Origin of the sequence: Acinetobacter sp. ABJ-A23_2 (assembly GCF_044538765.1) — a bacterium.
In the GTDB taxonomy this organism is placed as follows: Bacteria; Pseudomonadota; Gammaproteobacteria; order Pseudomonadales; family Moraxellaceae; genus Acinetobacter; species Acinetobacter nosocomialis_A.
This window is the reverse complement of record NZ_JBIUCP010000030.1, coordinates 1-50785: the sequence shown is the minus strand read 5'-3', so window position 1 is coordinate 50785 and position 50785 is coordinate 1. Positions and strand designations below refer to the sequence as shown.

Below are 50785 nucleotides of genomic sequence, written 5' to 3'. Positions count from 1 at the left end.
AAATAAACGATTAATACCATCTATTTTTTGAAAAAAGTAATAATTTACTTTAGGGCTATCTCCAAAATATCCAAAAGTTTCTATTTTTTTAGATTTCTGATGACAATCAGTTAGGTAGGCATCCAAATCATACATATTTTCATTATTATAATGACTATAATCTTTTTTAAAATTAATGCACTTATTTGTATCGGCATATACATTAAAAGATAAAAATATAAATAGAATCCATATATATTTTTTCACTTACACTCTCCATACTTAGCTATAAATTCTGTTGCTATTTTTAATTTTTCGTCTCGCCTTTCTTTCGCCTTTTTCATTCCAGGATTGACCACTACAGTTACTTTATTTGTAAGTTTGTCATCATTAATTTTACTATTATCTTTCTTTGTTATGTTATTGATATTATTATCTTTCCAAAACCATGTAGCACTTTCAATAGCAGCATTATAATCAGTTTGTAATAATTCAGGATTTTTTTCTATATCTAAACCGGTCTCTTTAGCACAACGAACATACGTTGCAAAGTGTGTTAAATGAATTAGACCTCGTCCTCTATAGTTTTTGTTTGGATATTCAGGAACTGAATAAAGGAATTGAGCAATCGCTGGATCATTTGACATGAAGTGCTTCTCTACATATTTGTACCTCTGATCTAAAGTAAGCTTTTCCATACCATGTCTTTTAAAAGCATTCGTAAAATTTGTTTTCATCATATTATACAAAGATTTACCTGTGTATGATCGAGTGGTATAAATCATACTTTCAATTAAAGCTTTAAATTCTTCTGTCTCAATTTTCCCTTGAGCCAAAATATGTACTAAATCTTTACAAGTATTACTAGAATATTTCTTAAGGAATTTGGGTAAGTTCAGTAAAGCCTGTTGAAAATCTTTCTTAGCTTTCGGAGCCACCTTTTTAATAAAATCAAGATCAATTTTCAATGATTTACCACAAGTTAGGCATTTGATATCACCAACCTCCGGAACTTTTACAGATAAATCTGGCTCATCAGGTTCAGTAGTCGAGTTATTACTTTTAATATCAAAGTAAACAGATAAAGTTATTGGTGTAGTTGATCGAGGTGTATACCCTTGAGGTGTTTTAAAAGGAGTATTATCAGGTTTAAATGGGTGAACTTGTATTCGGCTATGTAAAATAGACGTAATATTTAATTCACCATTTTTTACTTCTCGAGTAACCTCAATGAACTGTGGAGAATTTTTAGCTTCACCAACTAAATAAGAAACTTTCACTGTAAGAGGTAATGAATAAACTTTCTTGTCTTGTTCATTTTCATAAAATATGAATTTTGTCTTTGCTATACCATAGTCAGTCAAAAAATAAGGTGACTTAATGGAAGACGGTAATTCTCTCAACACATTGAGCGTCGTAATTTGATAATAGGCATTATCATTGTCGCTATCTTCTTTAAATTTGGTCATATCTGGTTGACCATTTTTATCAATAGGAGCTAGCACAAATACTTCTACGGCTCGACCATCAGATTGAAAAGTTAAAATACCTTCAGTATCACTTGTTAATTTATTATTTTTTTTATCTCCACCAACATAGCGTGTTGCCATAGGAAAGTTCAGCAAAGGCTTGTTGCTAGCATCAACAACTTTGATTTTATATTCAGTTAGTGCCATTGTGTTTATTCATCACTACCAGTTACAGAAATACTATCAAATGATGATGTATCATCGACTTCATCCTCATTAAAAAATATGTCATCAGGTTTATCCATTCTTATATTTTCACTATTGAATAATAATGCTTTAAATGGTTTCGCCTCCGCTGTATAAAATCGTAGTGTTGTGTCCTCATTAGAATTATTAAGATTTCTTTGCACAAGTAACTTCTTACTATCTGTGTCTATAACGAACACTTGTTTGTGAAAATCTTCAGGTGGTTCAATTTTCTCACCATTTTCATCTGTATATTCAAACTTATAATTTACTTTATGGCTATAATTATTGGGTGCAGTAGGCAATATATTCACAGGTGAAACAATTTTCTCACCACTTTCAAACTTATGTTGCCCTGCTCTAACTACAAATTTTCCGCCCATTTTAAATTCTCTATTTATCAAGTGCTTAATTTTTTGCTAAATTATATTATATATTAAAAAAATATTTGTAATTATTATGTCTTTAGTTATAGCTTTTAATCTGAATGATTTTGCCATTCTAGCAACAGACAGAAGAGGTGTATTACATTATGGCAATGAAAAAGAAAATATTATCTTAAAAATAGATGACAACTATCAAAAACTAAGAAAAATTCCTTTTGGCTTCTTTGCCTCAGCAGGCGACTACTTAATAGCTGAATGTTTTTATATTGAATGTATGACAGAGACATCACATAAAAGAAATTTAGATCAGATATTAGAAAATACCTACTATAGATATTGTAATCTAAAAGACGTTTGCCATTTTTCAGAAATGACAACCATCTTATTAATTGCAAAAGAGTTTAATCAAAATGGCAAAACTACCAAAGATGCGATTTTAGAAATCAATATCGAGTTTCAACATATAAAGATCCAAGAAGTTGATTCAATGAACCTTGTCGCATTGATGGCAAACATGAATCCTGATCAAAATTTTTGGAATAAAATTGGAGGCTATTTACGTTCTTCAAATGATTTTAGTAAATTTGAAGATTTTTTTAGCTATCATGTCTGCCTCATAAAGTACATTTGGCAAAAACAACTTAAATTTGATGACCTTATTTCTCATCATACCGACTTTTATTTTCATGATAGAAGAACAAGTAAAGGCATATTACTTCCAGCAGAAAGATTTGAAAAACTTCCCTTGGAAGGATCATGGATTCAATAACACACCATAGTTCATCAGAGATTTGGCAAGTTCCAAAATCTGGGACAAGCTACCTTACATCAGGAAAAATAGATTTGATGAAATATGCCAAAGGTAATTTAACAGCAATTCCAAATTGGGATAAAAATATGGTTGCAAATAAAAAAGATGTAACTGGGCTTTTATTTATTTCAGGAATCTCAAAACAATGAAAAAAATAATAACACTGCTACTCTTTTTTTGTATGACAGTAACTCTTTCAGCGTGCTCACAGAAAGAAATTTATCTTACTCCGGAAGTGTCAGGCTATATTTATAATAACGCTACGAAAGAACCTCTAAGACAACAAAAAGGCTTTATTGGATTTAATGGCTTAACTCCAAATGATGCTCCCGAGCTTGTTTCAAATAAAGATGGTAGCTTTACATTAAAACCTATTGCAAAAAAATATTACTTTTTTAAACCAGACATGCAGGAATACTCTAACATGGCTGCTTTAATTTATATTAGTTTTGATGGTTTTAAGGTAAAGGATATAGACTATTCTGAGGAGAAATATAAAAGAATAAAAGCTGATGAAGGTGAATTCAGACCTTATAAAAAAGTTAATTTAGGTGTTGTTTATCTAGACCCTGAAAAATAAGGTCCGTTCACAACTCATTATTTATAAAAGTTGATTAGCTTTTAAATGAAGTCTAACTCAAGTATACCCTTCTCAAAAAACCAAAGCTAAGTACAATAACCATGACTTAGCTTTGAATCAAAATCTGTAATATTTAAAAATATGGAAAGAAACGAATACCAAGAAGATAAGTATAGAAAATTCATTTACTCGAGTAAAAGACGTATTCAGCGAAGGGTTCTACAATTAGAAAAACTTACGGCTGAGGCTATTCATAACTACATTTATCTCAACTATAAAGATGAATGGTTTGAAAGTAACTTTTCAATTTTAAGTTGTTGGAAATTCTCTAAAAAAGACTTTGATAATGCCGACAAATTTTGGTGTGATGCCATTTATTTCGAAGACTTCCATATAGAAAAGGAACGAGTATTTACTTTTAATGGACACGCATGGATTGGCTTAGCAAGCAATGTTGGATCAGAATGGAAAGTACCAGTCTCAGGCAAATTTTTTATCAGTTCAAATGGGACAACTTTAAAAAGCTATACCTTAACTTTTTACAATGAAAGTCAGGAATTGGTTTTATCGAAACGGAACTAATAAGTGAAAATGTGCGTAAACAAGCCCAACCAGTCTGCTTAAAACCAACCACATCTTACGGCGCAAGTCTGTAACAGGTAGAAGTAAATAAAGCGACTCTATTATTCAAACCATCTGTTATTAACACTTCATAATGCGCAAATTTTTTACTACTGCCGACCTTGGTTGCCGTTGCAAATAACACCTTATCTTTCGCACCACTCATATAGCGAATATCCGCCTGTAGGCCTGTATATGGCGCATCCCCTGCATTACAAGCCATCGCAAAAGCGATATCGGCTAAAGAAAATATGACACCACCATGCACGCCGCCCAAGGCATTCATATGTTCGTCTTTTACATTAAGCTTGCAACGCGCTTCATCAAAACTACGATGCAGCACTTGTACACCCAATAGCTCTGCGAATTGATCAACTGCGGTAAATTCCATTTTTTGCACAAACGTCTCCCTACTCGTGCGAGTATTCCTTAAGTGTTAAACCTATGTATTGAAATCGACTTATGAATAGCCGTTAAACACTATCTTGTTTAATCTGATAGTTTGAAGCACTAAAGTCTTTATAGGTCAGGCGGTCATCCAACTCTGAGCTTAAAGGCTGAACCTCTTGCATTGAGTTTAAGCAGCGCTGTGCAAGCTCCATGTATTCTTGCGTGCCTCTGGTTTTCCACTTTTTTTCTTGTTCTGATAAATCACGCGCAACCTTGGCAGGACTGCCCATTGCCAATACATTTGCCGGAATAACATCTTTAGTTTTGACCAGACTATTTGCGCCAATAATAGTGTTTTCACCAATTTCGGCATAGTCTAAAATTACGCTGTTCATGCCGACCAAAACATTTTTACCAATGCGGCAACCATGTAAAGTTGTGCCATGCCCAATGTGTCCCATTTCCTCAACTAAAGTCACGCTTTGCGGAAAACCATGTATGGTGCAGTTATCTTGTACATTGGCATTTTGCTTAATATGAATACGACCAAAATCGGCACGCAATGAAGCAAATGGCCCCACATATACACCCGCTTCAATAATCACATCACCAATTAAAACAGCGGTTGGGTGTACAAAGGCCTCTGGGCTGACTACCGGAATAACACCGTCAATACTATAACAAGGCATGATTTAACCTCTCATTTGTCGCCACCAAACCTCCGAAACGGCGCCAATAATGTGCTGTGGCATTTGGCATTGGTCCTTCTGCTGTTGCGGCAACAGACAAGAAGTATTCATCGGCAGGTTCAAATACTTTTTTATAAATATTCATTGATAAAGTTCGTGCACTAATCGCAGGCCAGTCAGTTGGCAACAACTCAAGCGGTAGTGCTGGGTCTTTCAATAAAATCCGTCGATAATAATGAATCAGCAAAGTTCGAATTTGAAAGGCTTGAACAGGTTCGAGTTGTTCATTTTCCTGCATCAGCAACACGCCAATTTCCCTAAAAATATCGAGAAACTGTAGATATCTTTGGCGTAATTCATCGATTGGCCAGTTGGTTCTGAGCATACGTCCAATGGTATCGACCGAGTTATTAAAAAGCTGCAAAGTTTCGGCTTTAAACACCACCACTTGCTCACTCATATTTAAGTCAACTAACAAGCGTTGCAGCTCAATACGGTTACAACCCGGATACGCCATTAGGTTTGTAGAAATATTGGCAAATCCTAACCATTCGAGTTCTTTCTTTAACAACGCTTTATTTTCAGTGTCGAGGCTAGACATCAGAATAAGATCCCAATAATGGTCCCACTCTTTCATCTGGTCGTTATAAATACGTTGTTCAGCCTGCAAATAAGTCGAACGGCTCGAATCGGTAATTCGATAAAAACTGGTTCTGCCGATTTTGTCCGAACATAACCAATCATTTTTAACTAAACGAAAAACAGAGGTTCTTACAGCGCGGTCATTAAAACCAAACAGCTCTAATAACTGAATCAGGCTTGCAAGACTAATGTTTCCACCCCGATGAAGTACTGAATCTCCAAAAATTGTCGAAATAAGCGAAGTTCCACTTAAGGTCTCATTCTTTACAACAGAATCAATTATTTGCTGTATTTTTGCACTCATACTCATATCTTGGCGTTTAGTTTCAGGGTATAGATTCTATACCCTGAATGATCTTGATGTTAAGCAATCTGACGCATATCGATTACCCGCTTTGCCTTACCTTCCGAACGAGGTAAGGTCGCTTCTGTCACAACTTCTACAGTAACGCTAATCCCAATCATGGTTTTAATGCGTTTCATCAACTCCTGAGCAAGTTGATTGGCCTGTATAGTACAGTTATGACACATCTCTGTACGAATATGCAAAGTATCCATATGGCCTTTTTTAGTCACCAAAATTTCATAATTTGGAACTAAATGCGGAACTTGCAAAATTTGCTCTTCAATTTGGGTCGGGAAAACGTTCACACCGCGAATAATCAACATGTCGTCGCTACGGCCCACGATTTTATCCATCTTACGCATTGCCAGATTTTCTCCAGCGAGTAAACGGGTCAAATCACGAGTACGGTAACGAATAATCGGTAAGCCTTCTTTGGTAATGGTGGTAAAGACTAGCTCGCCAAGTTCGCCATCTTTACAGACTTCACCTGTTTCAGGGTTAATAATTTCTGGGTAGAAATGATCTTCCCAAATGGTTAATCCCTCGCCCTCACCTAAGCACTGCATCGCAACACCCGGACCCATCACCTCAGACAAACCATAAATATCGAGTGCTTTAATATTAAGGCGTTCTTCAATTTCACGGCGCAGTTCGTTGGTCCACGGCTCGGCACCAAAAATACCCACTTTTAAAGAAGTATTACGTGCAGTACCAAATTGCTGTTCGAGCTTTTCAATAATACTCACGCAATACGATGGCGTAACCATAATTGCAGTCGGTTTAAAGTCTTGAATAAGCTGAACTTGCTTTTCAGTTTGCCCGCCAGACATTGGAATAACCGTTGCACCTAAGCGTTCAGCGCCATAATGTGCGCCTAAACCACCTGTAAAGAGTCCATAGCCATAAGCCACCTGAACCATATCTTTCGCGGTTAAACCTGCCATGCGTAAGCAACGCGCCACGATATCCGACCACGTATTAATATCTTTTTGGGTATAACCCACCACAGTCGGTTTACCCGTTGTGCCAGATGATGCATGTAAACGCACAATTTGCTCTTGTGGCACAGCAAACATCCCAAACGGATAGTTATCTCTTAAATCCTGTTTGGTGGTAAATGGAAACTTTGCCAGATCGTCTAAAGTCACGAAGTCGTCAGGATGTACACCTGCATCATCGAACTTTTTCTTATAGACCGGACTATTTTCATATACAAAAGTCAGGGTTTGTTTTAACCGTTTCGTTTGCAGCTCTCGAAGCTCTGCAAGTGTTAATTGTTCAACATTATCCGTTGTAAGGCTGTCCATCGCCTATCTCCTCATTATGTAATTTTAAAAACCGTCTGAATTAATTTAAGTTTTCCAAAATCAGTGCAACGCCTTGTCCAACACCTACACACATCGTGCAAAGTGCATAGCGTCCACCTCGTTTTTTAAGCTCACGTGTTGCCGTAATCACTAAACGTGTACCACTCATACCGAGTGGATGGCCTAATGCAATTGCACCACCATTTGGGTTAACGCGTTCATCGTCATCTTTTAAACCAAGTTCACGCATACAAGCCAAAGATTGGGCTGCGAATGCTTCATTCAGCTCAATCACATCCATCTGATCTAGCGTTAAACCTGTTTGCTTTAAAATTTTCTGTACAGCCGGAACAGGACCTATACCCATATATTTGGGTTCAACACCCGCACTTGCAATGCCTATCACGCGTGCTAAAGGTTTTAAACCATGTGTATCTGCGAATTCACGGCTGGTAATTAACACACATGCAGCGCCATCATTTACACCAGAAGCATTTCCGGCAGTCACCGAGCCACCTTCTTTTCTAAAAGGCGCTTTTAGCTTAGCGAGTGCTTCAAGTGTTGTTTCACGCGGATGTTCATCGCGGTTCACCACAACCACGTTTTTCTTACGATCTACAATCTCGACGGGCAAAATCTCATCGTTAAAAAAACCGTTTTGCTGTGCAGCAGCCGTTTTTTGTTGGCTACGCAATGCAAACGCATCTTGATCTTCACGACTAATCTGATACTTTTCAGCTACATTTTCGGCAGTTTCGGGCATGCTGTCTGTGCCGTATTGTGCTTTAAGTTGCTTATTTACAAAGCGCCAGCCAATGGTGGTGTCATAAATTTCAGGGGTTCGGCTAAACGCTTCGGTCGGTTTAGCCTGTACAAATGGCGCGCGGCTCATCGACTCAACACCACCTGCCAACACAAACTGCGCTTCGCCTGCTTTAATTGAGCGTGCAGCAAGTCCCACCGCATCTAAACCCGAAGCACACAAGCGATTGACGGTCATGGCTGGCACTGTATCTGGTAAGCCTGCTAAGAGTGTCGCCATACGTGCAACGTTACGATTGTCTTCACCTGCTTGGTTAGCACATCCCAAAAACACTTCGTCTACCGTATTCCACGGTAAGTTCGGGTGTTTATCTTTTAAATATTTGATGGGCAATGCAGCTAAATCATCTGCACGTACTGCACTTAAGGCACCTGCATATCGTCCAATTGGGGTACGAATAAAATCGCAAATTAAAACGTCTTCCATGTTGACTCCTGATTATGCAAATTCGGTCATATCACGTGAATATTGAGTAGCAATGTTTTGAGTTTTTGCTACATATTGCTTGAGGTAGATACTCGCGCGATATTTTTCCTCTCCATACAGTGCATATAAGTTATTTAAAGTTTGGAGCACATAAGCACCGCCCATTTGTGTCAACCACTGGTAAGGCCCTTTAGGATAATTCACTCCATATTTCATGGCATTATCAATATCTTCCAGACTCGCAACACCATGTAAACTTGCTTCGCAGGCTTCATTAATAAGTAAAGCGATGGTGCGTAAGGTTAACAGTGCCGGATGGTCTTTAATCCACATGACACTGATACCAAACTGAGCAAAGTAAGCCTCAACTTTAGCGAGGTCACTTGCTTCACAAAGCTCGTTATGACTGAGTACTAAAGCCTCTGCTTGCTCAAAATCATGATGCCAATCCATTAAAACCACTTTACGGCTTAAGTAATGAATATTGGCTGACTCACCTTGGCTTAAACGCAAGTCGATATCATCAATTTGAAGAATATTGTCGTCACTCACAGATCCGCTTTTAAAACCTAAACGCGTTAAAAAAGCAGGTAGCTGAGACCAAGTCCCTTTTAGCTGAATATGTGCATCAACTTGTTTGGCAACCACAGCTTGAGGCTGAAATGTCTCGTACTGATTTTTTTCGTTATAAGTATAAAAGCCTTGTTTTGACTTACGACCCCAAGCACCCGCATCAACTAATTCTTTTTGAATGAGGCTTGGGCGGTAGCGCGGCTCGTAAAAAAACTCTTGGTAAACGCTTTGGGTTACCGAAAAGTTAACATCTTGCCCAATGAGGTCGGTAAGTTCACACGGCCCCATCGCAAAACCGCCGCATTGCTTTAAGGCATAATCTAGCTGGTCGTAGCTGGTAACTTGTTCTTGCAGTGCTCTAAAGCCTTCTGCATAAAACGGACGTGCAATTCGGTTAACAATAAACCCGGGAGTCGACTTGGTGAGTACTGGAATTTTTTTCCAGCCCAACATCAAATTTTTTAAAGCCAGACATAAGCTGTTTGGAGTTTTTAAGCCTTGCACAATTTCAACCAGTTTCATGACTGGCGCAGGGTTAAAAAAGTGTAAACCCACTACGCGCTCAGGATGAGCAATGCCCGCCGAAATTGCAGTCACTGAAATTGAAGATGTATTGCTTGCAAAAATGGTTTGCGCACTACAAATTTCAGCGAGCTGTTTAAATAAAGACTGTTTAACTTCTTTTTTCTCAACGACTGCTTCAATCACCAAGTCAGCATCACGCAGCGCTTCAACTTGATTGACCACTGTTAAACGCGCTAAGGCTTCATCAGCTTGTTGTTGTGTGAGCTTGCTCTTTTCAACCAGCTTTTTAAATGTCTGCCCTAAACCTTGAACGGCTTGTTGCGCTTTTTGAGCGTCCAGATCATATAAAATGGTCGAGTGCCCGTTTACAATGGCTAACTGGGCAATGCCGATGCCCATGGTACCAGAACCAATAACGGCAATTCGGGCACGAGATAAGTCTAAATCTGTCATGCTTAGCGCCCTTTAAAATTTGGTTCACGTTTATTCATAAAGGCTTGTACCCCTTCACGATAATCTTCAGAACGACCCGCAATACGTTGTAAATCACGCTCTAACAACATTTGCTCTTCAAAGGTGTTATTGCTTGATTGATGAATGGCCTTTTTAATAAGAGATAGACCAAATGTAGGCTGTTTCGCTAAACGTTCAGCGAGTTCAGTCACTTTTGTTTTAAGCTCGGCGTCTTCTACAACATCCCAAATCATGCCCCATTCTTTTGCGGTTTCTGCTGGGAGCTTGTCACCTAACAAAGCCAATCCCATAGCACGCGCATGGCCTACAGCACGTGGTAAAAACCATGTACCCGCAGAGTCTGGAACCAAACCTAAGCGGCAAAAGGCTTGTACAAAGTTTGCCGATTTAGCTGCAATCACCAAGTCACACGCCAGTGCAATATTTGCCCCTGCACCTGCTGCCACGCCATTTACCGCGCAAATGACAGGCTTTGGCATATTTACAATCGTTTTAATGAGCGGGTTATAGTAAGTTTCAATGGAATATCCTAAATCTGGAGCTTCAGCATTTGGGTCTACTACACGATCACCTAAGTCTTGCCCTGCACAGAAGCCACGGCCTTCGCCACTAATCACAACACAGCGAACTTCTGGATTTTTGGTCCACAGGTTTAAAACCTCAGCCACTTCACGGTGCATATCAACGTTAAAGCTATTCAGTGCTTTTGGGCGGTTAAATGTCAGGTAGCCAACACCATTTTTTTCTTCAGCAATAATATTTTGATAGTCCATCACTCACCTCTAAACACTGGCTTTCTTTTCTCAAAGAAAGCATTAATCCCTTCGTTTCGATCTTTTGTAGCCGCCAGCCAGACAAAGTTTTGACGTTCAAACTTGAGTCCCTGACTTAACGTTGTTTCATGAATACTTTTAATTGATTGTTTAATCACACGAATCGCTAAAGGCGCTTGTTTTGTAATTTTGGCTGCAAGCTGAACCGCATATTCAACGGTTAATTCGGTCGGAACCACTTGACTGCAAATGCCATGTTGCTCCGCCTGTTTTGCCGAAATCATTTCACCTGTCATGGCCCAGCGCATGGTGAGTTGTTGTCCAACCAAGCGTGCTAAACGCTGTGTTCCGCCTGCACCCGGCAACATACCTAAGGTAATTTCAGGTAAAGCGAATCGGGCATTTTCACCGCAAATCACCATATCTGAATGCAAAACCAACTCGAACCCAGCGCCTAAGGCATAGCCATTCACTGCTGTAATTAGTGGCTTACTAAACGCATCAATTTTTTGCCAAAGCTTCGGGCGAATATCGAGTTGCAAAGACACGGCGTCCATTGCAGCCAATTCGCTAAGATCTGCTCCAGCCGCAAAACATTGAGCATTACCTGTTAAAACCACTGCTTTGACTTGAGCATTATGTTCAGCTTCTTCGAGCAACTCGCATAAACACTGCAATGTTGCATTGTTTAAAGCATTTCTTTTTTCCGGACGGTTTAGGGTTAATAACAAAACACCATCAGTTGCTGTGCTGGCTTTGATCAACTCTTGCATGACAGCCTCTATTCATCAAAACTCAAGCGAACATTTGAGCCTTTTGGTAAGGTCTGACAGCTCAGCACATAGCCCTTTTCAACTTCATCTTCTTCAAGACTATAGTTAAGGAACATGTCGACTTCGCCTGAAAGTACCTTACAGCGACAGGTTGCGCATACCCCACCTTTACATGCATACGGTAAGTCGGCACCCGCACGTAAAGCTGCATCAAGAATACTTTCATCATCTTGAGCCACAGAAACAATCAGCTCACGACCATCTAAAATGATGTTGACCTTTTCTTCTTTACGGTTTGCATCTGCTTCAACACTACGTTTACGCGCTTGTCCTGTATGGAAACGTTCGGTGTGAATGCGCTCTTTGGCAATACCAAAGTTCGGCAACGTATTTTCTACGGCATTCATCATTTCGTCTGGGCCGCAGGCAAAAACATGGTCGAAATTTGTTTCAAGCACTTCAAAATCAAAAAGTTGCTTAAGCTTTTCTGCATCAATACGACCGTTCATTAGCTCACTGTCATTGAACTCACGAGAAAAAATATTGATGAGTTGAAAGCGTTCTTTGAACTGATCCTTCAAATCCATAATTTGCTCGGCAAACATGGTTTGTTTCCATGAGCGATTGCCATAGAGCAAGGTAAATTTAGCTTCAGGTTGTTCAAATAAAACTTGTTTAATAATTGATAAAATTGGGGTAATACCACTGCCCGCAGCAACGCCTAAATAGTTTTGCCCGCCGATCTTGGCTGCTTTTTGAAAAAACACACCTTGTGGTGGCATGACTTCAAGCACATCGCCTACTTTCAAATGGTCATTTGCCCAGTTTGAAAATTGTCCTTGATCAATTTTTTTAACCGCAATACTGATGTCTTCTTTACCCGCATAGCTACAAATTGAATAACAACGGCGGATTTCACCCGCTTCGGTTAAATGGCGAATGGTTAAGTGTTGACCCGGTTGAAATTGAAATTGTTCTTGTTGTTCAGGTACAACGTCAAATGCAATACAAATTGCCTGATCGGTTTGCGGTGTAATACTTTTTACTTTTAATGGTACAAATTGGCTCATGGCTGATTTCCTTATCTAAAGACTTAAATACATTTGAAGTAATCAAAAGGCTCAAGACAGTCCTGACATTTATAAAGTGCTTTACAGGCGGTGGAACTAAACTCTGTTAACAGTCGGGTATGTCGGCTTTTGCAACGTGGGCACTCGACACCATCATTTAAATGAACGTGAGTTCCACACTGATGCGCCAACCCTTCAGGTGGTGCAATGCCATAAACTTGCAGTTTCTTTTTCCCTGCTTCAGACATCCAGTCCGTGGTCCATGCTTCTGATAAATCGACCATGACTTTGACCGGTGTCAAAGCTTCTGCGGTAAATGCCTCAACAATTTGTGTTTTGAGCATATCTGTTGCCGGGCAACCGCTATATGTCGGAGTTAGACGAACAATAATTTCTTGTTGATCGTTAATCTCTACACCGCGAATCATGCCCAAATCGACAACTGATAAAACCGGAATTTCAGGGTCACTTACCGTTTGTAGAACGTCCCAACATTGGTCGATGCAATGACGAATCATTTGCATGGCTCACCTCCTTGTCTTACCAGGTCATTCCCGGATAAGTTCTTTGAATACATTGCATTTCAGCCAACAAATAACCTAAATGCTCGGTATGCAATCCTTGTTTCGCACCACGGCGATAAGCACCGTTCACAGCAACATTTAATTCAAAACGCTTAAGCTCATCTGCAATGGTTTGGTTCCATTGTTCTTTTTCATTTGAAAAATCTGGAATCACGCCTTCTGCAACTAATGCTTGCTCGTCTGCATTGAGTTCAAATAACTCAGCAGTAAAGCGCCATAAATTATTTAATCCATCTTGTACACGTTGATGTGCTTCATCTGTACTTAAACTTAAACGTTCCATCCAGCTTGTCGAAAAGCGGATGTGATACTTCACTTCTTTTAAAGATTTAACGGCAAGCGCGCTTAATTCAGGAAGTGAGCTTTGCGTTAAAGCAGTAAATAAATGGAGATGGTAATGGTCCATCAACCACTGGCGTACAATCGTTTGAGCAAAATCACCATTCGGTTGTTCACACAACAATAGGTTTAAAAACTCACGCTCAGTACGGAAATATGCAAGCTGGTCTTCATCACGTTTAGCTTCATCATATTGACCAGCCAACGTCAGAAAGTTTCTTGCTTGACCTAACAAGTCCAAACCGATATTTGCTAAGGCAATATCAATTTCTAGCTCAGGTGCATGCCCGCACCATTCAGCCAAACGCTGAGATAAAACCAGTTGGCTGTCGCCAATATGTAATAAGAATTTAGATAAAACTGAATGATTCATTTGCCATCCCCCTTACATGTGCTCAATGCCATCTGGGATATGGTAAAAAGTCGGATGACGATAAACCTTGTCTAGAGAAGGATCGAAAAATTCAGCTTTTTCATCTGGCTGTGATGATTTAATCAGTTCAGAACGAACCACCCAAATGCTAATTCCTTCATTGCGACGCGTGTAAACATCACGAGCATGTTGCAGTGCGATTTCATCATCAGGTGCTCTTAAGCTGCCTACGTGTCGGTGGCTTAAACCTTGTTTACTACGTACAAATACTTCGTAGAGCGACCAGTTGTTTTTATCTTCCATTTTGATTTCCTCAAATTTTTCCATAAATCTTGTTAAGCCACTTTGTTTGCTTCAAGCTGCTGCTTTTTCGCGTAGACCACTGCTGCATCACGAACCCATTTACCGTTTTCCCATGCTTTACGACGAGCTTCGATACGCTCGTGATTACATGGTCCACGTCCGGCAATCACTTCATTAAATTCGTGCCAGTCAATCTCGCCAAACTCATAGTGGCCTGTTTCTTCATTGAACTTTAAATCTGGGTCCGGTACTTCCAAGCCAAGTTGCAACACTTGTGGCACGGTGTTATCGACAAACTTTTGACGCAATTCATCGTTACTAAAACGTTTGATTTTCCACGCCATGCTTTGTGCGCTGTTTGGAGAATGTTCATCACTTGGACCAAACATCATCAGTGCTGGCCACCAGAAACGGTTCACTGCATCTTGTGCCATCTGTTTTTGTTCTGGTGTACCGTTTGCCAAAGCCATCATGGCTTCAAAACCTTGACGTTGGTGGAAACTTTCTTCTTTACAAATACGTACCATCGCACGTGCATATGGCCCATATGAAGTACGGCAAAGCGCAACTTGGTTCACAATGGCTGCCCCATCGACAAGCCAACCAATTGCAGCGACATCTGCCCAAGTCAAAGTTGGATAGTTAAAGATTGATGAGTATTTCATTTTCCCATTAATCAACTTTTCCATCATGTCATCACGGTCTGCACCTAAGGTTTCTGCTGCGCTATACAGATATAAGCCATGACCCGCTTCATCTTGTACTTTCGCAAGCAAAACCGCTTTACGTTTTAAAGTTGGTGCGCGAGTAATCCAGTTTCCTTCAGGCAACATACCTACAATTTCAGAATGGCCATGTTGCCCGATTTGACGAATCAATGTTTTGCGGTAGGCATCGGGCATTTGATCCTTAGCCTCGATCGTAATTTCATTGGCAATATTTTGTTCAAATTTCTGGTAATTGTTTTCCATTCTTTCATTCCCTGTAGGTATCACCCTTGAATCTATTTTTCGATACACTAAAAACAAAGTCAATCACTTTTTTAGTATCAAATTAAATCCACAACAATAAAACATATCAAGTTATTGAAATTATTAATTTTAAAACAATTGTAAAAAACTTTTTTACTTTTATAAATCAAAATAAAGTTGACTTTTAGACAAATTAATCTGAAATTATGAATCATATTTTTGCAGTTTTTATAATTGATGTATCAAATAAAAAAGGAGTTTGGTCATGCTTGAACAAGCACACCTAGAAGGAACCTCAACTGACACAGATTTTCAGCAGTCTGAGCATCAACTGCCTCATCTTGCTTCTTATGTCTATGGAACATGGCATTCGTCTGACGAAGAATTACGTCCTGTTTATCATGCCATTACAGGTGAATCGATTTATGCCGTAAGTAGTCATGGCATAGATATGAAACGTGTTGTTCAATATGCCAAACAGAATGGTTCAGAACTGGCTAACTGGACGTTTCACCAACGTGCCAATGCGTTAAAACAAATTGCCCAACATTTACTTGACCGTAAGGAAGACTTCTACAAACTTGCTTATGCCACAGGCGCAACTCGTAAAGATGCGTGGATTGATATTGAAGGTGGGATCCAGACATTATTTGCTTATTCGAGTCTGGTTCGCCGTGAACTCAATGATGAAAAAATTATTACTGAAGACAGCTGGATTCAATTATCTAAAAATGGGACTTTTGGTGCTAAGCACATTTTAAGTCCTAAAGCAGGTGTTGCCGTTCACATCAACGCATTTAACTTCCCAATTTGGGGAATGCTTGAAAAGATTGCACCGACTCTACTTGCAGGCGTGCCATGTATTGTGAAACCAGCAACCGATGGTGCCCAATTAACTCAAGCTGTTGTAAAAGCCATTGAAGAAGCCCATGTATTACCAAAAGGTTCGTTACAACTCATTTGCGGTCAGACCTATGACCTATTAGAGCACCTAGGCCCACAAGACTGTGTTACGTTTACAGGTTCTGCTTACACAGGTCAAAAACTGCGTAACCACCCTCACCTCAATAAATATTCGATTCCATTTAGTATGGAAGCCGACTCGGTAAACAGTGCAATTTTAAGCCCTGAGGCAAATGAAGAAACTGTCGATTTATTTGTGCGTGAAGTCTTCCGTGAAATGACTACAAAAGCAGGCCAAAAATGTACTGCCATTCGTCGCGCTTTCGTTCCTGAAAATTTGTTAGCGACTGTGCAAGAGAAGCTGACTGCCAAACTTGCTAAAGTTGTGGTGGGCGACCCTCAAAAAGAAGAAACCACCATGGGGGCTTTAGCGAGCATTAAACAAAAACATGACGTTGCAGAAAAAGTTGCTGAACTCAGCAAAGATGCAAAAATTGTTTTTGGTGGCAACGATAGTTTTACATTTAATGCAGACCATCCTGAAAAAGGTGCTTTTTTCGCTCCAACTTTATTGCTCTGCGAACAACCTTTGCAAGCGACACATGTTCATACCACAGAAGCTTTCGGCCCTGTATGTACCCTCATGCCATATCAAAACATTGAAGAACTAGCTGATCTTGTTTCACGTGGTGAAGGTAGCCTAGTGGCTTCTGTCGTTAAAAATAACGATGAGAATATTGAACAGATTATTCAAAAAATTGCGCCTTGGCATGGACGTGTGCATGTACTCGATACAGAATCAGCAAAAGAAAGTACAGGACATGGTTCTCCACTTCCACATTTAGTACACGGCGGTCCTGGTCGTGCAGGTGGCGGTGAAGAGTTAGGTGGTATTCGTGCAGTTAAACACTACATGCAGCGCACTGCAATTCAGGGTTCTCCAAATAGCTTGACGCAAATTACCCACTCGTGGACTGTCGGCTCGAAAGTTAACGAAGACCGTGTACATCCATTTAAAAAGTCTTTTGATGAGTTAGTGATTGGTGAACGTTTATTAACAGCGCGCCGTACAGTCACCGAAGCAGATATTGTCAATTTCGCGTGTTTAAGCGGTGACTACTTCTATGCACATACCGACAAAATCGCCGCGGCCGAGTCTTTCTTTGGTGAACGCGTTGCGCATGGTTACTTCATTGTGTCTGCTGCTGCAGGTCTATTTGTAGATGCAGCACAAGGCCCTGTGATTGCTAACTACGGTATGGACAACTTACGCTTTGTTGAACCGGTTAAAATTGGTGACTCGATTCAGGTTGAATTGACCTGTAAGCAAAAAACACCTAAGCCACAAAAAGACCCATCTCAACCTGCGCATGGCGTTGTGGTGTGGGATATTAAAGTCAAAAACCAACGTGGTGAACTTGTCGCAACCTACGACATTTTAACCTTAGTTGCGCGCGAAGCTTAATGGTTAAAATGAGATGGGGTCACCTCGTCCCCATCTCATTTTTTTAGCACTCAATGGCGTTAACAGCGAGGCCACCTTTTGAAGTCTCTTTATATTTCTCAGACATATCTCTGCCTGTTTCCTTCATAGTCTGAATCACTTTATCTAGCGTGACAAAGTGTTCATCGTCATCATGAAGTGCCATTTGGGCTGCATTAATGGCTTTTACGGCCGCAATTGCATTTCGTTCAATGCAAGGCACCTGAACCAAACCACCAATCGGGTCACACGTTAAACCCAAATTATGTTCAAGCCCAATTTCAGCCGCATGCTCCACTTGCTCAGGTGAACCACCTAAAATTTCGGCTAAACCCGCCGAAGCCATTGCACATGCCGAACCGACTTCACCCTGGCACCCTACTTCTGCACCAGAAATAGAAGCATTGAGTTTACATAAAATGCCAACGGCTGCCGCACTTAAAAAGAAACGAACCACTTTATCTTCGGAAAAGTCTTTAGAGAAAGTCACGTAGTAATATAAAACTGCCGGAATAATTCCTGCGGCCCCATTTGTAGGTGCCGTCACTACTCGACCGCCAGCAGCATTTTCTTCATTTACCGCTAAGGCAAATAAATTGACCCATTCCATCGCATGAAAAGTCGTCACAATCAGGTTTGAGTTTTTCTTATTTAATAACTTATCGTGAATTTTTTTAGCCCGACGTTTTACGTTTAATCCGCCCGGTAATATGCCTTCATTAATTAATCCGTTGTGAATACACTGCTGCATCACTTTCCAGATTTCCATAATCTTGCTGCGAATCTCAGTTTCACTACGCCAGCTTTTTTCATTTTCAAGCATTAACTCGCTCACTGATAAATGATGAGTTCTACATAAGCTTAAAAGTTCAGCCGCACTGTGAAATGGATATGGAACCTTAACATCGTTAGTTTCAGTTTGGGTGTGTGTTAATTGTCTTTCACTAACAATAAAGCCACCACCAACCGAATAGTAAGTTTCTGCATATAAAATTTCTTGAGCCTCGTTATAGGCAATCAGTTCCATTGCATTTGGGTGATAAGGCAAAGATTCATCTAAAAAAAGCACATCATGCTTATAGTCAAAAGAAATCGTCTTTTGCTGATTAAGCTGGATGGATTTATTTTCAAGAACATCTTCAATCAAGCTTGTACTTAGTTGAGTATCAATATGTTCAGGGTCAAAACCCATTAAACCTAACAGAACCGCCTTGTCTGTCGCATGACCGACACCAGTTGCCGACAGCGAACCATATAAATTCACCTGAACTTTAACCGTTGCTTGTAAATCGTTTTGCTTCAATAAATCATCCACAAAACTGTATGCCGCTCGCATGGGTCCAACTGTATGGGAGCTAGATGGACCAATGCCAATTTTAAAAAGATCAAATACACTAATAAACACTGGGTCCTACCTTAGATTCATTATTATTCGTATGTTCGTCATTATTGTGTCCTTTCGGATAGCTCTAAAATTATCATTAAGCCAAGCACAAATCACGAATAACTCTTGGGTAGTCGCACAAAAAGACAACGGTTGAAGAATGGCCCGAAATGAATGGGTCCATAGTCATAAATTTTAAGACTTCTATTTTTTAGTAGATGTTTAAAATGATTCTTAAATTAATTTAATGCATCAATTTGTATAAATAACAAACAGCATATATTAGCCATTAGTCGCACGCCCCTATTTTTACTCATTTTTACTGGTAAAGTGCTTTACATGGTTTGATACAACCTACTTAACTCAGATGCATAATTCACCTGTTCTTGCATCTGAAGTTTTTCTGCCTCTAGTCCGCTAGGGGCTTTTTTTTGAGTAAGTGAAATAAAATAATAAAAGCCCATCTTTTGACAGGCTTTCTTGTTCGGTCTTAAATCAATTTTTAATTAAAAAATTAACCGCAGTTCGCGTTGGTAATTTTTTTAGTTGCTGGATCAATGGTAACAGTGACACGGTTTGTACGATAATCCATTGTCATTGGCTGACCTGGAGCGACTCTACGTACAATTTCTGACTTGGTTTTTTGTTTGATTTGGTCATCAGTTAAGCCAGATTGACCCACTAATTTTTGAGCTTCTTCAGCTACACAGTTAGCTTGGTTGTCGCGGAATAATTTCCACTCTTCGACCACTTGACCATTTGGCAAATGACAGTAACCAACCTGACCATTTGCTTCATTTCTAATTTCTAATTTTCCACCTTGCTCAACACAATATTTGCTTGCTGGATTTGGTGAACCAATTTTTGGTGGAGTTGACTCTTTATGTTGTACTGCTGAGCAAGCTGTTAATGAAACAAGCGCTAATCCAAGAAAGATAGTTTTTTTCATAAATTTTACTTCTTACTAAAAAAGCTAAAGATATCAAAAAAACTCATGTTTTATATGCGTTGTTTACAATAAAAAACCTTCATAGAGAGTAACTTACAAAATAATGAATTATTCCAAGCGGTAAATTATGATGAACAAGATCAAGCAACAGATGTATGAGCTACGATCTTTCTAAAATACGTGCTCCAACGCCTTCTTGTCCCAATACGTCATCTGGGTTTCTTAAAGGACATTGTTCTAATGACAAGCATCCACAGCCAATACACCAATCCATCTCATCTCGCAGCCGCGTAAGCTTTTGAATACGATCATCCAAATTTTTCCGCCAGTCGAGAGATAACTCTTTCCATTGCTGCGCAGTTAATTTAGATCCCATTGGGTACTTGCTTAAAGCTTGTTTAATTTCCTCTAATGGAATACCAACCTTTTGCGCAATTTTAATGATTGCAATATAACGCAGCACAACTAAAGTAAAACGACGTTGGTTACCATTGGTTCTTATACTTTTAATCAAACCTTTAGATTCATAAAAATGAAGCGTTGAAACTGCAACACCACTACGTTTTGCAACTTCACCTACAGTCAACAAACGGCTTTGATTCGTTTCAGTCATTTCTATTAACCATAACTTTAGTTGAGGTTTTATAAAAGGATGCTGAAACTTTGTCAAATGAAGAGCTAAATTTAACAATTCAACAGCTCAGACTATTTATAGAAATTTTAAACAATGAGAAGAATTAAAAATATGATCTCATAAAATGTATAAAAAATAATCAAGCCGTTTAAATTAATACTGCATTTCAGATTGCATAAACAAAATACTATGGTCTAGTTTCACAGCCACAAATCCAAAACATATTGTAAACAAACGGCATGGGGGCACCCAGTGGATAGACTTTAGCCTCTTCTATTTTATATGTCTTTTTTCTTGATTCGATATGTAAAATATTATCGCAGCGTGCGATCACTGTTCCTTTTTTATATAGTTTTTTTCTTTCATTTTTTGCGTCGAATTTATATACCAAAAAGTAAACTTTTTCCCCTACCTCTATCTTTGAATGATTAACCATAATGTAACCATTACAATACTTACATTGCCAATCGTCCATATCTTAAAATATCACATACTCAAATTAAAAAAGTAGAATAACTGTTTTAGTATAAATTTAATAAAAATATAAATCTAAAAAAATATTTAAATTTAAAAAATAATACTTATTTGTGACATCTATCACACTAATCTTAGTTCAAAATATAAAAAATAAATATATAAAAGACAAATAGTTACAAAACTATAAAACCATCACCCTTTTCTATCTAATTGAGCTTTTTGACACATCAAATTAGCTTTTATAATATTGCATAAATATAATGTGTTTATTATTTCATAAAATAAAAATATAGATTAATTTATGTCTGAGTTAATATAATAAAATTAATAATTAAATATTTTCATCTTAAATTGAAAAAAATTCATTCCAATATTGATTTAAACAACTTAAAATACATAAAAATATATCTTAATTTTCAATGATGACTACTCAAAGACAAAAACTTGAACTGCCATTAGGACATAATAAATTATTACTCCATTCATGTTGCGCTCCCTGCTCTGGAGAAGTAATGGAAGCATTAATTGAGTCCAATATAAACTTTTCTATATTCTTTTATAATCCCAATATCCATCCAGTGAAAGAATATCTCATTCGCAAAGAGGAAAATATCCGCTTTGCTGAAAAACATAATATTCCATTTATTGATGCAGATTACGACACAGACAATTGGTTTGCCCGTGCGAAAGGTATGGAAAATGAACCTGAACGTGGTATTCGCTGTACCATGTGTTTTGATATGCGTTTTGAACGGACTGCTTTATATGCTTATGAACATGGGTTTAGTTTAATCAGTAGTTCTTTAGGAATTTCACGATGGAAAAATATGGCTCAAATCAACGATTGCGGGATTCGTGCCGCTGCACACTATCCTGAAATCCAGTACTGGGACTATAACTGGCGTAAAAATGGTGGCTCTAGCCGTATGATCGAAATTAGTAAACGTGAAGAATTTTATCAGCAAGAATATTGTGGTTGTGTATATTCTTTACGTGATACAAATCGCTGGCGCATGAGTAATGGCCGAGATCGTATTAAACTTGGTGTTAAATTTTATAGTAATGCTATGGAAGAAGATTAAAAAATCTCTATAGCGATTTAAAAATAAATATTTAATTATATTTATTTCGTTTTCTAAATTTTTTAACCCTAAATAAAAAGAGCCACATCTGGAGAATGTGGCTAAAAGGTGTACTTAGACGAGCTTTGATGTTTTTATAATAATTAAGCTAGCTTAAAATAATATTAATAAATTTTTAAATTTAAAATATTTTTTAACTTTAATTAATTTTCATAAAACTATTAAATTCCACTAAATATTTTACACGATACATTAAAAATAAAATGAGCCTATATTGCATATATAAGACTGAAAAATTTAACTATTTACTTTTTGAGGCTAAAAGCGAGTTTCTTAATATTTTCTATAATTTCCTCAGGTTGATGGGCAGCATAGCCTAACAAAACAGCAGCTTTTTTCGGCGCAAGTTGACAATATCGAGCCAAAGGCTGAATCGCTAAATCCAAAGCCGAACAATGAGCAATAAACTTTTGCTCAGTCCATGCGCCTTTTAACCAGCATATAAGATGAATGCCTGAGTCTGTGGGCTGAACATCAAGTATGTCTGAAAGGTGCTCATTAATCGCTTTAATTAATATCTGCTGACGCTCATAGCATGCTTTGCGAACTTTACGCACATGCCTAGCATAGTGACCTTGTTGTATAAATAGAGCTAAAGCAACCTGTTCTAAGTATGAACTTCGCACGTCTGTATAGTATTTAGCAGCACTAAAGGTTTCGATTAATGCTTCAGGTACTACCATGAACCCTAAGCGAAATTCAGGAAACATCATCTTGGTAAAAGTACCAGAGTAAATAACACGTTGCTGTTGATCTAAACCTTGTAGCGCTTGGATGGGGTGAGTGCCATAGCGGAATTCACTATTATAATCATCTTCAAAAATCCATTTTTCTGCTTTGTTCGCCCAATCTAATAAAGCAAAACGGCGAGCCAAACTCAAAGTTCCTCCTAAAGGAAACTGATGCGATGGTGCGGTATAAACAAGTTTGCTTTTTAAATAATGCTTGGTAATGTCTGCGACTTGCATGCCCTCTTCATCACTCTCGATTAAATTGACCTGAGCTCCAAAACTTCGAAAAATATTAAAAGCTGCATCATAACCCGGCTCATCTAGGCACACTTCATCATTTGTTTGAAGTAACGCATAGGCAGTCAAATGAATGGCCTGCTGTATTCCATTTACAATTATAATTTGCTGTTCATTACAATTCAGCCCACGGGTTGAGCGCACATATTCGCAAATTGCCTGACGTAAAGGTAAATAGCCACGAGGGTCATGAAATTGGCCCAGTTGATAATAAGATTGTCGCCAAGCTTGAGTTAATAGCTTTCCCCAAAGCTGATGTGGAAATAAATCTACACAACCTACCCCTACATGGAACATTTTTTTCTTTTGATTTGACCATGACTGCTCTCGCCATGAAGCCAATAATGCTTCCATATTCGGATTAATATTTAAGGCATGAGGCTTACTTGTTGTCGTTTTTTGGGGACTTTCTTGGATATGTATGAGTTGATCTGGTACAACTTCAGCAACGTAAGTCCCTGAACTCGGTTTAGTAAATAAATATCCTTCATCGAGCAAACGTTCAAGAGCCGCCAATACGGAATTTCTTGAAATCGACATCATGTCTGCTAAAGCACGACTTGAGGGTAATTTTATTCCAGCGGTGAGTCTTCCATCTAAAATAGCATCACGCAAAGCTGAATATAGTCCGTCTTTAATATGGCCCTTTGGCAAAATCAAATGAGGAAAAGGCGCAGAAATTGGAGCGGCCATAACAAAACTGGTACTGTATAAAATATCAAAAGTGTACCTTATAAAAATACCACTTTCAAAACTACACTTTAGTTCTCAATTTTCCATTACTTTTTTCCATTACTTTAAAAACAGAGGGTGCTTTTTATGCAAAATCAAGAGATTCAAATTGTCCCTGTTCAACCACAAGACTATGCTCAGTGGGAAAAATATTGGCTTGCCTATCAAAATTTTTATCAGGTTAATTTACCTCTTCAGGTCACAAAAATAACTTGGGAGCGTTTTTTCGATGCAAAAGAACCTATGTATTGTGCTGTTGCCAAACAAGGTGAGCATATTTTAGGAATTGTGCATTATGTTATTCATCGTTCAACATGGGCAGAGAATAATTACTGCTATTTAGAAGACATCTATGTTTCACCTGAAGCCCGTGGACAACACATTGGTAAGCAACTTATCGAATATGTTCAGAAGCAAGCCATTGAACAAAACTGCAACCGTTTATATTGGCATACACAAGAAACCAATCATACAGCTCAAAAACTCTATGACTGGATTGCACAAAAACCAGGCGTTATTGAATACCGTATGTCTTTAACCTAACAAGTAAAAACACCAAAAGCCTTAATTCTTTTGGTGTTTTATTCTAAAACTAGAATAGTATTTATTTACTTCTTGCTGCGAATAAGCTTACTTACCTTGTCATTCACAGTTAAACATTGGTTAAATGCTGCGAAACGTTTGAGCTCTTGATCTAACTCGAAAAAGAAATGTTCTTTATCTTTCACTGTTTTTTCTAAATGTAAGCTAATTACCTCTAACTCTTTCACACTCCGATGTGCTTTACAGTCAATTCGGCCTACTAACTCATCTTGATATAGGATCGGCAAGCAAAAATAACCAAATACGCGTTTGGCTGCTGGTACATAACATTCGATCCGATAATCAAACTCGAATAAAGAAGTTAAGCGGTCACGATGAATAAGCGAGTTATCAAAAGGCGAAAGTATTTTTAAACCAAAATCAGTAGTAAGCTTTTGTTCTATTGCAGCTACATCCACATATAGGGTTTGACCGTCGGCAAGTTTAACTGCTGATACAACACCAGCATCAACCTGCTCTTTTAGCACAACTCGCATAGTTTCTTTTAAATCATTTTTCTTTAAATGAACTAATTGCTTCCATGTGAAAGCCCCATGTGCTCGAAGCGTATTATTAAATAAATACTGCGCATATTCGTAAAGCGTAGGCATTGTTAAATCAATATCTTCAGGCAAGCAACGCTCAGTCAAATCATAGACTTTTTCCATACCGTTACGCTCACAAATCATCAGATCGCCCTGCATATATAACTGCTCAAAAGCACGGCGACCCGGACCTGTATTCCACCAATTCCCTAAACTTTTTTTATTTTTTTTGTCGATATCACGTAGTCGAATTTTACCTTCGGCACGAACACGCGCCAATATTTCATTCATCAGTTGTTGATCACCTCTATTAAAATATCGGCTTTCCCCATTCTTAACCGACATCATAGCAGGCAAAGCATAGCGATAATCTTTCATAGGAAGATAAGACGCCGCATGATACCAATATTCAAAAATCTGCCGCTCACGAACTAAACTATTTAAATGATTTAAATCATAGTCTGGCACTCGGCTCCACAATATATGATGATGAGCTCTCTATACAACCGATATGGTATCAATCTGTACATATCCTAAATGCTCAATCGCCTGTAAAGTTCCATCTACTCCTGTCGCAAATGGACTATTTTTTCCTAAGCCTTGTTTAAGTAAGGCAATTTTTTTCAAAGAAGATGTCATAAAAATCAAATATTGTTGTATTCATTTAAAATCTAAAAATTTAAGTATCATCCTATCACTATTCCTTAATGTTCTTGGCATGCAAATCGTATTTCTTTAGATGGATGGTATCCTCTAATCACATCATATTTTATAGGGGAATTTTGCGATAACTTTTAGGTGCCAGCCTTATCACCAAAGCCATCACGAGCACCACACAACATAAATGAAAAATCCATCCCGCTTTATAAGCACCCGTAAAATCATGTAATGCCGCTACGAACCAAGGTGGTATTGCCGCAAGTAAAAAACCACCACCTTGCATGAGTGCAGATAAAGCTCCTGCATTGCTAGGCTCTTCAAAATGGTCAAGCGCAACAATGAGTGTTAAAGCAAAACAGCCTCCCAAGCCAACGCCTAAACAAATTGCCCATAAAATAGAGGCAAGTTCAGGCACAAATACAAGTCCAGAAAACCCAGCAAATTGCATGAATAGAGTAAACCATAGCCATGGACGGCGATCTTTATACTGTCTAGCTAAAATAGGCAAAATTAGTGCCGATGCTGCTTGGCTTAAAGCAAGTAAAGCGAGCAATTTTCCACTTTGTCCACTACTCCAACCATGATCTTGAAATGAAGGTGCTAACCAAGCAACAACCGAAGAATAACCACCATTAACGAGTCCAAAGCACAGCATTAATAACCATGTTCTAGGTTTCTTAAGCAACATCTTTACAGGTGCTGGAAGTGTATTCGAACTTACGATAGAGGGTAAAAAAATAAATGTTGAGATTAATGCCAATACAGCTGGTATAGCAAAAAAAGCCAGTCCAACAGACCATAAACCCGTTATATTGGAGAGCACAGGCGCTAACCATGCGCCTAGTGCACCACCGCCCATAAGCATGGCTGAATAAAGACCCATCATCGGACCAATATATTGGCTGAACTCTCTTTTTATAATGCCAGGAAAAGCTGCTTGTATCAGCGCGACACCTAAACCAATCATGACTGCACTGGTAATTAAACCCTCAGCTGTAGGAAATAAAAATCTAAGTACGCATCCAATACAAATAGTCAGTAAGGAGCCCAAAACAACGCTACGTTCCCCAACCACGCTCTGGACGATTGGACCAACAAAGGCAATAACGCCCATCAACATCATGGGTAATAAAGTGAGTAAAGCTATTCCTTGTAGACTTAACCCAGTTCCTGCCCGAATACTGGAGACTAATGGACCAATACTCGTCATAAAAGGTCTTAAATTAAGTCCAACCAAAGCGACTGTTACGATGAGCATGGGACGGGCCAAGAAAGCTCCAGACTGCTTCATTACTCTGAGCCTGACTGATTAGTTTGATAATTGTGCCAAAGTACATAAAGATCGGTACGGTCTTCAAACCGAACGGGTACATATTCAATTTTCATAGTCTGCTCAGCAAATGGTTTTGCAAGATCAGCATATATTTCAGCTGTAGATAAACCAAAGGGTGTTCCGTCTTCATTAGAATACGCATAGTAAACTGCTTTGATACCTGCTAAACGCATTGCAGCCATACACATTGGGCATGGATGCCCACTTGCATACACCGAGCAGCCTTCTAAATTCACAGATCCTAAAACTTGACTAGCTGCACGAATTGCAAGTAATTCAGCGTGAGCCGTTGGATCATTGGTTGTCAAAATTTGATTTACACCCGAAGCAATTACTTGGCCATCTTTTACAATCACTGCGCCAAATGGTCTGCCCCCCTTTTCAATATTGTTATAGGCAAGTTCAATGGCTTGGCGTAAAAACATTTGATTTGCTTTCATTCATTATCCTCAACTACTTTGCGCCTGCTAAAAGAAGTAACTTTTCAATTTCACGGTATTCGCTTGAACATGCATGCTGTAGCAACGGTCGGATTGATCCATATAAGAAACTTAGGTATGAAAAATCTAAGTAAACTTTAAGAGCAGAACAATTTGGAACTAGAATAAGTGCACTTAAAAGTATTTGGAAATTAAATTATTTAATCGATTGTATTAAGATTATAAATACTTAAGCGTTCCGCTCTTTACCTAGTTGGTGATAATACTTATGTTTGACCCTCGTCTTCTTCGTGCATTCGTGACTATTTTCGAAAGTGGCAGTTTTACCGCCGCTGCTGATAAGTTACATCTGACACAATCAACGATTAGTCAGCAGTTGGCACGTCTTGAAGAATCTGTTGGCCATTCACTTATTGATCGCACATCACGACCTTTACAATTGACTGCCTCAGGTGAATATTTAATTGGTTATGCTCAAAGGATTTTGACACTTCAACAAGAAGCAGAAGCTGTTTTAAAAGATCCAGCAGGTAGTATTCCTATTCGGATTGGCTTACCAGAAGATATGATGAGTACCGCTATGGCTGAAATTTTCGGCATGTTCGCACAAGCCCATCGGTCTATTCGCTTAGATGTTACTTCTGGCCTAAGCCGTAACCTAACAGAGCGTTATCGAAATGGTGAGCTGGATATTATTATTGTAAAAGAAGCAGCTGCTAGTGCTGATTGTTATGCATCTTTTCCAGAAGAAATGGCATGGTTTGAAAGTGAAAATACAACTACACCAATGTCCGATCCAATTCGTTTAGTGACTTTCCCCCAAGGAGGACTTTATCGAGATGAAATGTTTGAAACTTTAGAACGTGAACGGAGACGTTGGTATATTGCTTTTACAGGCAGTAGTTTAGAAAGTGTTTTAGTGAGTGTTGAAACAGGTTTGGGAATATCTTTACTTCCCGTAAGTACCACTAAAGGTCGTCGTGTACGTAAATATAGGTCGTTAGGCGAAGCTTCACCTATGGTAGTTTCAATTTACACATGGGAAAAAGCTGGGTTGATTTCCCAGCTTGCTGATAAGATGACTACTGTATTGCACGATCGTTTCCGATCACTCTCTTAAGCTTTTAACTTATTTCATTTAAGCTTTCAGCAATTAATTTTTCCGCCATTTCCTGAGTTTTCTTCAGACCTGGCATTCTATACTCCGTATGACCATAGTCTTGTATAGATTTCCAGCGACCACCCCATGTCAGTCCAACTGACTCTGCAACTTGCCCATACAGTCGATACCCCTGCATAGCCCATGGATCACGTTCAGAAATAACAACTTTACCATTTCGTTTAAATGCTACATCTGCCGCTAAACCAAATTGATGGTAACTTTGATACCCTTTTGCCTTGGTTGTATTCGGGTTGCCTGCCAACATATTTTGGCGTCCTGGACTGCGATAGCCTTCAAGCAAAACAAGCTCATAACCATATTGCTCTTTCATAATTTTAAAGACCATAAGCAAACGCTGCTTATAACGTGGATTCATTTTGTCCCACTTACGATTGACCATATTGGTATCTAAAATTGAACGGCCATCGAAACTTGCTTTATCAATAGGTGAAGAATTAATCGCGCCACTGTCTTGAGAAGCATACTGCTGCTCTAATTGCGTCGCTTCAACAATTGCCGCTTCAATCAGACCTTCATCAACTTCAGGCGGTGGTGATAAGATTTCTCCATTTAATAACGCGTAAATTTGCGGGTCAGTTTTTTTCAAATATTCGGCTTCAATCCGAGTTGAGCTAATCGGGCGAGTAAAAGCAAAAACTAAAATACTGGCAAATAAGAAAAATCCTGCAATTACAATCCACCATTGTTGCAAATGCCAATGAGATTGTAATTTTTCAGGTGCGGCTGCCTGATTCATAGTTTGGGCAAATTGCCTAACCTGATTCAGTTGCCGACGTCCCTGAGGTAATAACGATAGAACAAATGTTCTACCCTTACTTCTGAGTTCATAAGACATTAAAAAAGCCAGCCCTATAGCAAGGCAGGCAAAACAAAAGAAAATTAGAAAAATCATCATGAATTTACTAATTCACCGCAAACGGACTGCGAGTCACTTTGATATCAACCGATGCTTTTGGTGCTTCCACCTCAGCTTCTGGCTCAGCTGGAGCTTTCTTAGCCTCCGCAGGTTTAGCTTGAACTACCTTAGGTTGAGCGATAGGTTTTTGCTGAGCTGGCTGTATGGGGTGAGTGGGTTTAGCCACAACTTGTTGCTTAGGTGCTACCCGTTCCCCCGTTAGCTGGGCATCAAAAGGTGAAACACGTTGCTGAGTTGCTGGAGCGGCATTTTTATGAGGAGCAGGTTTAAAAATACCACTCAGTTCATTTTCTTTAGGCTGCTCAAAACCATCATGGCTCATTGGATCTGCTTGCTCTTGCTGATCAGCTGCAACTTGCCCATGTGCAGAGGAGTTCGTCATTAATACTTGATCATGTTCCTGATCTTGATTTGACTTATTCTCAACAGTTGTAGGATCTGACGAATACGGTTGAGACAAGAACAGGAAGAGTGAGATGCTTACAAACACCCCGGCAATAATACCAATGATGATATAGATTACTGGTGATCTCGACTTTTTTTTATTCGATTGCAAAACTCGAATAGAAGTTGGTTTTTCCTGAGCCATTTCGTTCCATCATCACGGTAAATAAATTGTAATATGTGCCTGCTCTTGTGGGGCAGAAATCACATTTTGATAGGTAGATAATGCTTTATCATTTTGATTATTGAGCATAAATCTTAAACCCGCGAAGGTAAGCAATGCAAAAATCAACAAGAAAATCAAAATCCAGAAAAAAGGTAATTCGCGATGAATAATATTTCGTATCTGATCGGGAATTGCCGAGAACGGCGAAAAAGCAACTTTTTTACCTTTTAAATAATCAATTTCGTCGCCTACTCGTGCAACCAAATGATTTAAGCTTTCGATAGATTCAATTCGATATTTACCTTGAAAACCTAATAATAGGCAGTAATGAAATACTTCAAGAGCCGCTAAACGATCTTTTCCACGGCTTCTCAACTGTTCTAATATTTCAAAGAACTGATAACCCGCCAATTGAGAACCAAATAAGCTCAATTGCAAAGGACTAATTAACCAAGCATTTTGCAAATTAAAATAGCTTGGGTCTTGTTGGGTCACGATTGTTTCATCAAGCAGCGCACAAAATGCATATTTAGCATCATGAATATCATCTGCTGAAAACTGCAACTTTTTAGCCTGTTGCTCAAACCGATTAAGCAAATCTAAAATTTTTTCACGAAACCGCTGTGGGTCAGCTGGTACATACTGATTTCGAATCAAAAAGATTAAATAAAAACCATCGTGCAATAAATCGATCAGATTAATCGCCTGAAGTTTTGCTTGGGACTGACTATTATTGTTTCCTCCAGTCCCGATTTGCCCGTCATCAAATAAAGAAGGAGCACCTGTAGATTGTGACATTTTTCTCTCCTTTATCTTTAAGCGTTCATGACCGCAATCAGCTCAATACTGATATCTTGGAAGCCAGCTGGAACGTAAATACAAATCGTCTCCGAATCCAACATGCGCTGATAGAGTTCATGATGTGGCTCGATTTCGAAATAACTCACGCCAGAACGTACCGGAATAGCCGTTGGAACTTGAATTAAGTGGTGTAATGGAATGGCCGGCAATGCTGCAACAACACGCTGCTCAACATCCAGCGTACTACCGATTTTAAATCGTAGAGGTACAATCTGAATCAACTCGTGAGTCTGCATTGCACTACTTGATACGGCTATATAAAGTCTAGTGTCACGAGTAATCTTATCTGTCTCAAGACTTCCCACCCAATATGAAGGTCGAATTTCTTTAAGTGCAATACTGATGTAACGACTAGAAATAATGGTGTCTAATAAATCACGCAAAATGGTGTCGAGCTGAGTAAAGCTTTCTTGCAAATTATGATGTTTATATGCAGGTAACTGATCGACTTCATAAGCTGTCGAAAAAGTTAATAATGAGCCTGCTAAACGCAATAATTCAAAAAACAATCGTTCTGGATGAATTTGCGGATATTGTAAGAAATGGTTCAGACCAGCATGTGCAGTATTTAAAGCATTGACCAACCAAAACGAAACGATATCACCTGAACGGAATTCAATTAATTTCTGTTCATTTTCTCGGTTGTTGGTTTGAATGGTTTTAATTTTTGCCTTAATAACATTCAATGTTCTTTTTAAATTCGAAACCAATGTTTCAGATGCATCGACATGCAAAATAGGTGGAATAAATTTGCGATCAATTTCAAAAGCACCTGAACTCTGACGTTTGATTTTACCTATTGGCAAATAGAGGAAACCATCCAGATTATGATCAGGATTGCTGTTTGCATCTAATAATTTAAACACAGCTCGACGACGTAACAAGCTGATATCTGCTTCTGTCGCATTTGTGAAAAGATCGTGAGTCTCCACAAGATGCGATTGGTAACGTCCCTTCTGTGACTGGTTTTGATCGATTAAATTTTGTTTATTGGCTTGTAGTAGTGGTAATGCCAAATAAATGACCATCTCACCACGTAAATTAAGCTCATCAAGCAAAATTGGTTCAGGTAGTAAGTCATAAGCCGGTGCTTGGTATATTTCACCATCTTGCCAAATCATTTCTACCGACTCAAGCGCAAGAATATGTGTACTAAGCTGTGCTTCATCAAAACTAAGTTTTTGAACACCATATGAAAATGGCACAACAGCGCGGACGGTGTGATTTAAACGTTGTTCATGATAAGTATCTTGAATTTGGAAATGTTGAGGTCTTAAAAATAAACCTTCGCCCCACAGGACTTTTTCAGCTTTAAACATATGTCTTTACCAATCTTTATTCGTATTCATTTTTAGGCTGTACACCTAACATTTCCTGAACCATTTGTAATGGATTTTCATCTTTAATGACTTGTGCCAACCATTCATGTAATGGCATTTGACTCCATTTAATAGTCTTTTGAAGCATATAACTCACAGGACTATGTGGCTCATTGGCCTGAAAATAATCGGCTATTTCTTGTAGCACTTTCATTGCTTGCTCACGGTTAGCCAAGTGAGTTTGTGCTTGAGGCTGAAACATAGGCTGTTCTGATACGATTTGTTGTACAGGCACTTGATTTTCCATAGATGGAGTCGTGATCACAGCGGCCTGTTCTTGGGTTTGGGCAAGCCCAGTACCAAAAGCCTCTGCTTTATAAATCTTGCGTAAAGTGCTGTGAATTGTTTCAAATGCAGAATCAATTGCAGCAAAACTTGGTGCATCTAATCCCATTAAGTGATCAAGCGTCTGTTTTAAGACATTCCACTCAGTTAAAACTGAAGTAAATTCTTGATAATTTGAATATTGAAAGGTTTTAGACGTATTAAAGATCGCTTGATCAAATTGTTCCAATTCAGATGGGCCTGATTGGCTGTCGTACTCTTCAGTTTGCTTACGACGAATGTTCTCGTGATATAGAAAATTATCGTAATCAAGCAAATTGTAATAAGGCACTGCGCTAGTTAAAGAGACTTTCTTCAACAAACCAGGCAACTGATTAATTAAACCTTGTAATAAACCAATGCGTTGGTCCAAATCATCATCTTCAATAATCGGATGAATATCCTGCCAGTATTGGTTCAGCATGGTATGGGTTAACGTTAAACCCTTTACCATACCTTCAAAACCATTTAGATGAGTCCAGGCTTCTATTAACCATGTTAATAGACGGATATCTTTGGTTTTTTCTGTGAGCAAAGTACTTACACTCTTTGCAACAAAATCCCAATCTGCCTGTTTCCGCTCAGCAACCCAATCCCCCTGATCTAATAGTAGATCATCCTCTGTTCTCGCTTTCTTTATTTCGTGAAATTCATTAGAAAATGAATAATCCTCTCCACAAAGTAAGCTGTCATTAATGGGTTTAAGTAGTTCAGAAATATCAATACTCATCTAATTTTGGCTCTATTAATTTTAAACTTCTGATTTCAACTTTTTACTAGTCCGTTTTTTAGCAGGCTTTGCCACCGAATCTAATAAATATTGGATTTCATCATCTTTCGCATCAATCATGATCACTTTCGGCAATTTTTGATCTGCTAACGCCACTAAAATCTCAGTTGCCAAAGCAGGTAAAACTGTCGAATTTAAGATGTTATCGACATTACGGGCGCCACTATCCACTTCAGTACAACGGCTGAGTAGCAACTCGACCAAGTCATCTGAATATTGGACTTCTGTTCCATATTGTTTTTCAATTCGAGCGGTAATTTTGCCCAATTTATGTTTAATAATTCGAACCAATAAATCGTCATGCAACGGGAAATATGGCACAACTCTCATACGCCCTAAAAAGGCTGGTTTAAATTGTTTATATAAACTTGGTTTTAAATGTTCGATTAATTCTTCTGCTGTAGGCCACTCTTCAACAGGCTGATTTAAACACGCCTGCATAATTGCACTAGAACCTGCATTTGAAGTTAATAAAATTGTCGTGTTTTTAAAATCAATAACGCGACCTTCACCATCTTCTAAAGTACCTTTATCAAATACTTGGTAGAACAGCTCTTGTACATCACTATGTGCTTTTTCAATTTCGTCGAGTAGTACAACACTATAAGGATTACGGCGCACTGCTTCGGTTAACACACCGCCTTGACCATAGCCCACATATCCTGGAGGTGCACCTTTAAGTGAAGATACCGTATGCGCTTCTTGATATTCAGACATATTAATCGTGATTAAATGCTGTTCACCGCCATACAGCTCATTTGCTAAGGTGATTGCAGTTTCAGTTTTACCTACCCCGCTAGGTCCAACTAAAAGGAATACACCTTGAGGTTTATTCGGATCTTCTAATTTAGCTTTTGATGTTTTAATACCTTGAACCAATTGTGTAAGTGCATAATCTTGGCCCATTACACGCTCGCCCAATTTATCTTCAAGCGTTAAGATTTGCTTAATTTCATCATTTACCATTTTCCCAACAGGAATACCGGTCCAATCAGAAATAATTTCATTAATAATTTGAGAATTTACACGCTCAAAAACTAATGGCTGTTGGCCTTGAAGATCAGCAAGGTCTTTGCGCATTAAATTAATCTGATCATAGGCTTCAGACTCATTAGAATGACTCTGCGCTTCTAATTCCTGGATTTTACGAACTAGCTCTAATTCTTTTTGCCATTGTTCCTGAGTCTCTTGAATTTCATTTTGTAAAAACTCTAAATGATTTTTCAGGTTCTCTAATCGTTCATGATGTATTGGAATCTGACGATGTTCATTTTCCAAAATCTGTTGCTCAAGCTTTAAGTTATGTTCTTGTGCCTTCAATTGATCAAGTTTGACTGGCTGTGCATTTTGGGTCAAAGCTACGCGTGCTGCCGCAGTATCTAGAACACTCACTGCTTTATCCGGAAGTTGACGACCACTGATATAGCGATGAGAAGCATGTACAGCTGTGATAATTGCTTCATCATCAATTTGTAAATTAAAGTGCTTCTGCATTACTGGAATCATTGCACGCAGCATATCAACAGCAACTTCTTCGGTCGGCTCTTCAACCTTTACGACCTGAAAACGGCGGCTTAAGGCAGCATCTTTTTCAAAATACTGTTTATATTCAGCCCATGTTGTTGCAGCAATCGTTCGTAGCTCACCACGTGCAAGAGCAGGTTTTAAAAGGTTAGCAGCATCATTTTGTCCTGCTTGGCCACCTGCACCAATAAGTGTGTGTGCTTCATCAATAAATAAAATAATAGGATGAGCCGAAGCCTGAACTTCTTGAATCACTTGTTTTAAACGATTTTCAAACTCACCTTTAACACTTGCACCTGCTTGTAAAAGGCCCATATCTAAAACATGCAAATGTACATTTTTTAAAGCTTCAGGCACTAAACCTTGAGCAATTTTTAAAGCTAGCCCTTCAACTACAGCTGTTTTACCTACACCTGGTTCGCCAGTTAAGATCGGGTTGTTTTGACGTCTACGCATTAAAATATCGAGCATTAAACGAATTTCAAATTCGCGCCCAATAACAGGATCAATTCCACCATTCTTCGCTTTTTCAGTTAAATTAATCGTATATTGATCTAAAGCTGGTGTTTTTTGAGTTTTTACAGTTGGAGTAGCGACTTGTTCTAGCTCATCTTCTTCTTGTGAAGAGGTTTTAGTTTCTTCTTGTTGTTCTACGCTCTTTTCACAAATCTCAAGAAACTTATGTTTCATTGAATCTATAGGTAAAAGATCAAATAAACTCGAAGCTCTTGTTGCAATTTGATATAAATCTGGTGCAGTTAATAATGCAACCAATAAATGACCACTACGAATAACAGGGTTTTGTTCCGCTGAAGCCAGTAACCAAGCTTGCTCAAATAAACGCACAATTGATTTGGCAAAAATTGGAGTCCGTGTATTCCCTTTTGGTAATTGAGAGATTGTCTCTTTTAAATCATCTGCCAAAGCGTCAGCTGAGATTTTATATTTTTTTAATAAAATTTTTAAATCATTTTCTAAAGGCTGATTAAGTAGCTCTAAAAATAAATGTTCAATTTCAATTTCGTAGTTTTGCTGAAGAACACAAGCATTAGCTGATTTTTCTAAAGCAGTGCGCGCAACTGTAGAAAGTTTTGTAATTAAAATTTTTAAACTACTCATCATTACTCTCAATATTTTTAAATAATTTAATACTTAAAATCATAATGCCCGTATATTACCAAAATTTAGCTTTATCCGACAAATAACCTAGCATCATAATCATTAATATGATTTGTTCGATTTCTTATCTATATAAAAAATCTAATATCATTAAGAACATTTAATTAGTACATATATCTTTTCAAGTTAATAGTTTAAGTGAAAAGATATATCCTCTGCTATCCTTGATTAACCAAACTTTGTTTCGGTAATAATTTACAACCACAAGATAATGAATCATTTACTCTTGCTGCTGATTTTCCCATAACCTGCATATTTGGATCTCCAGAAACAATCGTAGAAACCGTTTTATGCGCCGGACAAGTTGCTTTATCACCTACACATGCAATTGCAATTCCATCTATTAAAAATGCACTATTACCAGAAATGACTTGCCCTCCACCTGTCGTTGGGCAACCAATCGTAATATAAGGGCTAGCCATATTCTTCTCCTTATGTTTATAAAACGGTGAACTCAATTCGACGGTTTTTCTTTCTTCCTTCTGGAGAGGTATTATCCGCTACAGGTTTAGTCGAACCTAATCCTTCTGCAGATAAATGATCAGCAGGAATGTTTTTACTCACCAAATAATTTTTAACTGCTAATGCACGGTCTTGACTGAGTTTTAAGTTTTTAGTCGCATCTCCAGAACTATCGGTATGTCCTACAATTTTGACTTTTTTACCGCCAACTTTATTTAAAGCAACCGCCATTTCATCTAGAATTTTTTGGCCAGCATCTGTGAGCACGGCACTACCAGATTCAAATTCAATAATTCGATTTTTTAAAGCATCATCAATGACTTTCTGCTCTGCCTGATTTACAGAAAGCTGTGAAAATAATTGATATGGTGGCTGTACTAAACCTTGAAATATCTGAATAGTTGGCTGTATTTCTGTAGGGTTTAGCATTTTGCCAGTCAGTTCAAATTGCGTGCCGTTAACACTTAACTTGCCCTGAGAAACTTTTTTAAGGTCTGGTGTAATCACTCTTGTTACAGAGTCACTCCAGCCATTTGGAGCTGCTACTGGTCGAACTTGTATCTTATCTACCACTTGGTCTGCACCATAAACAGACTGCATTTTCATTAAAATGGCCTGTTTACTCGCTTCATTTGGCACGACACCTTCAACAACAATTGGCTGTGCTAAAGCATAATTTGCAATCGCATAAATAAAACAGCCTTTTATTAATTGTGAAAGTTTAATTTGATATTTTTGATTCATTGTTATTCACCCAAAAAAGTCTGTCTAAATAGTTTTAAACCTTGATTTAAACTTAATTGGCGTTGACATAAAGATTGTTCTAACGTAGCTAAACCAGCATTTTGTTCCAAATAAGTATCAATCCATTGAGCTTCTATTAAAGAAACCCAATGTTTACTATCCATATTCTGAGTAAAAATATCGCTAAGAGCTAAAATATCCGCACCCTGAAAACCAAAGAATAATACTGGCTGCTCTCGGTGTAACAATCCAATCAAGACTTCAGTATTATGTTGTTTTAAAAAACGACAAATGATACTGACCCAGAATGCTGCTATTTCATAACAATAAGCAGGATTGTTAATCGGCAAAATCAGCACTTTATTTAAGCGACTGGTTCCATTTTGTAAAATTGGCTGCAGTAATAATCCCAGCCCAATCATACTTTGAGCTAATTCATAAATACTCAGCTTCATTAACTGAGCAAACGAATGCATTGTATGGTTTTCATAAAAACCGACACATTCACGTTCAGATAAAACTTGAATTTGATTTGGTAAATGATTGAGCTTACCAAATAATAAATCAGAATCTTTAATACCTCTTAAAGCACGATTATTTTGAAATAAATCGACTAAAACATGCTTATAACTATAAGGTGCATATAATAAATTTTCGTATGGTAAATCAATCTCAAGTAAATGACTGAGTACCATTGGAAAAGCTCGACCTGAACTGTCTTCGCTCGCCAATAAATTTGCAGCTAAAAACATATTCTCTTGTGGATTTGCAATAAAGAAGTCCAATGGAGGCAACGTACCATATGCCTCTTTGAACGTAGTCGATTGCATTGCATATTCCAGCGCTTCTGTAATCCACTGGTCAAGCATCTGTATTAAGGCATATTGACCCTTTGTTTTTAAGAAATCACCGCGTGCCGGACTTTTCCCATAATACAGAGGAGTTGTTTTTAATGTATGCATTAGACCTCCTCCTTTAATGTTGAGGTTATTTTCCCTGTCATGGCTTAACTCCCGCAGCAGGTTGAGTTGCAGCAGGTTGTGTTAGTGCAGCAACTGGATTGGCAGGTTTCGCAGGAGCAGCTGCCTGAGCTGGTGCTTGCTGCGCCGATACAACACGGGCAGCTTTATCAGCAGTAACTTTGTCAACCAATTGCATACCAGAGTAACCGCGACTTGAACCAATACTGCCTGAGTTACTACTAATAAGACGGAAGTTCATTTTCACAAACAATGATGGATCCGTCTTACTGCGCCAAAGCATTTCGAAACCGCCGTTCTGCTCTTTACGCTGTGCACTATCAATTAAGCGGTTAATACCATATTCACCTGGTTCATCAAAAATCGTATGCGTTTGACCTTGTAAATCTACAGCTGTAATACGCGCACCAGGAATACTGCCTTGATTTGGCCAAATAAAGTTAACCCATTGCTGTACACCATTTTCATAAGTCATACGCTGACCATCAATATCAACGGTATATGAAAGCAACTGCGGGTTTTGAATTGGGTAGAACTGGAAGTTAGACTGATTCGTTGCCGGAGCCGCTGGTGCCTGACTATTTAATTCCCCAGTTGCCATACCATTTGTAGGTGCAACATAGCGCTGGAAATTCATCACAAATTGCGGGTTTAAACTAATACCCAAATCTTTCCATGTTTTTGAAGTTAAGGTATAGCCGCGACGAATAACAAATGGGTCTAAGCTCTCTTTAACAAAACGGGAAATGCTACCGTTTTCACCAAGAATTTGACCAATTTCACTACTTGTTGCTTGTAAAGAAGCGGATGAGTTAAATGGATATTTCTTAGCAAGATTTGTAGTAAATGGCTGGTACGCTTGCATAACCCAAAGTTTATTAATTTCATCTTGGGTAGGCGTAATTAAACTTTCAAAGGCTTGTGTAAGAGGACTCACCACTAATTTTTGTAAAAGTTGCTGATCAATTTCACTGAAACCAACCGCCATTTTTTCATCTACAATTTTTTGAGTCTGATTAAATACCGATGTCTGCTCATTTAGGGTTTGCTTAACCAATGTCATTGCACTTGGTCCAACCTCACCCGCATTTTTAAGTTCATTAAACTTACTACGTACCAAAGCAAGATTCGTCATATATTCATCAAGTAAAGATTTACCTTGTTGATCATCACGCTTACGAACCAACTGATAGAACATTTGATATTCTTGAGAAATAGCACCTTGAGCATTAGTAGCTGCTTGATTTGCTAATTGTTTATCATCACGGTTTAAGACTTTACGTTTAAACCAAGCAACAAATCCTTTTTGAGGAGCAGCTAACTCCGCTTGAACAACTGGATTGTCCCAATTTGTTTCAATAGCTACACGTTCAATAAGAGTACGAATTGGTGAATTTTGTGGCTCACCTAATACATCAATATTTTTAACTTGCTGAGCAAACTGAGTTGCTTTTGCATAGTGAATACCACTTAAGAATTTTCTCCACTCTGCAATATATTCTTGTTTATACAATGCAGTAAGCTGCTTTCTAATTTGCTCTGGACTACCCGAGAAAGTTAAGTCATCAGATTGACGGCTATTAAGCACCCAGTCTTTACTATCTGTAGGCTTATCGGCTGCTTCCTCAATGGCTTTTTCTACATAGTCATTCCAAGCTTTTTGAGTAAATACACCTGGTAATGCATAGCTGCCCAATACAACATTTTTATTTGCCTCACCAACAATTTGACTTACTGTCAAAGCTGGGAAGCGAACAGCAGCACGCATTTTAATTTCGTTATAAACACGGTCACGTGCTGGCATACCTCTAATCACAGAGAGCAATACTTGACGTGTCTGATCAACTAATTGAGAGTCAGCATCCAAAATTGGGAACTGCTTGTCATTTGCTAATGTCATTGCATACGACAAAATCTGTTCAGCTTCCTGAATCATATCTGCACGTGGCATTTGCCCTTTATTGGCATCCAGCCAAGAACGCCAGAAACGCGTTACCTGATCGCTTAAGTGACTTGCATCCATATATTGTGGATTACTCATCATCAAATATGCTTTTAACGCATTATAAGCATCTTGTGGATTGGTATCTGACGGCTCTAAATATTGCTGAGTTTGAGCAGTTTGCTTAATCTCAACGTTGGTATGATTTGCTTTTAAAGTCGCTTCGTTATTTTTTACACGTTGCAAATACTGAGCAATATTTTGCTGAGTAGGTGTTAAAACAATTTGTTTAACGCCTTTTAAATATTCAGCTTTTAATTTTTCACGTAACTCATTGCCTTGATATAAACCAAAACTAAATTTTAGAGGTCTATTTTCATCAAACTCGTCTAATTGCTGTAGACGTCTTTGTAAAATCAGTAGGGCTTCCAATTGAGTTGATAATTGTTGGCTTGAACCCTTCTCTAACTGAACAACTTTATTTAAATCAGCTTGAACTTCAGAAATAAGCTGTTGGTTATTGCGATACGACCAAACCCATACACCCAGAATAATTGAAACACCCGCTAAAGCACCGATAAATGCAATGTAGCGTTGACGTTTTCTGCTTGTATTAACATGCTGTTTAACTAAATCTTTATCTTTTAAAATGACTTCTGAAAATAAGCCTTTTAAGAAATAACCATGGTTAGGCGTTGTTTTTAATTGATCTCTTACTTCATTTTGTGCAATTTGAGAAAGCTGAAATTCTTGTGCAATTTGCTCAGTCATTGGACTTTCTATTACACCTTCTTGCAAGGCACTTGTGAAATAGAAACCACGGAAAACTGGCTGAAACTGGTAAGGATTGTCTTCAAACAATGTAGCAATAAAACTTTTGAGTGCAGGTTTTAATGTTTTAAATTCTAATGGGAAAGTCATCACACTCGGTGAGATATTTTGAGAATGTCGACGACTAAGGTGAGTCGAACTTACCCCTTTTAAACCATCATAAAGAATAGTGTAATGTTTCTCAAAAAGATCTACCGCATTATGAGAAGAGTTTTGCTCATATGGCAGTGTTGCACCCCATGCCTGATTATATTCTTGTACTTCATAGAATTCGAAAAACTCGGTAAAACCCGCAATCAAATCCATTTTTGAAAAGACTAAATAAACAGGCACTACAACTTCTAAACGCTCAGTTAAATCTTGAATACGAGCACGTAAATTTTTAGCGAGCTTCAATGAATGTTCAGGACTTTGGCTCACCAGTTCAGCAATACTTACAATAAGAATTAAGCCATTTACTGGAGCTTTAGAACGGTTTTTCTTTAATATATTTAAAAAACCTAACCACTCTGAATGATCTTCGCTATATACCGAATAACGACCAGCCGTATCTAATAAAATACCCTCTGTAGAAAAGAACCAGTCACAATTACGGGTACCACTTAAGCCAGCCGAAACCATTTTTTGATGGGTTTCTTCAAAAGGGAACTTTAAACCAGAATTATAGATCGCAGAACTTTTACCAGCGGCTGGGTTACCAATAACCATATACCACGGCAATTCATATAGTGCTGCATTACCCTTCTTATCGCCTAACTTTGACTTACGAATCAATTGAATAGATTCTTTCATTTGTTGGCTGATAAGTTGCAGTTCTTCTTTATCTTTATTTTTGCCGTACTCTGCTTGAGTATCTTTTTCAATCGCTTCAGCAAGCTCTTCACCTTGAACCGCATGCTTCTTGCGCTGAATTAGCCAATAAATTCCATAAACAATGAGCCCTAAAGCATATGCAGATGCTAAAGCCCAAAATATATGGCGAGGAATTGAAGTATAGGAAGACATCAATGCCACGAACAATGACAAGGCGATAATTGCTTTAGGATTCGTGATGTACTGCCACAAGTAGCCTAAAATTGTATGCATTCTATTCTCGTTCTAAGTTCAAAGTTTAAATTAGCTATTCAACACCATCGCATCATCTTCTGAATTTTCAGTGACACTCTGCACAAAGGAATGTGCTGACACCGTATTTTCTCCAAAGACAAAAGGAACGATATGTTCAGGAAAATGCATACTGAGCATAAAGCCATAAATATCAACTAAATGCTGGGTATGCCCCAATGAAGATTTCACATAAATAAAGTGATGTGGTTCAACAGAAGTTTGTGTAAATTGCTGCTGCAAATGCTTCGCTGCTTTTATATCTGTCTGGTCTGAAAGAATAAGTACATATGGCTCTTCCCCTGCGTACTGCGGTAATTCATTTAAGTTCAGCGTATTAAGAACTTTTGCTGTTTTTTCTTGACCAATCACAATTTTTAAATTTTTAGCGGGTTCAAGTTCTTCAATTTTTAAAGAGGGATCTGCAATAAGGCAGCTTGCCGCGAACTCCGCCGGAATATAGTCCTTAACCATCCAAGACTTTTCATCAATCAGGTCTTGATCTATTTCTGAATCAACAGCAAGCACGAGAAAAACTTCATGCTCTTTCTTTTGAATACGTTTTAATAAATGAATAAATTCTTGATAAGCCACACGCTCTCCCAAAAAGTGATATTCGATATGAACTTTTTGGGAAATAATGCCAATTTCAGTAAAGAATTCTAAAATCAAATCATTACTTTGCTCATCATTCCATATATGCAATAAATCCTCTGGAAGAAGAATGTGTAAATTCAGTCGATTTAAACGATGAACTTCAACTACAGGTGTTTCTGTATCTTCATATTCAGAATTTGGATCAACCCATGCAGGATGCATGTGATATTCACGGATCTGATGAGATTCATAAAATAAAATTGAACGCTTTAAATGTTCAGCCAAGTGATACAAATTCTCTATGTTTTGTTCTAATTGCTGTCTTATTAAAGACATAATACGAACTTGTCTTGGTGAAGCTGCGTATTGAAAATCCTCTTCACTCGACTCAGCTAAATCTTTAATTCGATAAGATAAAAGAGGTAATCCATAAGAATTTAACAACTCATCATCAAGTTCGGGGCTTTTAAAATCTTGTATTTCTTCAATAATCGTTTCATTCTCACCTAACGCATGTATAGCGAAAGCAGAGTAAATATGAAAATCTAGCTGTTCTAAAGGCTGATCAGTTGTAGTCTGTTGTTTTTGACTATCATCATCTTGACTTTGATTTGCAGCTTTCTCTTTCTTTTCTTTATAGCTTTTATAAGCGCTATAAATCAGCCAAGGCGATAAAATCGCCAGTGTAATGATTGCCGGTAACAAAAGAAAATAAAGGAAAAAATCTCCTTTATCAGGGTTATATTGAACATCACGCCAGTAGAAAATAATCAATCCACTAACAATTGTAAAAATAGCGATGAATGAGAGTAATATTTTTTTAATCATATTTGCTCTCCAATAAGACTATAACATGTTTCATGGCTATGTGTACTAGGCTTGCGAGACATTAAAAAAGCACCTTGCCCTAAGCCACTTTCTTGGCTTTGAGTTAGGCGAACAGGTTGTATTTCCGACTCATCCAGTATCAATCTTAAATCGATTGATAGAGTCGGACTGCACCATGTTTCTACGATTTTTTTGAGCTTTAAACTAAGCTCTTGATGAGGTAAAAACTTTAAATATTGCTGACGCTTAAGCGGGCCAATCTGAATCTCAATTTTTCCATCAATTTGTTGAATCGTTTCTCCACAAAACGTATTTATACCAAGTAAGCTAGGCTGGCTTCCGCCCAAAGTTGTTAACTGATCACTTGCCAACTTAAATGATTCTTGTATGAACTCTTTAATTGTAATGTCATGCTTAAATATACAACTCAACATTGTTTTCAAAGCATGAACGGTATTATTCTGCCCCTGCATTAAGCCTGAAAATTCGGCAAAATATTCATCTAAATCTTGTTGTTGATGTTGTGATCGAACATAACCATTTAAAGCATGCAGAATATCCAGATAATCATTTTTATTTTCTATTTCATATCGCACAGGCAAGTGATAAGTAATACTTGACTCGACATACTGACTCGTTAACTTGTGATTAAATAAACTCAGAAACTCTTTAGTTTCAGCTCGTTGCTGCCGTGGAGCCTGCTTAATTTTATTTGTATAGGTATAAGGTAACGCACCTTGTATACCGGTAAGACCAACGATCAAGTTTGTTAAATGAACACGCTCATCTACTAATTCTAAACTTTCAATTTCAGTAGCCGGAAAGTTTAAGTTAAATGAGGTCTCAAACTTAAAATGATCAGTCCACGACGAAAAAGCATCATTAGCTGGGCTATGACGCAATAACCGTGTTGCTTGAATAAATTCAAAAGATTTAGGGCGTTGAAATAACTCAGCCGTTATAGAAGAGTCTTGCCACCAACGTTCTGACTGCATTGGTATAACTCCTGCTGAGATGAATAATCCTTAACCACCAAATCAACAAAACTATTAATTTGAACCTTTAAATTAAAAACACGACTTAATAGTTGACTAAAAATATATAAGCTATGCCCTCTAAACACTGATGAATCAATTTGTAATTCAGCTTTTACCCCTCTCACAAACATTGGAAATGGTTTGCCATCTACAAGTTTATGAGTAAGTGAAAATTCTAATTTTTTAATTGATTCAATAATTAAATAATTTTCTTTTGACTGCGGTAAGTTATACAAAGCCAGCAGCTCTTTAACATGAGAAACAGCATCCCCTTTCATAAGCGCCAAGCTATTTAATGAAAGATGCGAAATCACACGCCATTGCTCACTTTGGCCTTGTTCAAACTTATAAGGCTTTGTTGGCCGCTTTAAAACAATGGCACGTCTAGCCAAGCTACTGTCATTTAAATTTAATACGTTATTAGACTGACCCAGCGCTTCATGAGGCAAGTCACGGTTTGAACATAATAATTTGGTGCTAATAAAATCTGAACGTGTTGAAAATGGATTTAGATTTTTAGAAATAATGGAATAGCCCATTTCAACAAAATTAGACTGTAACTTTTGATAATTCACTGAGTAAAAAAAGCGAGCTGTATCATTATGATAATGGCTCATCGCAAAAAACGGTAAAACAGGAACATAGCTTTCTTCCTGATTTGTTTTTTCACGCACCATATTCATCTCAAGTATTGAATATACTTGATAAAATTCAGGATGATGAGCATCTGTAACCAATGGATATTCGAGTTGCTTATGTACTATTTTTTGAGGTTCCGCATATTTTTCAAATAAGTTGATTACTGGGGTAGTAAACAATTTAAAGTTTGCAATATTTAGCTCAGAATAGTTTCTAACAACGGCTTGATCATTTAAATTTAATTTAAAATGAATTAAAAGCTCAAATTCGGATACTTGCTGAGGTACAGCCTTTAAGAAATCTAAATCAAGTTTAAGATAGCTAAACTTTTCTGGGAAACAAAAATATTCCATCAACAAACGATAAGCATGATGCGTATGTTGATCGAGAGGTAATAAACTTTCTTGTTCAGAAAAACCTATTAATTCGAATGGATTCTTACCCAACTCTACAATCGTTTGACCATGTTTAACCGCAAAACTGGTCCCTTTTTTGAAAATACTATCAAGTACTTGTAAAGGAAAATTAGAGATAGCATCTAAATAAATAGGAAGCTTCTCATGCATTAAGCATGCATGCGCACTATTAAAAATTTCAAATTTAAGGCTCAACGTCGCATTTTGGTTTAGGTGCATATGTGCACTAGGAGTCGTTTTAAAATCTAAACCACTTAAATGAATAGGTAGTAATTTAACATCTTGAGTTGTATTAAACTCACACTGTACCCCTTTGAAACTACGAGATTTCAAAACTGTATGATCAGGTACAAGATGAGGTTCTGTAAGCTGTTTAATTTTATTAATATCTTCAAAGCTAACAACTGAACAAGCAGGAAAATGACGCAAGTATTGAGGAAACATCACCTCAAATAAAGAACGAGTAAAAACATCATAACTGTCTGTAAGTTTTTTATCGATTCGAGCGGCAATCAGCGAAAAAGCCTGAATCAGACGTTCAATATGCGGGTCATCAATTTGCTCTTGATTTAAAGATAAGCGCTGAGCAATTTTTGGATATTTTTGGGCAAATTCTCGAGATTGCTGACCAAATTCTTGTAATTGTTTTTCATAAAACGGTAAAAGCTCTTCTATCACAACACACCCATACGCTTAAGTTCTCGCTGAAATTACATACTGCTGCGTTGTTGGTTTTAACAATGCATCAAATACAACAGGTTCATATAGAGGGTGAATATTTAGATAAGCCTGAATACTTAAACATAATGCGCCCATATTATGTCCATCTAACAACATCTCTACCCGTATTTGTCTTAACCGAGGTTCATGAGCTGCTATTGATTGCTCAATTGATTGACAGATTTTATCCCGATCCAGAGGATTGGCTGTAGAAAGCCCCACAAAATCAATAATCCCGAACTGAAGTATCGATTTTTTTACAAGCGGATAGTCATCAACAACATGATCTAACTTCGCTACCCGACTATTGAGCAAGTCTTCTAAATCCTTTGCTACAGATTCTCTTAATTGCTGAATAGAGAGACCTTTTGCATAATCTTCACTTTCTGGAATTAAGCGATCAAATAAAGTTGAACGAAATCCGTATGGATAAAGCCGATCTAAGTTCATTCGGGTTCACAACAAAGCATATTTAGAGACAGCAGAGGCTAACTTTATGTCAGCCTCCACCAAATATTCACTTAAATAATTAAGCTGCGTAAGAAGCTGTATTATTAGAAAGTGACCATTTCTTAGTAACAGCACCTTTAGCAGTACCGTTAATATCTTGTTGGTTATAAGTCCACTCAACAGCAGCATATTTCAAGCCAAATGCTTCTGTAGGAACGCCTTCTTCGTTAACAGTTGGAGTCACGCTAGAAACTAGAACGTGCTTCAATTTGATTTGTAAGTACTTGATACGTTTATCGCCATTTGCGCGATAAAAGTCGATTTGTACTTCATCAAATGTATAACCAGCTGAACATGCTTCCCATAGTTTCGGGCTAGTAGCATCTAAGTCTTTCACGAAAACCATGTCAGAATGTTCAACACGTTCAGCAGTGTGGCCACCTACGCTACTTGAAGTAGCAGATTTAGGTTGACGAATGTTATGAGACCAAGAGTTAACTTCTAACCAACCTTTGTGCTCAGAATCACGAGATTCTCCATCAACTTTATATTTACCGCGAAACTCAACGTATATATCTTTCATTTAGAACTTTCCTATTTTTAATTTAAAGTTATTCTTTAGCTGACCTTGATTAATTTGAGGACTGAGGTAACTCAGTGACAAGTCGTAAAGAAACCGACAACTCATCCAGCTGGAAATGTGGTCGCAAGAAAACCACAGATTTGTAGTGACCTGGTTGAGCAGGATCTTCTACAACTTTTACAGACGCTTCACGTAATGGGTATTGAGCTTTTGCTTCTTGAGAAGCACCGTCATCAAGTAATACATACTGTGACAACCACTCGTTTAAAAATGCTTCAACATTACCAGCAGAAGCAAAACTACCCACTTTATCTCGCATCATTGCTTTTAAGTAATGTGCAATACGTGAAACAGCCATGATGTACTGAATTTGACTTGATAAAGCCGAGTTTGCATTGGCAGTATCGTTGTCATATTTTTTAGGTTTTTGAGTTGATTGCGCGCCAAAGAAAGCTGCGTAATCTGTATTTTTACAATGTACTAACGGAATAAAGCCTAGATCGCTTAGCTCTTTCTCACGACGATCTGTGATTGCGATTTCAGTTGGACACTTAAATACGACTTCACCATCTTGTGTTTTAAATGTATGGACTGGCAAACCTTCGACCAAACCACCACCTTCAACACCACGAATAGCGGCACACCAACCATGCATATCAAATGCATTTGTTAAACGAGTACCAAAAGCATAAGCTGCGTTCATCCACAAATATTCATTGTGGTTTTCACCAGAAACATCTTCAATAAAATTAAAGCCTTCTGTCGCAGTACCTTCTTTTGGATGATATGGGAGACGACCTAAAACATGCGGCAACGTCAATGCAACATAACGTGAATCTTCACTATCACGGAATGAACGCCATTGTACATATTCAGCCGTTTCAAAGATTTTTGAAACATCTCTAGGACGATCAATATCTGTAAATGACTCAAGGCCTAAAATGCTTGGGCTAGCTGCTGAAACAAATGGCGCATGCGCTGCTGCTGCAACATGAGAAATTTGTTCAAGCAAATACATGTCAGATGGTGTACGGTCAAACTCAAAATCACCAATTAATGCTGAGTATGGTGCGCCACCAAAAGAACCGTACTCTTCTTCATAAATTTTCTTAAATAAAGTGCTTTGATCGAAGTCTGTAGCACCCTGAAAATCTTTTACCAACTCTTTCTTTGTCGTATTTAACATACGAATTTTAATGAGCGGATTTGAAGGTGTTTCTTGGCAGAAGTAATAAAGGCCACGCCACGTTGATTCAATTTTTTGAAATTGCTCATTGTGCATAATCTGGCTTAACTGGCTTGAAATTAGCGCATCAATTTCTGCAATACGCTTATCAATTGATAAAGTCATATTTTCAGAAACAGTAATGGTTCCAGCCATTACTTCTTTAGCAAGCTCACCAATTAAACTTTTAGCACGGGAATGTTCTTCGTCATTTCGTGCAATACGACTTTGCTCAACAATTGAATCTAAAAGATTAACTTCTTCATTTTCAACAAGTGGCATCGCTGCTGATTGAGTATTATTCATGGTCAGCCTCCGCACTTAATTTACGGATCTGATCAGTATTTTTAAGAACTTCATCAAGCAAATCTTCTAAACGTTCACTGTTAGAAATTTTGTTTCTTAAATCAGTTAAACGTTCACGTGCTTCAACGAGTTTCTTTAATGGATCAACTTGTTGAACGACATTTTCTGGACGGAAATCTTCCATTGACTTAAATGTTAAATCAACAGCCATCTTCCCACCCTCTTCAGTTAGCGTATTATCTACCTGAAAAGCAGCTCTTGGAGACAACGACTCCATTACTTCATCGATATTATCTAAATCTACATTAATAAATTTTTTATCTTTTAACTTTGTACGTTCAAGCTCAGATGCTGCAGAAAAGTCACCCATTACACCAACAACAAACGGGAGTTCTTTTGCTTCTTTTGCATCACCAATTTCAACATCGTAAGTAAGCTGAACACGAGGAGGTCGAATTCGTTGAAGCTTCTTTTGTACGCTTTCTCTTTTAGCCATAAGGTTCTATCCCAGATTATTTAGTTAAAGGGTCAAAAGGCGAACTTTTTGATTTACTAACACTCGCAACAGGCGCTGCTTTTGGTTTAACCGCAGGTGTTTTTACTGGAGTTACTGTATGTTTAGTTGTCGTTCGAGGAGTAGAGACTCGATTACGTACTACATTTTGTTTTCTATAACTTCTTTTTTCATTGTCAGCCGAACCACCTTCCGAGCTCGCTTTGAAATTCGATGGATCAGGTGCAGGCATTGCTGTATGAATATTTTCAATTAATTGCTTTGCAGGAGGATATGTTACGTCATTCGTTAAATATCGCATTTCCTGACCACGCATTTGTTGCAAAGAGCTATTTGCAATGCTTACGCCAGATAAAAACAATACATCTGTTAATAATGAACCACGAACGTTTTGGCTCTGTAATTGACTAGCTAAATTTAATGCTTTAACTGGTTGGTTAGTCTGATAAAACCGCATCGCTGCTTTAGCTAATAAATCATTCTTTTGAGTAGAATTATCTGTATCGCATACTTGTTTAAAAAGACTTAATAACTCAGGATCAGTTTGACCTTCAATTATAGGGTTTTTCTTAATACAGCTTTTCTTTAGTTTTATAGGTTCTAATTCTGCAGCTTGTGCACAAGATAAACCAACACAGTTACCAATTAAAAAAAGTATCAAAACACTTTGCTTTAACACAACTTTCATTCCTCTATCTTCTTATTTAATCAAGGTTTTACTGAAAAATTAACATTTTATAAATATCAAAAAATCAGGCTTAAACCTTATATTCAAAAAATTTGAACGCAGTTTATCATATAATTAAACATATTTTATATAAAATTCATATCAAACTAAACTAAAAGTAAATAGTTTAGATGCTTATAAAATATAGC

General features: G+C 37.9%; 49 protein-coding genes and 1 pseudogene. 8 read left to right on the top strand and 42 right to left on the bottom strand.

Features of this window, described 5'->3' with window-relative positions; all coding sequences use genetic code 11:
• The 3 genes from ACH63V_RS11595 to ACH63V_RS11585 form a co-directional block, all read right to left on the bottom strand.
• Positions 1-246: hypothetical protein (locus ACH63V_RS11595; RefSeq protein WP_396463572.1), on the bottom strand; the 246-nt coding region annotated here is incomplete at its 3' end.
• Positions 243-1655 carry a glycoside hydrolase family 19 protein gene (locus ACH63V_RS11590; RefSeq protein ID WP_396463571.1) on the bottom strand — a complete coding sequence of 471 codons (1413 nt, stop codon included), beginning with the start codon at positions 1653-1655 and terminating at the stop codon, positions 243-245. The genes ACH63V_RS11590 and ACH63V_RS11595, both read right to left, overlap by 4 nt.
• 5 nt (positions 1656-1660) lie before the next feature.
• Complete coding sequence (locus ACH63V_RS11585; RefSeq protein WP_396463570.1) at positions 1661-2077, bottom strand: hypothetical protein; 417 nt, start codon at positions 2075-2077, stop codon at positions 1661-1663.
• Positions 2078-2153: 76 nt separating this feature from the next.
• Here ACH63V_RS11585 and ACH63V_RS11580 point away from each other — a divergent pair, with 76 nt between their 5' ends.
• From ACH63V_RS11580 to ACH63V_RS11565, 4 genes are all read left to right on the top strand, one after another.
• A complete protein-coding gene (locus tag ACH63V_RS11580; protein WP_396463569.1) occupies positions 2154-2849 on the top strand; it encodes a hypothetical protein in 696 nt (231 codons plus the stop codon).
• On the top strand, positions 2837-3040 hold the full coding sequence (locus tag ACH63V_RS11575) for a hypothetical protein (protein ID WP_396463568.1): 204 nt from the start codon (positions 2837-2839) through the stop codon (positions 3038-3040). The genes ACH63V_RS11580 and ACH63V_RS11575 overlap by 13 nt, the downstream gene beginning before the upstream one ends.
• A complete protein-coding gene (locus ACH63V_RS11570; RefSeq protein ID WP_396463567.1) occupies positions 3037-3471 on the top strand; it encodes a hypothetical protein in 435 nt (144 codons plus the stop codon). The genes ACH63V_RS11575 and ACH63V_RS11570 overlap by 4 nt, the downstream gene beginning before the upstream one ends.
• Positions 3472-3612: 141 nt before the next feature.
• Positions 3613-4053, top strand: coding sequence for a hypothetical protein (locus tag ACH63V_RS11565; protein WP_396463566.1), 441 nt, complete (start codon positions 3613-3615; stop codon positions 4051-4053).
• Between the two features lie 55 nt (positions 4054-4108).
• Here ACH63V_RS11565 and ACH63V_RS11560 read toward each other — a convergent pair whose 3' ends face one another.
• The 13 genes from ACH63V_RS11560 to paaA form a co-directional block, all read right to left on the bottom strand.
• Positions 4109-4492, bottom strand: a complete 384-nt coding sequence (locus ACH63V_RS11560) for a PaaI family thioesterase (protein WP_396463565.1) — start codon at positions 4490-4492, stop codon at positions 4109-4111.
• A gap of 73 nt (positions 4493-4565) precedes the next feature.
• Positions 4566-5171 (bottom strand): DapH/DapD/GlmU-related protein, encoded by a 606-nt coding sequence (locus ACH63V_RS11555; RefSeq protein WP_396463564.1) that lies wholly within the window; start codon positions 5169-5171, stop codon positions 4566-4568.
• On the bottom strand, positions 5158-6123 hold the full coding sequence (gene paaX, locus ACH63V_RS11550; protein ID WP_000062822.1) for a phenylacetic acid degradation operon negative regulatory protein PaaX: 966 nt from the start codon (positions 6121-6123) through the stop codon (positions 5158-5160). The genes ACH63V_RS11555 and paaX overlap by 14 nt, the downstream gene beginning before the upstream one ends.
• 53 nt (positions 6124-6176) lie before the next feature.
• On the bottom strand, positions 6177-7466 hold the full coding sequence (gene paaK / locus ACH63V_RS11545) for a phenylacetate--CoA ligase PaaK (RefSeq protein ID WP_130120854.1): 1290 nt from the start codon (positions 7464-7466) through the stop codon (positions 6177-6179).
• 40 nt (positions 7467-7506) lie between these two features.
• Positions 7507-8715, bottom strand: coding sequence for a 3-oxoadipyl-CoA thiolase (gene pcaF / locus ACH63V_RS11540; protein WP_396463563.1), 1209 nt, complete (start codon positions 8713-8715; stop codon positions 7507-7509).
• A gap of 12 nt (positions 8716-8727) precedes the next feature.
• Positions 8728-10266, bottom strand: coding sequence for a 3-hydroxyacyl-CoA dehydrogenase (locus tag ACH63V_RS11535; protein ID WP_396463562.1), 1539 nt, complete (start codon positions 10264-10266; stop codon positions 8728-8730).
• Positions 10267-10268: 2 nt separating this feature from the next.
• Positions 10269-11060 (bottom strand): 2-(1,2-epoxy-1,2-dihydrophenyl)acetyl-CoA isomerase PaaG, encoded by a 792-nt coding sequence (paaG, locus tag ACH63V_RS11530; RefSeq protein ID WP_065709522.1) that lies wholly within the window; start codon positions 11058-11060, stop codon positions 10269-10271.
• Positions 11060-11833: an enoyl-CoA hydratase-related protein gene (locus ACH63V_RS11525; protein WP_396463561.1), complete on the bottom strand. Its 774-nt coding sequence runs from the start codon at positions 11831-11833 to the stop codon at positions 11060-11062. The genes paaG and ACH63V_RS11525 overlap by 1 nt, the downstream gene beginning before the upstream one ends.
• 8 nt (positions 11834-11841) lie before the next feature.
• Positions 11842-12903, bottom strand: coding sequence for a 1,2-phenylacetyl-CoA epoxidase subunit PaaE (paaE, locus tag ACH63V_RS11520; protein ID WP_262010946.1), 1062 nt, complete (start codon positions 12901-12903; stop codon positions 11842-11844).
• Between the two features lie 23 nt (positions 12904-12926).
• Positions 12927-13427: a 1,2-phenylacetyl-CoA epoxidase subunit PaaD gene (gene paaD / locus ACH63V_RS11515; RefSeq protein WP_001177941.1), complete on the bottom strand. Its 501-nt coding sequence runs from the start codon at positions 13425-13427 to the stop codon at positions 12927-12929.
• A 16-nt stretch (positions 13428-13443) separates the two neighbouring features.
• Positions 13444-14199 carry a 1,2-phenylacetyl-CoA epoxidase subunit PaaC gene (gene paaC / locus ACH63V_RS11510; protein ID WP_396463560.1) on the bottom strand — a complete coding sequence of 252 codons (756 nt, stop codon included), beginning with the start codon at positions 14197-14199 and terminating at the stop codon, positions 13444-13446.
• 12 nt (positions 14200-14211) lie between these two features.
• Positions 14212-14502 carry a 1,2-phenylacetyl-CoA epoxidase subunit PaaB gene (gene paaB, locus ACH63V_RS11505; RefSeq protein WP_000389648.1) on the bottom strand — a complete coding sequence of 97 codons (291 nt, stop codon included), beginning with the start codon at positions 14500-14502 and terminating at the stop codon, positions 14212-14214.
• Between the two features lie 32 nt (positions 14503-14534).
• Positions 14535-15473, bottom strand: coding sequence for a 1,2-phenylacetyl-CoA epoxidase subunit PaaA (paaA, locus tag ACH63V_RS11500; protein WP_000431128.1), 939 nt, complete (start codon positions 15471-15473; stop codon positions 14535-14537).
• A 265-nt stretch (positions 15474-15738) separates the two neighbouring features.
• Between paaA and paaZ the strand changes: the two genes are divergently transcribed.
• Positions 15739-17841, top strand: a complete 2103-nt coding sequence (gene paaZ / locus ACH63V_RS11495; protein ID WP_396463559.1) for a phenylacetic acid degradation bifunctional protein PaaZ — start codon at positions 15739-15741, stop codon at positions 17839-17841.
• Between the two features lie 43 nt (positions 17842-17884).
• Here the strand turns inward: paaZ and ACH63V_RS11490 are convergent, their stop codons facing one another.
• The 4 genes from ACH63V_RS11490 to ACH63V_RS11475 all read right to left on the bottom strand — a co-directional run bounded on the left by ACH63V_RS11490 (position 17885) and on the right by ACH63V_RS11475 (position 21301).
• Positions 17885-19264 (bottom strand): L-serine ammonia-lyase, encoded by a 1380-nt coding sequence (locus ACH63V_RS11490; protein WP_396463558.1) that lies wholly within the window; start codon positions 19262-19264, stop codon positions 17885-17887.
• Between the two features lie 493 nt (positions 19265-19757).
• The gene (locus ACH63V_RS11485; protein WP_396463557.1) at positions 19758-20192 is read right to left on the bottom strand and encodes an I78 family peptidase inhibitor; all 435 of its coding nucleotides are present in this window, start codon (positions 20190-20192) and stop codon (positions 19758-19760) included.
• A gap of 160 nt (positions 20193-20352) precedes the next feature.
• Positions 20353-20805 (bottom strand): redox-sensitive transcriptional activator SoxR, encoded by a 453-nt coding sequence (gene soxR / locus ACH63V_RS11480; RefSeq protein WP_263613421.1) that lies wholly within the window; start codon positions 20803-20805, stop codon positions 20353-20355.
• A 208-nt stretch (positions 20806-21013) separates the two neighbouring features.
• On the bottom strand, positions 21014-21301 hold the full coding sequence (locus ACH63V_RS11475; RefSeq protein ID WP_263613420.1) for a hypothetical protein: 288 nt from the start codon (positions 21299-21301) through the stop codon (positions 21014-21016).
• A 424-nt stretch (positions 21302-21725) separates the two neighbouring features.
• Between ACH63V_RS11475 and ACH63V_RS11470 the strand changes: the two genes are divergently transcribed.
• Entirely contained in the window at positions 21726-22385 is a 660-nt protein-coding gene (locus tag ACH63V_RS11470) for an epoxyqueuosine reductase QueH (protein WP_263614959.1), read from the top strand.
• A gap of 305 nt (positions 22386-22690) precedes the next feature.
• Here ACH63V_RS11470 and ACH63V_RS11465 read toward each other — a convergent pair whose 3' ends face one another.
• Positions 22691-24166 carry a PLP-dependent aminotransferase family protein gene (locus tag ACH63V_RS11465; RefSeq protein WP_396463556.1) on the bottom strand — a complete coding sequence of 492 codons (1476 nt, stop codon included), beginning with the start codon at positions 24164-24166 and terminating at the stop codon, positions 22691-22693.
• A gap of 126 nt (positions 24167-24292) precedes the next feature.
• Here ACH63V_RS11465 and ACH63V_RS11460 point away from each other — a divergent pair, with 126 nt between their 5' ends.
• Positions 24293-24748 (top strand): GNAT family N-acetyltransferase, encoded by a 456-nt coding sequence (locus tag ACH63V_RS11460; protein ID WP_396463555.1) that lies wholly within the window; start codon positions 24293-24295, stop codon positions 24746-24748.
• A gap of 65 nt (positions 24749-24813) precedes the next feature.
• On the opposite strand, the pseudogene ACH63V_RS11455 reads toward ACH63V_RS11460, so the two are convergent.
• The 3 genes and pseudogenes from ACH63V_RS11455 to ACH63V_RS11445 all read right to left on the bottom strand — a co-directional run bounded on the left by ACH63V_RS11455 (position 24814) and on the right by ACH63V_RS11445 (position 27765).
• Positions 24814-25971 (bottom strand): annotated as a pseudogene (locus ACH63V_RS11455) (winged helix-turn-helix domain-containing protein).
• A gap of 130 nt (positions 25972-26101) precedes the next feature.
• The gene (locus tag ACH63V_RS11450) at positions 26102-27283 is read right to left on the bottom strand and encodes a cyanate transporter (protein WP_396463554.1); all 1182 of its coding nucleotides are present in this window, start codon (positions 27281-27283) and stop codon (positions 26102-26104) included.
• Positions 27283-27765, bottom strand: coding sequence for a nucleoside deaminase (locus ACH63V_RS11445; protein WP_396463553.1), 483 nt, complete (start codon positions 27763-27765; stop codon positions 27283-27285). Before ACH63V_RS11445 ends, ACH63V_RS11450 begins: the two co-directional genes overlap by 1 nt.
• A 268-nt stretch (positions 27766-28033) precedes the next feature.
• Here ACH63V_RS11445 and ACH63V_RS11440 point away from each other — a divergent pair, with 268 nt between their 5' ends.
• Positions 28034-28885: a LysR family transcriptional regulator gene (locus tag ACH63V_RS11440; RefSeq protein ID WP_396463552.1), complete on the top strand. Its 852-nt coding sequence runs from the start codon at positions 28034-28036 to the stop codon at positions 28883-28885.
• A 4-nt stretch (positions 28886-28889) separates the two neighbouring features.
• Here ACH63V_RS11440 and ACH63V_RS11435 read toward each other — a convergent pair whose 3' ends face one another.
• From ACH63V_RS11435 to ACH63V_RS11350, 18 genes are all read right to left on the bottom strand, one after another.
• A complete protein-coding gene (locus ACH63V_RS11435) occupies positions 28890-29843 on the bottom strand; it encodes a M15 family metallopeptidase (protein ID WP_263613413.1) in 954 nt (317 codons plus the stop codon).
• A 7-nt stretch (positions 29844-29850) separates the two neighbouring features.
• Positions 29851-30453: a hypothetical protein gene (locus tag ACH63V_RS11430; protein WP_396463551.1), complete on the bottom strand. Its 603-nt coding sequence runs from the start codon at positions 30451-30453 to the stop codon at positions 29851-29853.
• Positions 30454-30465: 12 nt separating this feature from the next.
• Complete coding sequence (gene icmH / locus ACH63V_RS11425; RefSeq protein WP_263613411.1) at positions 30466-31272, bottom strand: type IVB secretion system protein IcmH/DotU; 807 nt, start codon at positions 31270-31272, stop codon at positions 30466-30468.
• 17 nt (positions 31273-31289) lie between these two features.
• On the bottom strand, positions 31290-32654 hold the full coding sequence (tssK, locus tag ACH63V_RS11420) for a type VI secretion system baseplate subunit TssK (protein ID WP_004702450.1): 1365 nt from the start codon (positions 32652-32654) through the stop codon (positions 31290-31292).
• 16 nt (positions 32655-32670) lie between these two features.
• Positions 32671-33768, bottom strand: coding sequence for a type VI secretion system protein TssA (gene tssA, locus ACH63V_RS11415; RefSeq protein ID WP_311087895.1), 1098 nt, complete (start codon positions 33766-33768; stop codon positions 32671-32673).
• Positions 33769-33789: 21 nt separating this feature from the next.
• Positions 33790-36474 (bottom strand): type VI secretion system ATPase TssH, encoded by a 2685-nt coding sequence (gene tssH, locus ACH63V_RS11410; protein WP_396463550.1) that lies wholly within the window; start codon positions 36472-36474, stop codon positions 33790-33792.
• Between the two features lie 215 nt (positions 36475-36689).
• Positions 36690-36953, bottom strand: coding sequence for a PAAR domain-containing protein (locus ACH63V_RS11405; protein WP_002048345.1), 264 nt, complete (start codon positions 36951-36953; stop codon positions 36690-36692).
• Positions 36954-36969: 16 nt separating this feature from the next.
• Positions 36970-37737, bottom strand: coding sequence for an OmpA family protein (locus tag ACH63V_RS11400; protein WP_396463549.1), 768 nt, complete (start codon positions 37735-37737; stop codon positions 36970-36972).
• A gap of 2 nt (positions 37738-37739) precedes the next feature.
• Positions 37740-38699, bottom strand: coding sequence for a type VI secretion system-associated protein TagF (gene tagF / locus ACH63V_RS11395; RefSeq protein ID WP_396463548.1), 960 nt, complete (start codon positions 38697-38699; stop codon positions 37740-37742).
• Between the two features lie 37 nt (positions 38700-38736).
• Positions 38737-42576, bottom strand: a complete 3840-nt coding sequence (tssM, locus tag ACH63V_RS11390; RefSeq protein ID WP_311071675.1) for a type VI secretion system membrane subunit TssM — start codon at positions 42574-42576, stop codon at positions 38737-38739.
• Positions 42577-42606: 30 nt separating this feature from the next.
• Positions 42607-44019, bottom strand: a complete 1413-nt coding sequence (locus ACH63V_RS11385) for a hypothetical protein (protein WP_396463547.1) — start codon at positions 44017-44019, stop codon at positions 42607-42609.
• Positions 44016-45014, bottom strand: coding sequence for a type VI secretion system baseplate subunit TssG (tssG, locus tag ACH63V_RS11380; protein ID WP_263613406.1), 999 nt, complete (start codon positions 45012-45014; stop codon positions 44016-44018). Before tssG ends, ACH63V_RS11385 begins: the two co-directional genes overlap by 4 nt.
• The gene (gene tssF, locus ACH63V_RS11375; RefSeq protein WP_396463546.1) at positions 44978-46789 is read right to left on the bottom strand and encodes a type VI secretion system baseplate subunit TssF; all 1812 of its coding nucleotides are present in this window, start codon (positions 46787-46789) and stop codon (positions 44978-44980) included. Before tssF ends, tssG begins: the two co-directional genes overlap by 37 nt.
• A 15-nt stretch (positions 46790-46804) precedes the next feature.
• Positions 46805-47281: a type VI secretion system baseplate subunit TssE gene (gene tssE / locus ACH63V_RS11370; RefSeq protein WP_002048404.1), complete on the bottom strand. Its 477-nt coding sequence runs from the start codon at positions 47279-47281 to the stop codon at positions 46805-46807.
• A gap of 79 nt (positions 47282-47360) precedes the next feature.
• Complete coding sequence (locus ACH63V_RS11365) at positions 47361-47864, bottom strand: type VI secretion system tube protein Hcp (RefSeq protein WP_000653195.1); 504 nt, start codon at positions 47862-47864, stop codon at positions 47361-47363.
• A gap of 49 nt (positions 47865-47913) precedes the next feature.
• Entirely contained in the window at positions 47914-49395 is a 1482-nt protein-coding gene (gene tssC / locus ACH63V_RS11360) for a type VI secretion system contractile sheath large subunit (RefSeq protein WP_233930115.1), read from the bottom strand.
• A complete protein-coding gene (tssB, locus tag ACH63V_RS11355; RefSeq protein ID WP_001119042.1) occupies positions 49388-49891 on the bottom strand; it encodes a type VI secretion system contractile sheath small subunit in 504 nt (167 codons plus the stop codon). Before tssB ends, tssC begins: the two co-directional genes overlap by 8 nt.
• Positions 49892-49907: 16 nt before the next feature.
• Positions 49908-50597 carry a hypothetical protein gene (locus ACH63V_RS11350; protein WP_311087901.1) on the bottom strand — a complete coding sequence of 230 codons (690 nt, stop codon included), beginning with the start codon at positions 50595-50597 and terminating at the stop codon, positions 49908-49910.
• Positions 50598-50785: the final 188 nt, after the last annotated feature.

Excerpts from the sequence above, each read along its gene's own strand:
- ACH63V_RS11585 (WP_396463570.1), bottom strand. The coding sequence starts at position 2,077 with ATGGGCGGAAAATTTGTAGTTAGAGCAGGGCAACATAAGTTTGAAAGT.
- soxR (WP_263613421.1), bottom strand. The coding sequence starts at position 20,805 with ATGACTGAAACGAATCAAAGCCGTTTGTTGACTGTAGGTGAAGTTGCA.
- ACH63V_RS11405 (WP_002048345.1), bottom strand. The coding sequence starts at position 36,953 with ATGGCTAGCCCTTATATTACGATTGGTTGCCCAACGACAGGTGGAGGG.
- tssC (WP_233930115.1), bottom strand. The coding sequence starts at position 49,395 with ATGAATAATACTCAATCAGCAGCGATGCCACTTGTTGAAAATGAAGAA.
- paaD (WP_001177941.1), bottom strand. The coding sequence starts at position 13,427 with ATGCAAATGATTCGTCATTGCATCGACCAATGTTGGGACGTTCTACAA.
- ACH63V_RS11350 (WP_311087901.1), bottom strand. The coding sequence starts at position 50,597 with ATGAAAGTTGTGTTAAAGCAAAGTGTTTTGATACTTTTTTTAATTGGT.
- paaX (WP_000062822.1), bottom strand. The coding sequence starts at position 6,123 with ATGAGTATGAGTGCAAAAATACAGCAAATAATTGATTCTGTTGTAAAG.
- ACH63V_RS11430 (WP_396463551.1), bottom strand. The coding sequence starts at position 30,453 with ATGGCTCAGGAAAAACCAACTTCTATTCGAGTTTTGCAATCGAATAAA.
- ACH63V_RS11580 (WP_396463569.1), top strand. The coding sequence starts at position 2,154 with ATGTCTTTAGTTATAGCTTTTAATCTGAATGATTTTGCCATTCTAGCA.
- ACH63V_RS11435 (WP_263613413.1), bottom strand. The coding sequence starts at position 29,843 with ATGATGATTTTTCTAATTTTCTTTTGTTTTGCCTGCCTTGCTATAGGG.
- paaE (WP_262010946.1), bottom strand. The coding sequence starts at position 12,903 with ATGAGCCAATTTGTACCATTAAAAGTAAAAAGTATTACACCGCAAACC.
- ACH63V_RS11450 (WP_396463554.1), bottom strand. The coding sequence starts at position 27,283 with ATGAAGCAGTCTGGAGCTTTCTTGGCCCGTCCCATGCTCATCGTAACA.
- ACH63V_RS11460 (WP_396463555.1), top strand. The coding sequence starts at position 24,293 with ATGCAAAATCAAGAGATTCAAATTGTCCCTGTTCAACCACAAGACTAT.
- icmH (WP_263613411.1), bottom strand. The coding sequence starts at position 31,272 with ATGTCACAATCTACAGGTGCTCCTTCTTTATTTGATGACGGGCAAATC.
- ACH63V_RS11440 (WP_396463552.1), top strand. The coding sequence starts at position 28,034 with ATGTTTGACCCTCGTCTTCTTCGTGCATTCGTGACTATTTTCGAAAGT.
- tssE (WP_002048404.1), bottom strand. The coding sequence starts at position 47,281 with ATGAACTTAGATCGGCTTTATCCATACGGATTTCGTTCAACTTTATTT.
- ACH63V_RS11385 (WP_396463547.1), bottom strand. The coding sequence starts at position 44,019 with ATGATTAAAAAAATATTACTCTCATTCATCGCTATTTTTACAATTGTT.
- tssH (WP_396463550.1), bottom strand. The coding sequence starts at position 36,474 with ATGATGAGTAGTTTAAAAATTTTAATTACAAAACTTTCTACAGTTGCG.
- pcaF (WP_396463563.1), bottom strand. The coding sequence starts at position 8,715 with ATGGAAGACGTTTTAATTTGCGATTTTATTCGTACCCCAATTGGACGA.
- ACH63V_RS11465 (WP_396463556.1), bottom strand. The coding sequence starts at position 24,166 with ATGGCCGCTCCAATTTCTGCGCCTTTTCCTCATTTGATTTTGCCAAAG.
- ACH63V_RS11485 (WP_396463557.1), bottom strand. The coding sequence starts at position 20,192 with ATGAAAAAAACTATCTTTCTTGGATTAGCGCTTGTTTCATTAACAGCT.
- tssG (WP_263613406.1), bottom strand. The coding sequence starts at position 45,014 with ATGCAGTCAGAACGTTGGTGGCAAGACTCTTCTATAACGGCTGAGTTA.
- ACH63V_RS11555 (WP_396463564.1), bottom strand. The coding sequence starts at position 5,171 with ATGCCTTGTTATAGTATTGACGGTGTTATTCCGGTAGTCAGCCCAGAG.
- ACH63V_RS11575 (WP_396463568.1), top strand. The coding sequence starts at position 2,837 with ATGGATTCAATAACACACCATAGTTCATCAGAGATTTGGCAAGTTCCA.
- tssA (WP_311087895.1), bottom strand. The coding sequence starts at position 33,768 with ATGAGTATTGATATTTCTGAACTACTTAAACCCATTAATGACAGCTTA.
- ACH63V_RS11365 (WP_000653195.1), bottom strand. The coding sequence starts at position 47,864 with ATGAAAGATATATACGTTGAGTTTCGCGGTAAATATAAAGTTGATGGA.
- paaZ (WP_396463559.1), top strand. The coding sequence starts at position 15,739 with ATGCTTGAACAAGCACACCTAGAAGGAACCTCAACTGACACAGATTTT.
- paaG (WP_065709522.1), bottom strand. The coding sequence starts at position 11,060 with ATGGACTATCAAAATATTATTGCTGAAGAAAAAAATGGTGTTGGCTAC.
- ACH63V_RS11525 (WP_396463561.1), bottom strand. The coding sequence starts at position 11,833 with ATGCAAGAGTTGATCAAAGCCAGCACAGCAACTGATGGTGTTTTGTTA.
- ACH63V_RS11570 (WP_396463567.1), top strand. The coding sequence starts at position 3,037 with ATGAAAAAAATAATAACACTGCTACTCTTTTTTTGTATGACAGTAACT.
- tssB (WP_001119042.1), bottom strand. The coding sequence starts at position 49,891 with ATGGCTAAAAGAGAAAGCGTACAAAAGAAGCTTCAACGAATTCGACCT.
- ACH63V_RS11470 (WP_263614959.1), top strand. The coding sequence starts at position 21,726 with ATGACTACTCAAAGACAAAAACTTGAACTGCCATTAGGACATAATAAA.
- ACH63V_RS11535 (WP_396463562.1), bottom strand. The coding sequence starts at position 10,266 with ATGACAGATTTAGACTTATCTCGTGCCCGAATTGCCGTTATTGGTTCT.
- ACH63V_RS11475 (WP_263613420.1), bottom strand. The coding sequence starts at position 21,301 with ATGGACGATTGGCAATGTAAGTATTGTAATGGTTACATTATGGTTAAT.
- ACH63V_RS11590 (WP_396463571.1), bottom strand. The coding sequence starts at position 1,655 with ATGGCACTAACTGAATATAAAATCAAAGTTGTTGATGCTAGCAACAAG.
- tssM (WP_311071675.1), bottom strand. The coding sequence starts at position 42,576 with ATGCATACAATTTTAGGCTACTTGTGGCAGTACATCACGAATCCTAAA.
- tssK (WP_004702450.1), bottom strand. The coding sequence starts at position 32,654 with ATGTTTAAAGCTGAAAAAGTCCTGTGGGGCGAAGGTTTATTTTTAAGA.
- paaC (WP_396463560.1), bottom strand. The coding sequence starts at position 14,199 with ATGAATCATTCAGTTTTATCTAAATTCTTATTACATATTGGCGACAGC.
- ACH63V_RS11565 (WP_396463566.1), top strand. The coding sequence starts at position 3,613 with ATGGAAAGAAACGAATACCAAGAAGATAAGTATAGAAAATTCATTTAC.
- paaA (WP_000431128.1), bottom strand. The coding sequence starts at position 15,473 with ATGGAAAACAATTACCAGAAATTTGAACAAAATATTGCCAATGAAATT.
- ACH63V_RS11445 (WP_396463553.1), bottom strand. The coding sequence starts at position 27,765 with ATGAAAGCAAATCAAATGTTTTTACGCCAAGCCATTGAACTTGCCTAT.
- tagF (WP_396463548.1), bottom strand. The coding sequence starts at position 38,699 with ATGCATACATTAAAAACAACTCCTCTGTATTATGGGAAAAGTCCGGCA.
- paaK (WP_130120854.1), bottom strand. The coding sequence starts at position 7,466 with ATGGACAGCCTTACAACGGATAATGTTGAACAATTAACACTTGCAGAG.
- paaB (WP_000389648.1), bottom strand. The coding sequence starts at position 14,502 with ATGGAAGATAAAAACAACTGGTCGCTCTACGAAGTATTTGTACGTAGT.
- ACH63V_RS11400 (WP_396463549.1), bottom strand. The coding sequence starts at position 37,737 with ATGAATCAAAAATATCAAATTAAACTTTCACAATTAATAAAAGGCTGT.